Annotated in this window: 46 protein-coding genes, 1 tRNA gene and 1 pseudogene (1 of these 48 running past the window's edge); 33 read left to right on the top strand and 15 right to left on the bottom strand. The window is 72.5% G+C overall.

Annotated features, from left to right (window positions below; translation table 11 throughout):
• Window positions 1-26, bottom strand: partial view of a transketolase family protein gene (locus ACZ4FH_RS33735; RefSeq protein ID WP_467309580.1) — the beginning only. Its footprint begins 880 nt before the window's first position; the window shows 26 of its 906 coding nt (coding positions 1-26); its start codon is at window positions 24-26; its stop codon lies off the left edge, out of view.
• Between the two features lie 79 nt (window positions 27-105).
• Window positions 106-807, bottom strand: a complete 702-nt coding sequence (locus ACZ4FH_RS33730; RefSeq protein ID WP_467309579.1) for a transketolase — start codon at window positions 805-807, stop codon at window positions 106-108.
• Window positions 808-934: 127 nt separating this feature from the next.
• Here ACZ4FH_RS33730 and ACZ4FH_RS33725 point away from each other — a divergent pair.
• Window positions 935-1,008 (top strand) — tRNA-Pro (locus ACZ4FH_RS33725).
• Window positions 1,009-1,353: 345 nt separating this feature from the next.
• Here the strand turns inward: ACZ4FH_RS33725 and ACZ4FH_RS33720 are convergent.
• From ACZ4FH_RS33720 to ACZ4FH_RS33710, 3 genes are all read right to left on the bottom strand, one after another.
• On the bottom strand, window positions 1,354-2,409 hold the full coding sequence (locus ACZ4FH_RS33720) for a hypothetical protein (protein WP_467309578.1): 1,056 nt from the start codon (window positions 2,407-2,409) through the stop codon (window positions 1,354-1,356).
• Between the two features lie 30 nt (window positions 2,410-2,439).
• Complete coding sequence (locus tag ACZ4FH_RS33715; RefSeq protein ID WP_467309577.1) at window positions 2,440-4,350, bottom strand: DNA/RNA non-specific endonuclease; 1,911 nt, start codon at window positions 4,348-4,350, stop codon at window positions 2,440-2,442.
• A gap of 83 nt (window positions 4,351-4,433) precedes the next feature.
• On the bottom strand, window positions 4,434-7,820 hold the full coding sequence (locus tag ACZ4FH_RS33710) for an ALF repeat-containing protein (protein WP_467309576.1): 3,387 nt from the start codon (window positions 7,818-7,820) through the stop codon (window positions 4,434-4,436).
• Window positions 7,821-8,404: 584 nt separating this feature from the next.
• Here ACZ4FH_RS33710 and ACZ4FH_RS33705 point away from each other — a divergent pair.
• The 7 genes from ACZ4FH_RS33705 (at window position 8,405) to ACZ4FH_RS33675 (ending at window position 14,986) form a co-directional block, all read left to right on the top strand.
• On the top strand, window positions 8,405-8,848 hold the full coding sequence (locus ACZ4FH_RS33705) for a hypothetical protein (protein ID WP_467309575.1): 444 nt from the start codon (window positions 8,405-8,407) through the stop codon (window positions 8,846-8,848).
• A gap of 78 nt (window positions 8,849-8,926) precedes the next feature.
• Window positions 8,927-11,212, top strand: coding sequence for a trypsin-like serine protease (locus ACZ4FH_RS33700; RefSeq protein ID WP_467309574.1), 2,286 nt, complete (start codon window positions 8,927-8,929; stop codon window positions 11,210-11,212).
• Window positions 11,213-11,882: 670 nt separating this feature from the next.
• The gene (locus ACZ4FH_RS33695) at window positions 11,883-12,011 is read left to right on the top strand and encodes a MerR family transcriptional regulator (protein ID WP_467309573.1); all 129 of its coding nucleotides are present in this window, start codon (window positions 11,883-11,885) and stop codon (window positions 12,009-12,011) included.
• Between the two features lie 35 nt (window positions 12,012-12,046).
• Complete coding sequence (locus ACZ4FH_RS33690) at window positions 12,047-12,454, top strand: thioredoxin domain-containing protein (protein ID WP_467309572.1); 408 nt, start codon at window positions 12,047-12,049, stop codon at window positions 12,452-12,454.
• 204 nt (window positions 12,455-12,658) lie between these two features.
• The gene (locus ACZ4FH_RS33685; protein ID WP_467309612.1) at window positions 12,659-12,850 is read left to right on the top strand and encodes a hypothetical protein; all 192 of its coding nucleotides are present in this window, start codon (window positions 12,659-12,661) and stop codon (window positions 12,848-12,850) included.
• Between the two features lie 370 nt (window positions 12,851-13,220).
• A complete protein-coding gene (locus ACZ4FH_RS33680; protein ID WP_467309571.1) occupies window positions 13,221-13,772 on the top strand; it encodes a GNAT family N-acetyltransferase in 552 nt (183 codons plus the stop codon).
• A gap of 533 nt (window positions 13,773-14,305) precedes the next feature.
• Complete coding sequence (locus tag ACZ4FH_RS33675; RefSeq protein WP_467309570.1) at window positions 14,306-14,986, top strand: helix-turn-helix domain-containing protein; 681 nt, start codon at window positions 14,306-14,308, stop codon at window positions 14,984-14,986.
• A gap of 46 nt (window positions 14,987-15,032) precedes the next feature.
• Here ACZ4FH_RS33675 and ACZ4FH_RS33670 read toward each other — a convergent pair whose 3' ends face one another.
• Window positions 15,033-15,908 (bottom strand): universal stress protein, encoded by an 876-nt coding sequence (locus ACZ4FH_RS33670; protein ID WP_467309569.1) that lies wholly within the window; start codon window positions 15,906-15,908, stop codon window positions 15,033-15,035.
• A 338-nt stretch (window positions 15,909-16,246) separates the two neighbouring features.
• Between ACZ4FH_RS33670 and ACZ4FH_RS33665 the strand changes: the two genes are divergently transcribed.
• The 3 genes from ACZ4FH_RS33665 to ACZ4FH_RS33655 are packed head-to-tail and all read left to right on the top strand — an operon-like array spanning window position 16,247 to window position 20,474.
• On the top strand, window positions 16,247-17,326 hold the full coding sequence (locus tag ACZ4FH_RS33665) for an alcohol dehydrogenase catalytic domain-containing protein (protein ID WP_467309568.1): 1,080 nt from the start codon (window positions 16,247-16,249) through the stop codon (window positions 17,324-17,326).
• Window positions 17,323-18,084: an HAD family hydrolase gene (locus ACZ4FH_RS33660; RefSeq protein ID WP_467309567.1), complete on the top strand. Its 762-nt coding sequence runs from the start codon at window positions 17,323-17,325 to the stop codon at window positions 18,082-18,084. The genes ACZ4FH_RS33665 and ACZ4FH_RS33660 overlap by 4 nt, the downstream gene beginning before the upstream one ends.
• On the top strand, window positions 18,081-20,474 hold the full coding sequence (locus ACZ4FH_RS33655; protein ID WP_467309566.1) for a glycoside hydrolase family 65 protein: 2,394 nt from the start codon (window positions 18,081-18,083) through the stop codon (window positions 20,472-20,474). Before ACZ4FH_RS33660 ends, ACZ4FH_RS33655 begins: the two co-directional genes overlap by 4 nt.
• 48 nt (window positions 20,475-20,522) lie before the next feature.
• Here ACZ4FH_RS33655 and ACZ4FH_RS33650 read toward each other — a convergent pair whose 3' ends face one another.
• Entirely contained in the window at window positions 20,523-21,509 is a 987-nt protein-coding gene (locus tag ACZ4FH_RS33650) for an Acg family FMN-binding oxidoreductase (RefSeq protein WP_467309565.1), read from the bottom strand.
• A 336-nt stretch (window positions 21,510-21,845) separates the two neighbouring features.
• On the opposite strand from ACZ4FH_RS33650, the gene ACZ4FH_RS33645 reads away from it, so the two are divergent.
• Entirely contained in the window at window positions 21,846-23,579 is a 1,734-nt protein-coding gene (locus tag ACZ4FH_RS33645; protein ID WP_467309564.1) for a sensor histidine kinase, read from the top strand.
• 24 nt (window positions 23,580-23,603) lie between these two features.
• Here the strand turns inward: ACZ4FH_RS33645 and ACZ4FH_RS33640 are convergent, their stop codons facing one another.
• Window positions 23,604-24,296, bottom strand: coding sequence for a response regulator (locus ACZ4FH_RS33640; RefSeq protein ID WP_385113501.1), 693 nt, complete (start codon window positions 24,294-24,296; stop codon window positions 23,604-23,606).
• Between the two features lie 174 nt (window positions 24,297-24,470).
• Here ACZ4FH_RS33640 and ACZ4FH_RS33635 point away from each other — a divergent pair, with 174 nt between their 5' ends.
• Window positions 24,471-25,367 (top strand): universal stress protein, encoded by an 897-nt coding sequence (locus tag ACZ4FH_RS33635; RefSeq protein ID WP_467309563.1) that lies wholly within the window; start codon window positions 24,471-24,473, stop codon window positions 25,365-25,367.
• A 28-nt stretch (window positions 25,368-25,395) separates the two neighbouring features.
• Here ACZ4FH_RS33635 and ACZ4FH_RS33630 read toward each other — a convergent pair whose 3' ends face one another.
• Window positions 25,396-25,734, bottom strand: coding sequence for a hypothetical protein (locus tag ACZ4FH_RS33630; protein WP_467309562.1), 339 nt, complete (start codon window positions 25,732-25,734; stop codon window positions 25,396-25,398).
• Between the two features lie 309 nt (window positions 25,735-26,043).
• Between ACZ4FH_RS33630 and ACZ4FH_RS33625 the strand changes: the two genes are divergently transcribed.
• Window positions 26,044-26,970 (top strand): RNA polymerase sigma-70 factor, encoded by a 927-nt coding sequence (locus tag ACZ4FH_RS33625; RefSeq protein WP_467309610.1) that lies wholly within the window; start codon window positions 26,044-26,046, stop codon window positions 26,968-26,970.
• A gap of 72 nt (window positions 26,971-27,042) precedes the next feature.
• Here the strand turns inward: ACZ4FH_RS33625 and ACZ4FH_RS33620 are convergent, their stop codons facing one another.
• The 4 genes from ACZ4FH_RS33620 to ACZ4FH_RS33605 all read right to left on the bottom strand — a co-directional run bounded on the left by ACZ4FH_RS33620 (window position 27,043) and on the right by ACZ4FH_RS33605 (window position 31,336).
• A complete protein-coding gene (locus tag ACZ4FH_RS33620) occupies window positions 27,043-27,438 on the bottom strand; it encodes a hypothetical protein (protein ID WP_383645368.1) in 396 nt (131 codons plus the stop codon).
• 75 nt (window positions 27,439-27,513) lie between these two features.
• Window positions 27,514-28,650 carry a helix-turn-helix domain-containing protein gene (locus ACZ4FH_RS33615; protein ID WP_467309561.1) on the bottom strand — a complete coding sequence of 379 codons (1,137 nt, stop codon included), beginning with the start codon at window positions 28,648-28,650 and terminating at the stop codon, window positions 27,514-27,516.
• 63 nt (window positions 28,651-28,713) lie between these two features.
• Window positions 28,714-29,985 (bottom strand): MFS transporter, encoded by a 1,272-nt coding sequence (locus tag ACZ4FH_RS33610; protein ID WP_467309560.1) that lies wholly within the window; start codon window positions 29,983-29,985, stop codon window positions 28,714-28,716.
• A gap of 271 nt (window positions 29,986-30,256) precedes the next feature.
• Window positions 30,257-31,336, bottom strand: a complete 1,080-nt coding sequence (locus ACZ4FH_RS33605; RefSeq protein ID WP_467309559.1) for a DUF5954 family protein — start codon at window positions 31,334-31,336, stop codon at window positions 30,257-30,259.
• Window positions 31,337-31,671: 335 nt separating this feature from the next.
• Between ACZ4FH_RS33605 and ACZ4FH_RS33600 the strand changes: the two genes are divergently transcribed.
• The 8 genes from ACZ4FH_RS33600 to ACZ4FH_RS33565 all read left to right on the top strand — a co-directional run bounded on the left by ACZ4FH_RS33600 (window position 31,672) and on the right by ACZ4FH_RS33565 (window position 42,228).
• A complete protein-coding gene (locus ACZ4FH_RS33600; protein ID WP_467309558.1) occupies window positions 31,672-32,646 on the top strand; it encodes a helix-turn-helix domain-containing protein in 975 nt (324 codons plus the stop codon).
• 293 nt (window positions 32,647-32,939) lie between these two features.
• Window positions 32,940-34,838, top strand: a complete 1,899-nt coding sequence (locus tag ACZ4FH_RS33595) for a PhoX family protein (RefSeq protein ID WP_467309557.1) — start codon at window positions 32,940-32,942, stop codon at window positions 34,836-34,838.
• Window positions 34,839-34,912: 74 nt separating this feature from the next.
• On the top strand, window positions 34,913-36,742 hold the full coding sequence (locus tag ACZ4FH_RS33590; RefSeq protein WP_467309556.1) for a peptidoglycan recognition protein family protein: 1,830 nt from the start codon (window positions 34,913-34,915) through the stop codon (window positions 36,740-36,742).
• A 217-nt stretch (window positions 36,743-36,959) separates the two neighbouring features.
• Entirely contained in the window at window positions 36,960-37,961 is a 1,002-nt protein-coding gene (locus tag ACZ4FH_RS33585) for an NAD(P)H-dependent flavin oxidoreductase (protein ID WP_467309555.1), read from the top strand.
• Entirely contained in the window at window positions 37,958-38,818 is an 861-nt protein-coding gene (locus ACZ4FH_RS33580; protein ID WP_467309554.1) for an acyl-CoA thioesterase, read from the top strand. The genes ACZ4FH_RS33585 and ACZ4FH_RS33580 overlap by 4 nt, the downstream gene beginning before the upstream one ends.
• A 174-nt stretch (window positions 38,819-38,992) precedes the next feature.
• Window positions 38,993-39,760, top strand: a complete 768-nt coding sequence (locus ACZ4FH_RS33575) for a crotonase/enoyl-CoA hydratase family protein (RefSeq protein ID WP_467309553.1) — start codon at window positions 38,993-38,995, stop codon at window positions 39,758-39,760.
• Entirely contained in the window at window positions 39,757-41,004 is a 1,248-nt protein-coding gene (locus ACZ4FH_RS33570; protein ID WP_467309552.1) for a CaiB/BaiF CoA transferase family protein, read from the top strand. The genes ACZ4FH_RS33575 and ACZ4FH_RS33570 overlap by 4 nt, the downstream gene beginning before the upstream one ends.
• A 333-nt stretch (window positions 41,005-41,337) precedes the next feature.
• Window positions 41,338-42,228, top strand: coding sequence for an HpcH/HpaI aldolase/citrate lyase family protein (locus ACZ4FH_RS33565; protein WP_467309551.1), 891 nt, complete (start codon window positions 41,338-41,340; stop codon window positions 42,226-42,228).
• 116 nt (window positions 42,229-42,344) lie between these two features.
• Here ACZ4FH_RS33565 and ACZ4FH_RS33560 read toward each other — a convergent pair whose 3' ends face one another.
• Entirely contained in the window at window positions 42,345-43,502 is a 1,158-nt protein-coding gene (locus ACZ4FH_RS33560) for an acyl-CoA dehydrogenase family protein (protein WP_467309550.1), read from the bottom strand.
• 116 nt (window positions 43,503-43,618) lie between these two features.
• Complete coding sequence (locus ACZ4FH_RS33555) at window positions 43,619-45,316, bottom strand: class I adenylate-forming enzyme family protein (protein WP_467309549.1); 1,698 nt, start codon at window positions 45,314-45,316, stop codon at window positions 43,619-43,621.
• Window positions 45,317-45,626: 310 nt separating this feature from the next.
• Here ACZ4FH_RS33555 and ACZ4FH_RS33550 point away from each other — a divergent pair, with 310 nt between their 5' ends.
• From ACZ4FH_RS33550 to ACZ4FH_RS33500, 11 genes and pseudogenes are all read left to right on the top strand, one after another.
• The gene (locus ACZ4FH_RS33550; RefSeq protein ID WP_467309548.1) at window positions 45,627-46,784 is read left to right on the top strand and encodes an acyl-CoA dehydrogenase family protein; all 1,158 of its coding nucleotides are present in this window, start codon (window positions 45,627-45,629) and stop codon (window positions 46,782-46,784) included.
• A 102-nt stretch (window positions 46,785-46,886) separates the two neighbouring features.
• Complete coding sequence (locus ACZ4FH_RS33545; RefSeq protein ID WP_467309547.1) at window positions 46,887-47,642, top strand: SDR family NAD(P)-dependent oxidoreductase; 756 nt, start codon at window positions 46,887-46,889, stop codon at window positions 47,640-47,642.
• Between the two features lie 45 nt (window positions 47,643-47,687).
• Window positions 47,688-48,848: a thiolase family protein gene (locus ACZ4FH_RS33540; protein WP_467309546.1), complete on the top strand. Its 1,161-nt coding sequence runs from the start codon at window positions 47,688-47,690 to the stop codon at window positions 48,846-48,848.
• Window positions 48,849-48,917: 69 nt separating this feature from the next.
• A complete protein-coding gene (locus ACZ4FH_RS33535; RefSeq protein ID WP_467309545.1) occupies window positions 48,918-50,060 on the top strand; it encodes an acyl-CoA dehydrogenase family protein in 1,143 nt (380 codons plus the stop codon).
• 3 nt (window positions 50,061-50,063) lie between these two features.
• Window positions 50,064-51,248: an acyl-CoA dehydrogenase family protein gene (locus tag ACZ4FH_RS33530; RefSeq protein WP_467309544.1), complete on the top strand. Its 1,185-nt coding sequence runs from the start codon at window positions 50,064-50,066 to the stop codon at window positions 51,246-51,248.
• Window positions 51,245-51,613: a Zn-ribbon domain-containing OB-fold protein gene (locus ACZ4FH_RS33525; protein ID WP_467309543.1), complete on the top strand. Its 369-nt coding sequence runs from the start codon at window positions 51,245-51,247 to the stop codon at window positions 51,611-51,613. The genes ACZ4FH_RS33530 and ACZ4FH_RS33525 overlap by 4 nt, the downstream gene beginning before the upstream one ends.
• Window positions 51,610-52,779, top strand: coding sequence for a thiolase (locus ACZ4FH_RS33520; protein WP_467309542.1), 1,170 nt, complete (start codon window positions 51,610-51,612; stop codon window positions 52,777-52,779). Before ACZ4FH_RS33525 ends, ACZ4FH_RS33520 begins: the two co-directional genes overlap by 4 nt.
• Entirely contained in the window at window positions 52,776-53,651 is an 876-nt protein-coding gene (locus ACZ4FH_RS33515) for an HTD2 family dehydratase (RefSeq protein WP_467309541.1), read from the top strand. The genes ACZ4FH_RS33520 and ACZ4FH_RS33515 overlap by 4 nt, the downstream gene beginning before the upstream one ends.
• A gap of 33 nt (window positions 53,652-53,684) precedes the next feature.
• A complete protein-coding gene (locus tag ACZ4FH_RS33510) occupies window positions 53,685-53,828 on the top strand; it encodes a hypothetical protein (RefSeq protein WP_467309540.1) in 144 nt (47 codons plus the stop codon).
• A gap of 56 nt (window positions 53,829-53,884) precedes the next feature.
• Window positions 53,885-54,646, top strand: a pseudogene (fabG, locus tag ACZ4FH_RS33505) (3-oxoacyl-ACP reductase FabG).
• 281 nt (window positions 54,647-54,927) lie between these two features.
• On the top strand, window positions 54,928-56,487 hold the full coding sequence (locus ACZ4FH_RS33500; RefSeq protein ID WP_467309539.1) for a long-chain-fatty-acid--CoA ligase: 1,560 nt from the start codon (window positions 54,928-54,930) through the stop codon (window positions 56,485-56,487).
• Window positions 56,488-56,621 lie beyond the last annotated feature (134 nt).

Raw genomic sequence — 56,621 nt, 5'->3', positions numbered from 1 at the left:
ATGAAGCGGTCACGCATCGTGTCCATGGGAGGGATCCTTCTTCTCGGTCCGAGGAGGCAGGGGGCGGGGCGGGGAAGGGATTACGGAGGCGGCGGAGGGCGAGGGTCAGTGCTTGGGGGCGACCCGGGCGACGACGGCCCGGGGGCGTCCGGGGTGCGGTGCGGTGAAGGCCGCGTACAGGGCCCCGTGGTCCCGTCCGTCCACCGAGTCGACCGACCAGCCCGCGGTCGCGAACCGCTCGGCGATCCCGCCGGGGCGTCCGTACGTCGCCGAGGCGTTGTCGATCACCACGGTGTGCAACTGGTCGAGCCCGGCCGGACCGGCGTACGCGATCGCCTCGTGGTTGCTGCCCTCGTCCAGTTCGGCGTCCCCGGTCAGCACCCACACGCTCGGCTCGCGCAGCCCCTGGGCACGCAGCCCCAGCACGCTCCCCACGGCCAGCGGAAGCCCGTGCCCCAGCGATCCGCTGCCGATCTCGACCCCCGGCACCAGCATCCGGTCCGGATGGTGCCCGAGCGGCGAGTCGTACGAGCCGAACCCGGTCAGCACCTCCTCGTCGAAGAAGCCCCGCGCGGCGAGCACCGCGTAGTACGCCATCGGGCCGTGCCCCTTCGACAGCAGGAAACGGTCCCGGCCGGGCGCGTCCGCGGTCTCCGGTGTGACCCGCAGCACCCGGTCGTACAGCACCCACAGGGCGTCCAGCGTGGAGGTGGCGGCGGGCCCGTGCTTCTCGTCGCCGGTCATCAGGCTCATCAGCCGCGGCAGGTCGCGGTATCCGGAGGCCGGGGCGGTGGTCGTGTTCGTCATGCCACCGAGCGTCCGACATCAAGTGCGCTTGAGGTCAAGCGATGAATGCGTTCGTGACCACCCTTTGAAGTGCGGTATTGTTCTCATGCGCGTTCAGCCAGGGGGAAACCCCAGGTCAGACGGGCATCGGGACGTGGCGCAGCTTGGTAGCGCACTTGACTGGGGGTCAAGGGGTCGCAGGTTCAAATCCTGTCGTCCCGACTGGAGACAGTCGCAGATCAGGGCCGGTTTCGGAGATATCCGAAACCGGCTCTTGATCATTTCTGGGGACCGGTTGGGGACCAACTGGAGGTCCGGCGTCCTTGACCGGGTCAGCGGGTCATGGGCGCGGACAATGGTTGAGTCGACCGCCAGGACCCACCCGAGATCCCCCTCAGCGTCCGCTTGGGCGAGCAGAGCGGTGAACACCCGCGCTCAGGTGCCGTCGAGCGCCCATTTTCGCAAGCGGGTGGTTCTGCCAGGCCCATGACAGCCCCTACTGGCACGAGTCCTGTGGGAAGGGCTGCATGCCGGCCGCGGCCGGCTGGTGCTCTTCTTACGCACCGATCACTGGATCAGTTCGATGTGCGGATGGTCGGGGGATAGCGGGCAGGCGTGCAGTTGCAGGTTGGAGCCGCGGGCGATGTCGAGCCCGGTGGGCTTCTGTGCCGTAGACAGAGGGCGAGACGGCGTGAGGTTCGCCCGGTCCTCTTCAGGGGCCCAGCCCTGGGTGCCCGCATTCCATTCGGAGCCGGCGATGGTGAGCAGCGGGTCGGTTTCGGTTCCGCATTCCGGGCAGCGGCGGGGCATGGGGTCGGTGAGCCCCCAGCGGGTCCACCCGCCGATCTTCCAGCCGGGGGCGACGGACAGTTCGCTCGTGTAGAACTCGTCCGGAGCGGCCGAGTAGGCACTGTCCACCGCCGCTCCGGCCGCCTGCCATCGGGACCAGTCGCGCAGTTCCTCCGACAGTTCCTTGCTCAGCTCCAGAGGGTGGGGGTATTCGGTGATCTCCTCCGGTGCGAGCAGACAGGGCTCCGGCAGGTAGCCGCGGAACTGCATCGCGGGCGGCTCGGGCGGTGTGTCGAGTACGTCGGTGATCTCGGCGGCGGAGCGCCAGCGCAGCACGGTCGTGGGGTTTGCCGGGTGGTCGAAGGGACACCAGAGGACCTGGAGCAGATCGGCCTCGGACTGCCCGGGCGGGCGCAGGCCGGGGATGTCGCGTACATACAGATGGGCCAAGGGGAGCAGGGCGACGGGCCCTTCGGGCCACGGGCGTCCAGCCTTGATCCGCTTCGCGGTCGCTGCTTCCTGGGGCGTGTACCGGGCGGCCAGGGGGAGGTTGGGGTCGCTGCACGGCCGCTCGGTCAGTTCCGCCCGGATGCGCCGCTCCCACCGGACGTCGTCCGGTGAGAGGGCCGGGTTTCTGCCGTCCCACACGTGGGGCCCCGGGCAGTGGGGCCAGGGCTCGTCGGCGGGCCACAGGAGTGGTCCGCCGACGGAGCTGTCGTGTGGGGTCGGCGACCCGGGCCGCGGGTGCAGCCGGGTCGCCGTGCGCGCCAGCGGAGCAAGTCGAGGGAAGAGCGCGGTCACGTCGAGCGGCCGCGGCGGCGTGGTGATACTCATGCTTGCTCCGATAGTGCGAACTGACCTGAGTCAGTTCCCGAGGTTGAAACTCCCGGTATTGCCCTGGGTGTTGGGGATGTACTCGTCATCGAACACTGGATGCGACCATCCGTTCGCACGCACCAGCGTACCGGTCATCTTCACGCCCACGGGGATCGTGCTGTCGGCGCTCTCGTAGACGGGCGTCACCTCGTAGAAGATCGAGTCGTTCGGGCCGAAATCATCGGATTTCAGCTCGTTGACTACTTCGGCCTCATGCGTCCGCATGCTCGGTGTTCCCGTGTTCATCCCCACCTGCCAGCAGGGGACGAGGTTGGTCAGCCCACCGTCTCCGACCTGACCGGTGCCGCCGAACGTATTGGCGATCAGGTGGCATCGGGCGAGTCCGGCCGTCGGTACGCCGGGGAGTGCGGCGAAGTCCTTGGCATCCTGCCACCCGGTGATGTCCCCGTTGGTTGCGTCGCTGCCCTCGACGTACGGTTTGCCCAGGCAGGCCCGCGCGACGGTCGCCCGCTCGCCGGCCGGGCTCGACAAGTTCTTCTTCTCGATGTGGGGGACCGTTTCCGTGGTGTTCTTGATCCACCCGCGGCCGGACGTCCGCGACCCGGTCGGCGCGTTGTTCAGGCACGAGCCGGGGGATGTCGCCGTGACCTTCAGCTTGAACTGGTCGGCGTCGACCACTCGCTGGTCCTGGAAGCCCGCGGAGAGCTGGTCATCGGCGAACTTCTTGTTGGCGGCCGAGACGTGGGCACGCATGCACGGTGTGGCGGGATCCAGGTCCGTGCCGCCGTTCAGCGCGGTGAAGTCCCAGCCTCCGTTGCTGAAACTGGGAATGACCTCGGCGCACCGGGAGCCGTCGATGCCGCCTTCCTTCACCTCTGCGAAGGGGAACCCGGCGCAGGTGTCGTCCGGAACGATGTCTACGGCCTTGAAGCTGCCACAGGTCGCGTTCGTGCGATCAGGAACGCCGCTCGTGGCCCGGGTCAGGAGCTTGTCGCGCCCCCAGTGGTCGTCCAGATACGTCTGGGACCAGACGAAGGCCGCCACCGCGGCGCCCTGGCCCGTGGTCCGGGTGTCCATCGGCACGACAGGCGTGATCGAAGGGACCGCGCATCCCGCCACCGAACTCCCCCCGACCGCGTCGTCGCACCGGATCTGACGGGCGTTCTTCCACGACGCGTTCGGGTCGGTCGCCGTCGCACCCGGGGACGTCACGTACATCGCGTACGCCGTGAGGAAGGAGGCGGAGGAGCCCGTCGTCTGCGGCGAGGAGTAGGTGACGGTGCCGGTGAGGGTCTTTCCGACGACGAGGTCGCTGTTGTACCAGGGGGCGGTCTTGGTGGCGGTACAGCCGGCGTCGCAGGAGGCGCGGAACTTGGCGCTCAGGGCGGTGACATCGCCCTCGGCGCCCGTCATCGTGACGGTGACCTCCTCGCTCCAGGTCGTGGCGGTCGCGGAGAGGTCGCCGCCGGTGGAGACCGTCAGGGTGCCGCGGCCGATCTCCACACCGTTGTTGTTGCGAAGGATGTAGGTGATGTTGATGCCGGTCACGCAGTACGAGAAGCGCTCGTACGTGTAGCTGCCGGGGTTGGTGATGTCGCAGCTGCCGGCGGTGGCGGTGGTGGTGGCGGCGACGCGGGGCTGCGCCTTAGCAGGGGCGGGAGCGACGGTCACGCAGGATTCGACGGCGCCCGCGCGGCGCTCCTTGGAGCCGGGCGCGGTGGCGGTGCACTTCTCACCGGAGAGGGCCGCGAGGGTGTTGGTCCTGTTGCCGGTGTCGGCGGCCTTGGTGGCCGACGACGTGGTCGCCGTGGACGACTGCGGCTCGGCCGCCTGGCTCGTGACGGCGGTCGTGAGGACGAGCGTCAGGGCGGTGAGGCCGGTCAGGAAGGCTGAGCGGGCGCGTCTTTTCGGGGCGCGCCCGGTGCGTATCGCGTGCATGGAGGCAGGGACTTTCCGTGAAAGGGGGGAGGGAAGAGCGGGGGGCGCCGCATGACTGCGACGCCCCCCGGGCGGGAGGGGGATCAGGCCGCCAGGCCAAAGACGTCGCTGAGGCCCTTCGTGATCCCGGAGACCAGGTCTTCACCGGTGTCGGTGATCTTGCTGACGATGGGCTTCACGATGCTGCCGCCGAGCGCCTTGTCGGCGGCGCCGACCCACTTGTAGGCGCCGAAGGTGGCCAGGCTCAGGCCGGTGCCGGCGGCGGACTCCCAGAAGGCGCCGCTGGTGAAGCCGTGCTCGATGCCCGTGAAGAGGGTGCCCAGGGCACCCGCGCCGGCCGAGACGCCTGCGAAGAAGCCGGCTGCCGCGAGGGCCGGCGGGAACACGGTGGCGGCGAGGGCGCAGCCGGCCGCCAGGAACCCGGCGCCGACGCTGACCATGTTGGCGGCGTCCGCGTAGAACTGGGCGTCGTTCCACCACTCGTCGGCGTCGCCGTCCGCGGTGCCGTTGGGGTTGACCCGGTCGTTCGTCACGTTGTCGGCCGGGTTCCGGACGTTCTTGCGCGCTTCCTCGGCCGCGAGGGCGGCCTCCTTGGCCTTGAAGATTTCCTCGGCCCGCTTCTTGTCGGCGGCGATCTGCTTGGCCTGGGAGTACGCGGCGGCGGCGGCCTTCGCGTCGGCGCCGGCCGCGAGCTCGGAGGCGCGGGCGGAGGCGGCCGACCGCTGTGCCTCGGCGGAGGAAGCGAGGGCTGCGCGTGCCGAGTCGACGGCCTTGTTCGCCGAGTAGTTGGCGGAGCGCGCCGCGCTGTGGGCGGTGGCGGCGGCGTTCTTCGCCGTGGTGGCGGAGGCCTTGGCGTCGGCGGCCGACTTGTCGGCGGCGTTGGCGTTGTCCCGTGCCTCATCGGCGTAGTTCTGAGCCTTGGTGGCGGAGTCGATGGCCTTGTCCGCCCACTCCTGGGCCTTGGCGGCGTCCTTGCGGGCCTCGGCGGCGGCCTTCGAGGCGAGCGCCGCGTCCTCCTGGGCCTTTTCGGCGATCTTCGCGGCGGCGGCGATGGCTCCGCGGACCGCGGCGACGTGGGTGGCGGTGTCGTAGTCGAGCTGTGCCGTGCGGTACTGGATCACGGTGATGAAGTTGCGCAGCATCCACGCCGGGCCTTCCAGCGCGACTTGCGCGTAGGCCCCGGTGAACGCGCCGGCGGTGCTGATCAGCTCGTTGGCGCGGACCCGGTCGTCCTCCTGGGTGGCCAGGGGGTAGGCGTGGTCGAAGAAGTAGTTGAGGGATTCGGTGGTGTTCTCGTCCAGGGCGTCGCCGCCGGCCTTTTTGACGGCCTTGCCCGTATGCTCATCATTGAGGATCTTGTTGATGGCGACGCGGAGTTCCTCGTCGGATGCGCGCTTCATACCGCTGGTGAGGAAGTCCCCCACGGCGAGCGAGTCATCGCTCTCCAGAGCGGCCGCGGCGGCCTCGGCGACCTTCGGTGCGGCGACCGTCGCCACGTGGAGGGTGGTCTCGCGGTCGTCCTGTCCCTGGGCGAGGGCCCGGTCGAGGTCGATCCAGGCGAAGACGTCGTCGTCGGAACCGGCGAGGGCGTGCTGGGCCGCCTGACGGGTGTAGGCGCCGCGGGAGTCGATCAGGGCGATCGCCGCCTGCCGTCCCAGGGTCGCGGCGAGCGCCATGTCGCCGGCGTACAGAGCCGTCTCCGCGTTGGCGATGACGTCCTTGGTCTGCTGGCTGGTGCGCTCCTCCATGAGGCGCTTGTCGCGGACGTCGGACAGCTCCGTCTGCTCGATCGCGGCGAGCTGCTGGGCCTCCTCGATGGCCTGCTGCTTGTCCTGCTCCAGGGTCTGGGCCTCGGCGGCGCGGGCGTTCTTCTCCACCTCCAGGGCATCGGTGATGGCCTGGGTGGCGACGTTGGCCGCCTTCACGGCCTCTGCGGCGTGGGCGGTCGACTTGTTCGCGTAGTCGATGGCCTTGCCCGCGTTCTTGACGGCCTCGTCGGCGGCGTCCGCGGCCTTCTCGGCGTGGTCGGCGGCGGAGTTGGCGGCGACGGAGGCGGCGCGCGCCGCAGCCGCGGCGGTGGTCGCCAGGGCCTGGGCGGTGGAGGCGGCGTTGCTGGCGCGGTTGGCGGCGCTGGTGGCGATGGCGGCCTGACGCTTGGCCTCGTCGGCCTCCGCCTTGGAGGCACCGGCCGCGACGGCGGCCTGGGCGGCGGCGGTGGCGGCGGCGGCCGAGTTGCGGGCGGCGGAGGCGGCGGCGTTGCCCGCGGCCTTGCACGCGTCGCCGGCGAGGGCGGCCTTCAGAGCGGCCGCGGCAGCCGTACGGGCCTTGCCCGCGGCGTTCTTGGCGGCCACGGCGGCGTCCTTGGCGACCTTCGTCATGCCGGCGTCCTTGGACGCGGCGATCGCGGCGTTGTACGCGCGGGACGCGGCGCTGCCCGCCTTCGAGGCGGCCTGCGCGGCGCCGACTGCTGCCCAGGAGGCGCGGCGTGATGCCTGCACCGCGGCGTTGGAGGCGTTGATCGCGTTGCGGGCGGCGTCCGCCGCACCCTTCGCCGCGCTTGCCGCCTTGCGGGCCGCGGCTGCCGACTTGCGCACGTCGCTCTGGGCGGCGGACGCCTCGGCAGCGGCCTTCTGCGCGGCCTCCTTGGCCTTCGCGGCGGCGGTCTCGGCGCGGGCCCCCGCCTCCACGGCCAGGTTGGTCTCGCGCTCGGCGCGCTTGCCCTCGCGCTCGACGACGGCCACCAGTTCCTCGATGGTCGCCGACTCCTGGTCGCGGGCGCGCGCGATGTGCTGGCCGGTCTCCATGAACCACTCGGCGTCGGACGCGGTGCCGCTGAGCGCGCGGTCCGCGTACTTCTGTACCTCCGGACCACCGCTCATCAGCATGGTGCTGATCTGGACCCGGGTGTCCTCCAGGCGCGCGTCGTACTGCTGATCGGCGAGGAAGGCGGTGAGCGCGGACGCGGTGCCGGTGTCGAGGGCGGCGTTGGCCTCGCGTACCACGGCCTTGTCGCCGGTGGACGAGACGATGCTGGTGGCGACCTGGAGGTCCTCAAGGATGGCGGGGCCGAAGCCGTCCTTGAGGAAGCCGGCTATCGCGGTGTCGCCGTCGTCCAGTGCGGCGACGGCCTCCCGGCGAAGGCCCTTGCCCGCCCGGTCCAGGCTGCGGATGATCGCGACCCGGTTGTCCTCCACGGTCTGCTTCGGCAGCGTCTCGGCGAGGAAGGTCTGGATGTCGGTGTCCGACCCGTAGAGGGCCTCGGCAGCGGCGGACTTGACGGCCTTGCCGCCGGTCAGCCATGCGCGGACTACCCGGGCGCGCTCGGTGTCCGGCAGCGGCACCGGCTCGGGCGCGGCACCTTCGGCAGCTGCGGCGGTGGCCGGCGACAGGACCGAGGGTGTGGCCGCGACGGCGGTCACGGCGGCGAGCGCGCCGAGCACGCGGCGTCTGCTCCAGAACGTTGTCTGCATAAGGGAATTCCTCGCGAAGGCAGTGGAGGTGAGGCCCGTCGCAATCCTGCGGGCAGGGCTCGCCACGGAATGCATCGGGGCGGTCACTGGATTGCGATGACCCTATCAACGCCGAGCAATAAAAGCCGAGTTGTTAAATCGGGTGGGGTAACTCATGCGTCATGAAGCCATTTACATCGTAGTATCTGGACAATTCATCTCCGTTGCAGCGGAACGTTCACGTGTCTCTTACAAGTACCCGTACAACCTTTTCATTCTTATGGTGAAGGTCACACTGTGCGTGTGGCCATTGTCCGATTCTGAGTGGATCGGGTAGCTGGACCGGGCCTCCTCTTCGTGCTGGCATGGCTGTGCCCGCATCCATGACGCGGCGTCACAACGTGTGCGTCGAGGGCCGGGTGAGCCATCTCAAGGCGATGGGGCGGCCCTTGTGTGCAAGGGTCTATTTCGTATGCCTGTGATTCCGTTTCGAACTGAGGAATGCAATGAGGAGACACAGCACAATGACCGTGCGGCAGCGGAGAAATCGGCTTGCGGCAAGGATTCTCGGAACTGCGGCGACCGGCGCACTCGCGATCCTCGCGATGACCACCGGCTTCCTTGGATCGCCCGCCCAGGAGTCGTCCTCCGAGCTGGTCGCGGACGGAGACCCCGGCTACGCGGTCGAGGACTACAACTACCCCCAGGCCGACAAGATTCTGGCGGAGAAGCACCTCGTCCTGAAGCGCGGGGACGGCCACATCACGCTCGCCGACTGTGTCGCCGGCACCGGACAGCTCGAACTCCTGGCCCGTGACAACGCTGCCAAGATCTGCTTCAACGTCGTCGGCAACGAGGGCTGGCTGACCCTGGAGATCCCCGCCGTCTACTCGATCAAGGGCAACGACTACTCCACCACCGTCGACATGACCGTCGGCACCGAGGAGAAGTCCTTCGACATCACCAAGAACACCTGGACCCCGGTGGGCGAGTCCGTGGACGACGAGGGCCGCGAGCACATGCTCGTGGAGATCCGGGCGGCCAAGTAGCCGCGCTCTGGGCCCCGCAACCGCCCTGTCCAGCACCGCAGACCCCTCGTCCACGTTCAGCAAGGAATCCTGAAACCCATGCGCCTTACCAGACGCTCCCGCGTCCTCGCCGCGGCCGCCTCCCTCGTGGCCGCGCCCCTCGCGCTCTGCGCCGTACCCGCCGCCGCCGTCACCGGACCCGCCTCCGAGGCATCCGACACCACCCACGCCTACACAGCGCAGATCGTCGTCGGCTCCAACGACCGCGGCTGCTCCGGTGTCCTGGTCGACTCCGAATGGCTGCTCACCGCCGCGAGCTGCTTCGCCGCCGACCCGGCGCAGAGCCTCTCCGTGACCCCCGGGGTCCCGGCGTCGAACGTGACCGCGACGATCGGCCGCACCGACCTGACCACCACCTCCGGTGCCCAGCGCAAGATCGTCGAACTGGTGCCGCGTACCGACCGCGACGTCGTGCTGGCCCGCCTCGATCGGCCCGTCACCGATGTCGCCCCGGCCCCTCTGGCGACCACCGCCCCGGCCGCGGGCGAGGAGCTGAAGTTCGCGGGATACGGCCGCACCAAGGACGAGTGGGCGCCCCTGAAGCTGCACACCGGCACCTACACCGTGGACTCGGCCGCCGCCACCACGGCAGCCGTCACCGGCAAGGACACCGCCGCGTGCATGGGTGACTCCGGCGGCCCCGTCCTCCGGGGTGCCGGCGGCTCGGCACAGCTGGTGGCCCTGAACAGCCAGTCCTTCCAGGGCGGCTGCTTCGGCACCGACGAGACCCAGACGAGCACTGCGGGCGTCACCGCCCGCGTCGACGACCTGAAGTCCTGGATCGACTCCAAGATCGGCGCCACCGCGATCACCGACTTCAACGGGGACGGCGTCGAGGACATCGCCGTCGCCGACGCCAAGGCGACCGTGAACGGCAAGGCCGGAGCCGGGCTCGTCCGGCTGGTGTACGGCGCCGGCAAGGGCATCGCTCAGATCGACCAGGACTTGGACTGGGTGGGCGGTGCGGCTGAGGCGAACGACGCCTTCGGCGAGACCCTGGCCACCGTCGACTACAACCAGGACGGCTACACCGACCTGGTGGTCGGGTCCCCGGGCGAGGCGCTGAACGGCGCCGCGAACGCGGGCATGGTCGACATACTCTTCGGCGGTCGCAACGGCCTGGGCACCGGTGCCGTGCAGCACAAGCTCCTTGAGCAGGGTTCGGGCACCGGCGCGATCTCCGACTCGACCTCCGAGACCGGCGACAACATGGGCAAGGCCCTCGCGGCCGGCACCACCGCCGCGGGCCGTCCGTGGATCCTCATCGGCGTGCCCGGCGAGTCCATCGGCCCTTCGGCCTCAGGGGTCCGGAGCGAGTCCGTCGGCCCGTCGGCCTCCGAGGCACAGGCCGAGACCGTCGGCACCGGCCCCGCGGCCGGAATGGCCTTCTACGTCTACGGCGACACCAGCCGCGCCCTCCACCAGGACCTGCCGGCCGCCGTGCCCGGAGCAGCTGAGGCGGGCGACCGGTTCGGCGCCGCCGTCGCCGGTGACGGAAACTTCTTCGCCATCGGCGCACCCGGCGAGGCCATCGGCACCGACACCAATTCCGGCACGGTGGCCCTGTTCAGCCACACCCTGGACGCGGACGGCCGGCCCACCTCCATCGGAGGCATGGACCAGGACAACAGCGCGGTGACCGGCGCCGCCGAGAAGGACGACGAGTTCGGCGCCGCCCTGGCAATGACCGCGTACCGCGCCTCCGCTTCCGCAGGCGCCACCACCTCGATGCTGGCGATCGGTTCGCCGGGCGAGACCACCACCTCGGGCGGCACCGACCACGCGAACGCCGGACGGGTCATCCTCGTCCGGATCAACGCCGACGGCACCTGGACCTACCTGCGCGAACTGCGGCAGGGCGAAAGCGACGACACGGTCTCGGGTACCTCGGAGACCGGCGACCGGATGGGCGAGAGCCTGACCGCGATCAACACCGCGCCGCGCTCGGTGGCCACCACCTCCACCCTGCTGGTCGCCGTCGGAACCCCGGGTGAAGCCATCGGCACGGAGAAGGAATCCGGTGCGATCCACGTCTTCTCGATGCTGGGCTCGGCCGGTGACAACGACCTGTGGATCGAGGCCGGCGACGGCGACGGCATCCCCGGCACCTCCAAGGCCGGCCAGCGTCTGGGCGAGAGCATCCACTTCACCGGCACACACCTCTACGCCGGTCTGCCCTACGGACCCGGCGCCTATGGTGCGCTGTACGCCCTGCCGATCGGCAACGTCATCCCCGGCGGCACCGACGGCGCGGTGACCACCTACCAGCCCGGCACCGGCGGCCTGCCCGCAGCGGGCACGGCATTCGGCTACGCCGCGCGCTGAGACGACACCCTGAGGACGGCCCGGGCCGGTTCATGACGCGAGTCCTGACGGCCCGGGCCTGCCACGAAGCGAAGCCCTGACCTGCGGTCAGGGCGAGGTCCTGACCTTGCGGTCCGCCCCCGAGTCCGGAGGCGGACCGCAGTCGTTCCGGGGGGCATGCCCCTCAGATGTGCAGGTCGTCCGGAGAACAGTCCGAGCGCAGCTTCACTGGCGGGTGACCGGTGTCGTTGTAGAGGAGCACGACGGCCGGCCGGGCTCGTAACGGATCACGGTCAGTACGGCGTTGGCGTGGTAGAAACCCATCCACCGCCCCCGTGAACCTACGAGCGACTCCCGGGCCAACTCCGGCCCCGTTCGCGCTCCTGGGCCGGGAACTCGGCCGGGCGGGCGACCATGGCGTCGGCTGACTCCGAAAGCAGTTCCTCTCGTCGGAGTCGGTACGGAAGATAGTCCCGGCGGGTTCGGACATCTGAAGGGGTGGCTGCTGCCGTCATGGAGGCGAGATCCTCTGGAAGTGTGTCGGTGATCGTACGAGTCCCTGGACGGACACCACCGGGTGCTCGCTCGGTTCCGGCGGCGGGCGAAGCCGCGCCGGGGCCGGGGCCCGAGGGCCTCGCCCGGCAGGCCCTTGACGTTGCCCCGGGGGGGCAGGGTTTACGTTCGTCGCACGATGAGGATCAGTGAGGTCGCGCGGCGCGCGGGTGTGACGACGAAGAAGGTTCGCTCCTACGAGTCGCTGGGCCTGATCGCGACTGCCCGTCCTCGCTGGCCGCCCACCGCGAGGTCATCGACGACCTGACCCGGCGGATCGAGGAGCTGACCACCCGCCGTTCCGTGCTCTCCCAGCACCTCCACGAGGCGGCCCATCGCACCGGCCGCACACAGGGAGCGGCCGCCGAAGAGGACAACGCGACGGCGGACCTGACCCGACTCCCCGCGAACCTGCTTGTCCCCGAGGGCGATGGGACCGCCGTGCACCTCCCGGGCCGGGCAGTACCGGAGACCGAACTGCCCGACACCACAGGCGGCACCGTCGCGCTGGGCGAGGGCCGGTCGATCGTCTACTGCTACCCGCTCACCGGACGCCCAGACACAGACCTCCCCGAGGGCTGGAACAGCGTCCCCGGAGCCCGCGGATGCACCAGCGAGGCCTGCGACTTCCGCGACCACCACGACGACCTGGTGCTCGCCGGTACGCCCCGTGTCTACGGCCTGTCTAGCCGGCGAACCGCCTACCAGTAGGAGGTGGCGGACCGCCTGCGCCTCCCGTTTCCGATGCTCTCCGACACGGAGTTCCGCCTGTCCGCGACGCTGGGCCTGCCCACGTTCGAGGCGGGCGGGGGTGCCGCTGTACAAACGCATCACGCTCGTCATTCGCGACGGCGTGATCGAGCACGTCTTCTACCCGGTCTTCCCGCCGAACGAGCACGCGCGACAGGTGCTCCGATGGCTCCGCGACAACCCGGACCCGAGCGCGAGGACTCCGACCGCCCCAGGAAGATCGCCACGCTGAACGTGCAGGCCTTCGGGGCGCCGGTCGTCCTGTTCTGCTGCGTCGACGAGTCGATGGGCCCCGGGCAGTGGGCCGACGCGAGGATGTACGTACCCTGCTCGGTAAAGTCGACGAACGGCCCGTAGATCAGCCCCTTGATCCTGTCGCCGGTCACCTCGTAGGCGCCGGCACGTACGGCGCCCTCGCGCGGGCTCCACAGGGTCGGTGTCGCCCAGTCGCGGTGGAGCAGCGCCGTCTGCATGCACACCATCCCGCACAGGTGGGGGCCCACTGACCGTATTCCTGCTGGGTCGGCGCGCCGGACTGGACCCAGGCGGGGTCGTGGCCGTGGTGAGCGATGGCGTCGATCAGGTCCGGGCCGGCGTACTGCGTCAGCGGCGGCACGGAGGAGGTGAGCGCCCGTGCGGACGGCGGTGGTCGCCCGCGACCTCCGAGCGGAGATCGAAGCGTTCCTGGCCAACCGGCCCGCACTGCCCCGCGGGTAGAGTCCGGGGCATGCACCCGATCACCCGTTCCAGTGGGCGCCTCGGCCTGCGAGAGCTTGCTCCCACCGACGTGGAGGCACTGCTCGCCATCTACGGCAGTCCCGAGGCCACGGCTCACATGTCGTTCGAACCGCGCAACCGCGAACAGATCGCACAGATCGTGGCTCGGTCTATGGTGTCTGCCGTGGCCGTTCCCCGTACGGAGTATGCGATCGGGGTGATCGACCAGGAGAGGGCGGAACTGATCGGATTCGGCCGTCTCGCACTAGACCCCCATCAGCAGCGCGGAGCCACCATCGGCTTCGCACTGCGGCCGGACATATGGGGAAAAGGGTACGGTGTGGAGACTGTTCGACTGCTACTCTCCCTCGGCTTCAACGACCCGAATCTACACCGCATTTGGGGCGCCCGCTCCCCGCACAACGAGGCTTCCGCCAAGACCATGCTGGCCGTAGGAATGGTGGAGGAGGGCACTATCCGCGAGCACGTGCTGAAAGCTGGGGAGTGGCGCGACTCCATCGTCCACGCCATCCTCGATCGCGAGTTCACCCCCGGCATCTGATCGATCAGGCTCCCGAAGCTGTCGCGCCCCGGGCTGATGCGACAACCGCACGGGCAGGACCGCCGAACTGGGGAACACTGTCCAGCGGGTTCTTGGTCCCTGCCCCATGGCGACGGTCGTAGACCGTGTCAGCGGTGTGGGAGTCGTCCGCCCACCGGCCAGGCTGCGCTCGTTGAGCGAGCCGGGCCGCATGCGGAGCACGGTCGCGGTCTGTCGAGTACGTACGAAGACCACCCTTCACGGAACGAACAGCGAGGCGAACTGCTGCAGCACCATGCGGAGCGGCCCCGCCGGCGGGATCCGATCGATTCTTCGCAGACCGGCCCCTGTCCGCCTTCCGTCCTGCAGTGACCAAAGGTGCCAGAGCACATTTTGTCGCCAGCACGGTCATCCTGGGGACCGGCCGGGGACCGGGCGGCGCCGAGCGGTGGCCGTTCCCGGAGCGGTGCGCTCCCGGCCTGCGCACAGCCCCGACTGTCGTTAGCGTGGCGTCGTACGCGCACGACGTGTCGAGGGGACAGGGAGCTTCGGAGATGCCCTCACCACCACATCCGGCGCGGGGCGACATCGGCCGGCGAGTCGCCACGCGGCGCAAGCAGCTCGGCCTGTCCAGGCGGGATGTCGCCCTGCGCGCGGCCGCGGCGCCGGGGTACATCGAGTACGTGGAGGAGCACGCCTCGGCCGCACCGGGCATCGGCTTTCTGCTGCGGCTGGCCGACGCGCTCGAAACGACGGTCGACGAGCTGACGGGGGCGACCGGGGACCTGCCGACCGGGCTCGCCCCGGCGGCGCGGCAGGCCCGGATGGTGGAACTCGACGCCGAGGAATGCTGGACCCTGCTCGGTGACCACGGTGTGGGAAGGGTGGCGCTGTCCGGCGGAGACGGGCCGGTCGTGCTGCCGCTGAACTACCAGGTCCTGGACGGCGAGGTCATGTTCAGCACGACGGACCGCTCCTCGCTCGCCGCCGCCGAGGGTACGGAGATCGCCTTCGAGGCCGACCACATCGATGATGCCTTCAGCCGCGGGTGGAGCGTCATGCTCGTCGGGCCCGTCCATGCCGTGACGGACGAGGAGGCCGCGCGCCGGCTCAGGGAGGCGGCCCACTCGGCGCCGTGGGCGGGGGAGGAGCGCGACCACGTCATGGTGCTGTCACCGCGCCGGGTCACCGGCCGCAGGATCCTCGTGCGCGGGGCCCCGGGCGACGACGACTGAGGCCACGACCCCGCCGTGCGGGCACCCCCCGTGGGTCCGGGCGTGTTCACTCGTGCGGGACGACCGCGACCGGTGCGTCGCAGTGGTGGAGCGCGGCCTGGGCCACGTGGCCCAGGTGGGAGGCCGAGGACGTGGCCCGGTCGCGGCGACCGACGACGAGAAGGTCGGCACCCCTCGACGCGTGCAGCAGCTCCGCGGCCGGCGGCCCGTTCACGACGCTCTCGGTCACCGCGACCTCCGTGAACCTGGAACGCCAGGGCCTGACCATGTCCGCCAGCCCTTCCGCGACCCGTTGCTCCAGTTCGATCCCGATCCCGGGGTCCGTGATGGCCGCGTATCCGTACGCCGCCGGCTGGGACCAGCTGTGCACGACCCGGAGTCTCGCGCCCGTACGGGAGGACGCGCCGAAGGCGAAGGCGATGAGCGGGTCGCACGGATGCCGGATGTCGAGCCCGAGGACGATGTCCGGCTCCGTCCCACCGGGCTGCGGCGCCGTTTCCGCGGCGCTCCGCGCCCGCACGAGAACCACCGGCCGGCGGGACGCGGCGACCACGGGCAGCGAGGCCGAACCGGTGAGAAAGCCGGCTGCCCTGCCGAGCCCCCGTGATCCGAGCACCATCACCTCGGCGTCGTCCGCGGCGGCGGTGAGCGCCTCGGCGGCGCGTCCCTGCGCGGTGCGCGTGGTGATCTCCAGGCCGGGGTGCCGGCCGAGGGCCCTGTCCGCGGCATCGCGCAGCACGTGCTCGGCGCGGTCCCTCTGGGCGCGGGCGAAATCCACCGGTGTCTCGGGGCCGGCCGGTGTCTCCGTCACATGGACGAGCAGGAGCGGGATCTCACGGAGCCGGGCTTCGCGGGCCGCCCAGTCGACCGCCGCGGCGCTCTCGGCGGAGCCGTCCACTCCGACGGCTGCGTGACGCGTCATGACAGCGCCTCCTCCCGCCAGTGCGCGGGCCGGGGAAACACGTACACGTCCAGTGTCGCCCGGTGCCGCGGACCGGGCGAGGGCCGACCGGTCCCGATCCGGGCCGGACGGGCCCGGCGCCGGGGAACGCGCGGGCGGGGGCGGCCCCCGCGCGTCCCGCGGGCGAGGAGAACCGCCCACAGGGCTCTTCGCCGTTTCCGCGCCGCCGTCGCACCGGGAGACCGGGCCGGACGGGCCGCCGGGGACCCCCTGGGGACCGACCGGCCCATGCGCTTTCCCGGACCGGGGGCGAACCTGGTGGTGAGCCCGTTGCCGAGAGACAGGAAGAAGGCCGCGTCATGAAGGCACTTCTCTTCCGAGGCCCTGGCCGCATCGAATGGGGCGACGTGCCGGATCCCGGTGTCGAGGACGCCGGCGACGCGATCGTCCGGGTGGACGCGGTGACCCTGTGCGGGACCGATCTCCACATCATCAAGGGCGACGTGCCCGAGGTGGAGCCGGGACGGGTCCTCGGACACGAAGCCGTGGGGACCGTGGTGGAGACCGGCGGCGGCGTCCGGGGCGTCCGTCCCGGCGACCGTGTCCTCGTCTCCTGCGTCTCCGCCTGCGGGCGGTGCCGCTTCTGCCGCGAGGCCCGCTACGGCCAGTGCACGGGCGGCGGGGGCTGGGTCCTCGGGCACACCGTCGACGGCACGCAGGCGGAGTACGTCCGGGTGCCCTTCGCCGATCTCTCCCTGCATCCGCTGCCCGGCTCCGTCGACAGCGCCGACGCGGTCCTCCTCGCCGACATCTTCCCGACCGCCTACGAGGTGGGCGTCCTCAACGGGGCGGTCCGGCCGGGCGACACGGTCGTGGTCGTCGGCGCTGGCCCCATCGGCCTGGCCACCCTCCTCACCGCTCGTCTCCACTCGCCCGAGCGCGTCGTCGTCGTCGACCTGGCCGAGCCGCGACTGGACGCGGCACGGTCCCTCGGAGCCGAGGCGACGGCACGCGCCGACGAACGCCCCGAGCAACTCGTGGCGGATCTGACGGACGGCCTGGGCGCCGACGTCGTCATCGAGGCGGTCGGGGTCCCCGAATCGTTCGAGATGTGCACGCGCATGGTCCGGCCGGGCGGCCACGTGGCCAACATCGGCGTCCACGGCAAACCCGCCGTCCTGCACCTGGAAGACCTCTGGATCAAGGACATCACCCTCACCACCGGACTCGTGGACACCTCGTCCACCCCGCTGCTGCTGCGTCTGCTGACGGCCGGGAGGCTTCCCACGACGGGACTGGTCACCCACCGGTTCGAGCTGGGGCAGATGGAGGAGGCCTACGACGTGTTCGGGCGTGCGGCGGACACCGGCGCGCTCAAGGTGGTGCTCGGCGAGCCCCAGCACAATGCCGTCGGCCGGCTCGCCCCGGCGGGACGATGACGGGCCGTCCCGCTCTCGCGTCCGTCCGGGCCGTCGTCTTCGACACGGACGGAGTGCTGCTGGACTCCGCGTCCCTGCACGCCGCGGCCTGGAAGGCCGCGTTCGACGGCTGCCTGGAGGCACGCGCGAGCGGGCAGCCGCCCTTCGACGCGGACGGGGAGTACCGCCGCTTGGTGGACGGCAAGGCGCGCTTCGACGGCGCCCGCGCCTTCCTCGAAGCGCGCGGTCTCGCCCTGCCCGCCGGCCACGCCGGGGACCCGCCCGGCTGCGGGAGCGTGTGGGCGGTGGCCGCGCGCAAGGAGCAGGTGTTCACCCACCTGCTGCGCAGCGGGCCCGTGCCGCCGTTCCCGGACGTCGTCCCGGCCCTTCAGGGTCTGCGCGGCGACGGCATCCGGTGCGCCGCGGTCTCCGCGTCCCGGCACGCCGGGGACCTTCTGGACGCGGCGGGCATCGGCGACCTCTTCGACGCCGAGGTCGACGGCCGGGAGGCCGCGCGGTTGCGGCTCCCCGGCAAACCCGACCCGGCGCTGTTCCTGGAGGCGGCCTCCCGCCTGCGGACACCTCCCGGCGACACGGCGGTGGTGGAGGATGCCCTCGCCGGGGTGGAGGCCGGGCGGCGCGGAGCCTTCGGCGCCGTGGTGGGGGTGGACCGAGCCGCGGATCCCCGCCGCGCCTCCGCACTCGCCGCCGGGGGCGCCGACCTCGTCCTCCGAGAACTGACGGCACTGCTCACGCACCTGTCGGGAGCACCCACGTGACGACGGCCTGGACCTGGAGCTACGGCGCGTACGACCCGGCGACGGAACGGGTGGCCGAGACCCTCTGCACCCTCGGCAACGGGCGATTCGCCACCCGAGGCTCCGCTCCGGAGTGCCGGGCGGACACCGTGCACTATCCCGGGACCTACCTCGCGGGGTGCTACGACCGCCTCGCCTCGGTCGTGTCCGGGCGGCGGGTCGAGAACGAGGACATGGTCAACCTGCCGAACTGGACCCTGCTGCGCTACCGCTGCCTGCCCGACGGAGGCGCCCCCGGCGACTGGCTGACCCCCGACTCCGAGGACCTGGAGCGGTACGGGGTGAGTCTCGACCTCCGGGCCGGTGTCCTCACCCACCGCCTGTTCTTCCGGGATGCCGAGGGCCACGCCCTGCGCGTCACCCACCACCGGATCGTCCACATGGGCAACCCGCGACTGGCCGCACAGCGCAGCCACTTCCGCGCCTACGGCTGGACGGGCGCCCTCGAAGTCGAATCCGTTCTCGACGGCGCCGTCGAGAACGCCGGGGTCGAGCGCTACCGGGACCTCGACGGCCACCACCTGACGGCTCACCGCACCGGATCGGAGCCCGGCGGGATCGCCCGGCTCACCTGCCGGACCGTCGCGTCGGACATCCGGATCGCGCTGGTCGTCCGCACCCGGACCGACCCTCCGGCAGAGGCCGCCGACGGCCACGCCGCGACCGCCGCGGTACAGCGGTACGTGATCCCGGTGGCCCGGGGCCGCTCCGTGACGGTCACGAAGACCGTTGCCCTGCACACGTCACGCGACCGTCCGGCCGACGACCCCCTGGCGGCGGCCGTGGACGACGTCCGGCACGCGCCGGGCTTCTCCGCCCTGCTGGTCTCGCACCGGTCCGCCTGGCGGCGGCTGTGGCACGACGCCGAACTGCACGTGCCCGGCGACGCGGGGCACATCCTGCGTCTGCACCTGTTCCATGTGCTGCAGACGCTGTCGGCCCACTCCGCGGAGATGGACGTCGGCGTGCCCGCCCGGGGACTGCACGGCGAGGCGTACCGGGGACATGTCTTCTGGGACGAACTGTTCGTGCTGCCCTATGTGACCCTGCACTTCCCCGAGGTCGCCCGCGCGCTGCTCATGTACCGGTACCGCCGGCTGCCCGCGGCGCGTGCGGCGGCGCGGCGGGCGGGCCGCGCGGGGGCCATGTACCCGTGGCAGAGCGCCGGTTCGGGACGCGAGGAGACCCAGTCGCTGCACCTCAACCCCCGGTCCGGCCGCTGGCTGCCCGACCACTCCCACCTCCAGCGGCACGTCGGTTCCGCCGTCGCCCTCAACGTCTGGCGGTACGCGCGGGCCACGGGCGACCGCGGTTTCCTCCACTCCGCCGGTGCGGAGATCCTGCTGGAGGTGGCCCGTTACTGGGCGGACGCCGCCGCCTTCGACCGGGACCGGGGCCGCTACCGGCTGCGCGGAGTCGTCGGGCCCGACGAATACCACGACGCCTATCCCGGCGCGGCGGCCCCCGGCATCGACGACAACGCCTACACCAACGTGACCGCCGCCTGGGTCCTGGCACGCGCCCTTGACCTGCTCGACGAACTTCCCGGGGACCGGCGCCGGGAACTGAGCGAGGAACTGTCCCTGGACGACGGCGCGTACGACCACTGGAACGATGTCTCCCGCCGCCTGTACGTGCCCTTCCACCACGGCGTGGTCAGCCAGTTCGAGGGGTACGGCCGACTGGCGGAACTGGACTGGGCCGGTTACCGCCGCCGGTACGGGGACATCCGCAGACTGGACCGGATCCTGGAGGCGGAGGGCGACACGGTCAACCGGTACCAGGCGGCCAAGCAGGCCGACACGCTCATGCTCGGCTACGTCTTCCGCCCCGCCGACCTCGCCGCACTGTTCACCCGGCTCGGCTACCGGCTGGACGACGACGTGTGGCGTGCGACCGTCGCGTACCACGCGCGGCGCACGAGCCACGGTTCGACGCTCAGCAGCCTCGTCCACGGCTGGGTACTCGCGCGCGGGAAAGGGCCGGAGGCATGGCCGTACGTGAAGGAGGCGCTGCTCGGAGACGTGGCGGACACGCAGGGAGGCACCACAGGCGAGGGCGTGCACCTGGGTGCCATGGCGGGCACCCTGGACCTGGTCCAGCGGGGGATCACGGGCCTGGAGGCCGGAGCCGGGGGGTTGCGGGTGGATCCCGTGGCCCTGCCGGAGATTCCGCGCCTCTCCTTCACGCTGTGCTTCCGCGGCCACCGGGGGATCCGGATCCGCCTGCTGCCCGGCCGGATCGGCATCAGCGTCCCCGCTTCCTCGATGGGGCCGCTCGCCGTGCTGCTGCCCGGAGAGCGGCGCGTCACCGTCCCGGCCGGCGCGGAGCGCTGGTTCAGGCTCCCCTGACGGCGGACGGCGGACGGCGGGGTCACCGGGCGGGCCCGTTGCGCGGGGTCATCGGAGGGTGAGGACCTCGCCGACCGGTCTGCGCGGGGTCGCGAACCCCGAGGGGCCGTAGCCGAGCCTGAGCAGCAGGTGGACGAAGCCCATGCCGGAGCCGGGGTCCCGTGCGAAGGACCGGAGTTCGGGCCATTCGAGCGGCTGCGACATCAGCGATGTGGCGAGTCCGTCCAGGGTGGCCCGCAGCAGCACGTGCTCCAGCGCCTGGCCGGCGCGCAGCCAGTCCACGGGCCTGTCCTTCACCGTGCCGAGCAGCGCGATCTGCGGATCCCTCTCGAACACCGCTTCGGCGCGGTTCCGCTCGGTGTGCAGGGGGTCGAAGTCCCGCGTCGGGGCGGTGACGCCGAACTGCCTCGGGCCGAACGCCTCCGCGGGGATCCCGTCCGTGCTCAGCCCGTCCCCGGCCCGGCCGGTGCGCGTCCAGGACGCGATCTCCTCACGCATCGAGGAACTGGCCGACTCGAAGAGTTCCGCGTCGTGGACCAGTTCCATGACGGTCTCCGTGTGCCACCTTCCCGGAACGGTGAGTACGCAGCCCTCCACATGAGCGGCGGCCGAGAGCCCGTCGAGTATCGCTGTGGGAATCCGCTCGTCCGAGAAGGGGGAGCGGCTGGTGTGCCGCCGGCGCAGGGCGGGGTACAGCGACGACAGTTCCGTCTCGGGGGATCCGGTCGGCCGGAGCGTGACATCGGCGAGGTGCCAGGAGTCCGAGGAGCGGGGGAGCAGCTCGGGGAGGGCGGTCCAGCCCCGGTGCGCGGCCGCGACGCGGAGGTTGAACAACGCGGCTCCGCACCCCAGGTGAAGTCCCCGGTGGTCCGGGTCGGCGACCGGCATGGTCCGGACGGGATCGCCGTACAGCGCGAGCACTCCCGTGCCGGAGGAGAAGACGAACTTCCAGGGCTGGGCGTTGTGCATCGAAGGCGCGGTCACCGCGTCCTCGACCAGCGCCGCCACCCACGCATCGGATTCCTTCGTCGCCATGGCGTGTCCTGTTCTCTCCACGTGAGCACCGGCTTCGCGGAATCGGGCCCGGGTCCCGGTCACCACGGCCCGCGGCCCTCGCGGGAGGAATGCCGCGCCCCGCCCGGAAACCCCTTCACTCCTCAGCTTCAGCCGGAGGCGGGGGACGCCGGAAGGGCCGAACGGTCCTGCACCCGGACCGGTCGGCCACCGGCGCGCGGGCGCACGCCCCGATGCCTTCCGCCACGAGGAGTAAGGAAAGGCCCGCCCGAGATGATCCGCCGGGCGGGCGGGCCTAGATTGGGAGCACGCGCGCGTGCGCGCTGTCCGGCCTCACCCTGTCGGCGGAGGTGGCCCATGGGCCGGGACGACCACGAGAACCCGGCGCCCGGAGTTCCCCGGCTGAGACTCGACGAGCTCCTGGAGGAGGTCCAGGCCCGCATCGACGAGGTGCGGGGGACCAGGGACCGTCTGAACGGGCTGCTCGAAGCCGTGATGTCCGTCGGCCGTGAGCTGGACCTGCCGCAGGTCCTGCGCGGGATCGTCGAGGCCGCTGTCACTCTGGTCGATGCCGAGTACGGGGCCCTGGGGGTGATCGGGAGCGACGACGACCTCGTCGAGTTCCTTCCCGTCGGCATCGGCGACGAGGTGCGCGAGCGGATCGGCGCCCTCCCCTCCGGGCACGGGATCCTCGGTGAGCTGATCCGGCACCCGGCCCCCCTGCGGCTGAGGGAGCTCTCGGAGCACCCGGCCTCGTACGGATTCCCGGACCATCACCCGCCCATGCACTCCTTCCTCGGCGTGCCCGTCCGGGTCCGGGACGAAGTCTTCGGGAACCTCTATCTCACGGAGAAGCGGGGGGCGCGGGACTTCGACGAGGACGACGAAGCCGTCGTCTCGACGCTGGCGGTCGCGGCGGGCATCGCCATCGAGAACGCCCGGCTGTACGAGGAGGGCCGCCGCCGGCAGCGGTGGCTCGCCGCGAGTTCCGACTTCACGAGCGCGCTCCTCTCCGGCGCGGCCGAGGCCGAGGTGCTGGAAGGGATGCTGGCGCGGGCCATGGACGTCGCCGGTGCCGATCTGGGGGCGTTCTACCTCGTCGGGCCGGACGGGGAGCTGACCGGATCCCTCGCGCTGGGCGAGGAGGCCGACGCGCATCGCGGCATCGTGCTGCCCAGCAGCGAGGGAACGCTTGCCGCCGCGGCGCTCGCGGCGGACGGGATGGTCACCGTCGACGACGTCGCGGACGATCCCCGGATCACGCGGCGGCCGGACCGGTGGGAGGGCTTCGGACCGGCGGTGGCCGTGACCGTCGGGACCGAGGAGAAGCTGAGCGGCGTCCTGGTGCTGGCCCGCAGCCGGGGCAGGACGGCGTTCACGGCCGTGGAGACCGCCGCGCTGCCGGGCTTCGCCGCACAGGCGGCCCTGGCCCTCGAACTCGCCGGGCGCCGCCGGGACGCGGAGCGGACGAGCCTTCTGGCGGACCGGGACCGGATCGCCCGTGACCTTCACGACCTGGCGATCCAGCGGCTGTTCGCGACGGGCATGACGTTGCGGAGCGTACGGCCCTTCATCGAACACCCCGAAGGCGTCGAGCGGCTGACCCGGGCCATCGACGACCTCGACGCCACCGTCAAGATCATCCGCACCACCATCTTCGGTCTCCGGGAGCACGGGACGGCCGGATCCGCTCCGAAGCTCAGGTCCCGGGTCCTGCGCGCGGTGGACGACGCCAGGCCCTCGCTCGCGTGCGTGCCCGCCCTGCGGATGGAGGGCCTGATCGACACGGAGGTGCCCGAGGAGGTGGCGGATCAGGTGATCGCGGTCATCGGGGAGGCCCTCAGCAACGTCGCCCGCCACGCGCGGGCGTCCCGGGTGGAGACGTCGGTCGTCGCGGACGCCGGACGGGTGGTCGTGACCGTGACCGACGACGGTGTCGGACTGCCGGAGGGAATCCGCCGGAGCGGTCTGCGGAACCTGGCCGAGCGGGCGGAGCGGCTGGGCGGGAGTCTGACCGTCCGCACCCGTCCGGCACCCCGGCGCGGCACCGAGCTGGTGTGGCGGGTCCCGCTCCCTCCGGCGGGCGGCTGAACGGTCCGCGGACCGGGGGACGCGTCACTTCTCCTGCTCCGCGTGCTCCCGTACCTCCGTGGCGATGACCGCCGCCTGCACACGGCGTTCCACCCCCAGTTTCCCGAGGAGCCGCGAGATGTGGTTCTTGACGGTCTTCTCGGACAGATACAGGCGTCCGGCGATCTCGCGGTTGGTGAGTCCCTCGCCGATCAGGTCGAGAACGGAGCGTTCCCGGTCGGACAGCGCGGAGAGCCTCCCGTCCTCCGGAGAAGCGTCCTCCCCGGGGCCCCGTACGGAGCGCAGGAGGCGCGCCGTCGTCGCGGGATCCAGCATCGACTGGCCCCGTGCGACGGTCCGCACGGCCGTCACCAGGTCAGAGCCGTTGATCTGCTTGAGGACGTACCCCGCCGCCCCCGCCATGATCGCGTCGAGCAGGGCGTCCTCGTCGTCGAAGGAGGTCAGCATCAGACAGGCCAGCCCCGGCATGCGCGAGCGCAGTTCCCGGCACACGGTGATGCCGTCCCCGTCGGGCAGCCGGACGTCGAGCACGGCGACGTCGGGCCGGAGGGCGGGCCCCCGGGCCAGTGCCTGCGCGGCCGTGGCGGCCTCGCCGACCACGTCCAGTCCGGGTTCGGCGCCGAGGAGGTCGCGGATGCCCCGGCGGACGACCTCGTGGTCGTCGAGCAGGAAGACGCGGACCGCCGCGTCGGCCCGGACGGACGGAGGATCGGACATGTGCGGCCCCAGCGGGAATCGGTCGGCTCTCGGCCCCTCCTCCCGGCATTGTCCCAGGGACGGGGCCGGCGCACCCGGCGACGACGGGGGCGCGGCCGGTCACCCTCTCACCGGACGGGATTCGGTGCGACGCTGGGAGACGACCCCGCTCGTACCGGAAAGGCGGTGGGGACCATGGATTCTCCCCTGGTGGTGGGCGTGGACGGGTCGGACACCGGCCTCACCGCGGTGGACTGGGCCGCGGACGAGGCGGCCCGGCACGGGTGGGCGCTGCGCATCGTCCACGCCTCGTTGTGGGAGCGGTACGAGGGTGTCGCGCCCGCCTGGACCGCCGACCGGCCGGTCGACCAGATCCTCGCGGAGAGCATCGTGGCAGCGGCCGAGGAGCGGGCCCTGCGCCGCCGGTCCGAACTCACCGTCACCACGGACGTGCTCGCCGAGGACGCGGTGGGAGGTCTGCTCGCCGAGGGGGAGCGGGCCGCCGCCCTGGTCGTCGGGTCCCGGGGAAGGAGCCGCGTCGCCGGTCTGCTGCTGGGGTCCGTGAGTCTCACCGTGGCCGCGCGCGCCTCCTGTCCCGTCATCGTCGTCCGAGGCGACCAGGAGGCACGGGAGACGCGCCATCACCGCGTGCTCCTGGGCATCGGCGGCGACGAGACGGACGCGCCCGCCGCGCGGTTCGCCTGGCGCGAGGCGGCGGTTCGGGACGCGGAGCTGGAGATGGTCCATGCCTGGCGCCGGCCGATGGGCGATCCGTCCGGGCATCCGCTCCTCGCCGACAGGACGACCACGTACGAGCGGAGCGCCGCGGTGCTTCTGGACCTGGCCGTGGAGGGGTCGGGGCCCGACCGTCCCGAGGTGCGTCTGCGGAGAAGCCCGGTGGAAGGACCCGCCCACCACGTGCTGGTCGAGCGCTCGGCCGCCGCGGACCTGCTGGTGATCGGCGCGCGGCGCAGGAGAGGGTTCGCCGGCCTGGAGATCGGCAGGGTGGCCCATCGGGCACTGCACCACGCGGCCTGTCCCGTCGCCGTCGTGCCCTGGCGCGCACCGGAGACGGCGGACGGAGACGCGTGAGCACTCCGCCCGTCCGCGCCACGATCCGCTACTTCCACACCACCGCCACCACCACCGCGGCGGCCGTGGCCGTGGCCACCGCGTAGAAGGCCCAGGCCGCTCTGGTGCGCATTCCGATCAGCGCGATGACGGCCACCAGGACGTCGAGGCCGAGTTTCACGCCCATCTTGGCGTGCGGTACGGGCAGATCGAGGTCGAGGCGGGTCCAGATGAGGCCTACCCCGGTGACCAGTTGCACGACCGCGCTGGTCACCATGTAGCCGCCGGTCACGGGGTCCTTGCCGCGCAGCTGGTAGAAGATGCCGCCCAGGATCGCGGCGAAGCCGAAGAGGTGGAAGACGAGGAAGACGTAGCGCAGGGTTTCCATGACGGGGTCCTTCTGTACGAGGTGACGTGGCGAACGGGGCGGTGCGGGGCGGCCGGTCAGCCGGTGACGGAGGCGCCGGCGGTGATCCACGGCGCGATGCTCATGCGCAACTCCTTGATCGAGGTCTTCTGGACCCGGGACGAGGCAGCGCGCGGTTCTGTGACATGGCGGAGCCGGAGAGGGAGGAGACGCGCGTCACACCGCGGCGCAGCGGGGGCACGACCCCCCTGGCTTCCGCGGAATCGCCGCAGCCCAGGGCGGGAAATGCCATGATCCGTCGAGGGGTTCGCACACATGGGGGAGCAAGGCGTGGACAAGGCCGAGGAGTTCGAGGACCTGAGACCTCTGCTGTTCTCGATCGCGTACCGGATGCTGGGCAGCGTCAGCGAGGCCGAGGACGCGGTGCAGGAGACCTGGCTGCGTTACGCCTTGTCGTCCGCGCGCCCGGATTCGGTCAAGGCGTTCCTCGCGACCACGGTGACCCGGATCTCGATCGACGTGCTGCGGTCCGCACGGGTGCGGCGCGAGGCGTACGTCGGGCCGTGGCTTCCGGAGCCCCTGCTCGACGATCCGTACGAGGACCCGGCGCGCGCGGCCGAGCTGACCGACTCGCTGTCGATGGCCGCCCTGCTCCTCCTGGAACGGCTCAGTCCGCTCGAACGCTCGGTGTTCGTGCTGCGCGAGGTCTTCGCCTTCGGCTTCGAGGACGTCGCCGCGGCGGTGGGCCGTTCACCGGCCGCCTGCCGCCAACTGCTCGTCCGGGCACGCCGGCACATGGACGAGGGCCGGCCCCGGTTCGACGTGGACCGGGAGAAGCGGGACGAGCTGGCGCGGCGGTTCTTCGACGCGATGGCGCAGGGGGACATGGACGGGCTGCGGACGCTGCTCTCCGACGATGTCCGGCTCGTCGGCGACGGGGGCGGCAAGGCGCCGCAACTGGCCAGGGCCGTCGCCGGCGCGGAGAAGGCCGCGCGCCTGCTGGCCGGCGCCCGTCCCGCGATCGCGCGGGTGGGCGTCACCTGCACCCCGCGGTCCGTCAACGGTCAGCCGGGGGCCCTGTTCCACGACGGCGACGGCAACGTGCTGAACGTGTTCGTCCTGGACGTACGGGACGGGCGGATCCACACGGTCCGCTCCGTCCTCAACCCGGACAAGCTGGCCCACCTGGGACCCGTGGCCGACGTCTGGGCGGTCCTCCGCGCGGTGCGGAGTGCTCGCCGGGCCCCGTCCGGGTGAGCCCGCCGGCGCGCCGTGGCCCCCGCCGCGCGCCGACGGGGGCCACGGGAGGCGGTCCGCCGGGTGCCCCGGTCACGACTGGTACTGCACCACGGCGTACCAGGTGTCCATCCAGTTGTTGCCCCGGGTGTACGCCTCCAGGTAGACGCGGCGGCCGCCCTGGTTCGCGTACACCCAGGTCGAGGAGGGGTCCCCGTTGGGCAGTGACGCCCAGCCGACGACCTCCTGGGCGTCGTCACAGGTCCGGAACCTGATGTCGACGGCCGGCCCGTCGGACTTCCTGATCTCGTACCAGCCGTCGGACGCGTACGCGCAGACCTCCGCGGCCAGCCGCCACTGGCCCATGACCACGACGGCGTCGTTCACATAGAAGGCGCTCGACGCGGCGGACGCCGGTGAGGGCGTGGCCAGCAGGGCCAGTGCGGCGACCGGTGCGGACAGCAGGGCGACTCTCGTGGACCGCTTCATGGTTCCCCCGTGGAAGTGGCGTGCCGGGACTGGGTTCCGGTTCTCCAATCTGCCCCGCCGGGACCGGCCGCGTCATCAGCAGTCCGTGCCGTGACCTTCCGCACCGAGCGCGGACCCGCGGTGCGCGGAGGCCCGGAACTCACTCGGCGGGACGCCGTGGACGCGCCGGAACGACCGGCTGAAGTCATGGGCGCCGAGGCCCCAGCGCGTGGCGATCTCCCCGATCGTGCGGTGGCGCAGACGCGGGTCGGCCAGGTCCGCGGCGCAGCGTTCCAGCCTGCGACGTCGAATGCGGGCGGCGACCGGCTCGGGCTCCTCGCGGAACAGGGTGTGGAGGGTACGCACCGACAGGTGGTGGTGGGCGGCGATGGCCGCCGGGGTGAGCCGGGGGTCGGCCAGATGGTGCTCGATGAAGGCCTTGACCTCGGCCAGCACGGCCGCCTGGCGGGTTTCGACGGGCAGCGCCTCCCGGATGTCGAGCTGATCGGCGATCGCCGCCGCGGCGAGGTCGAGCGCGAGGGAGCCGAGACGCGCCGCCTGCGCCGCGCCGCGTCCCCGCGCCGCCACCGGGAGCCGGGCGAGGTACGGACCGAGCAGGACGGCGGCGCCGGCGTCGGCGCGCAGCGGCACGGCCAGAAGGCGGTCCGCACGCCCGGAGGAGAGGGGGAGGAGCTTGCGGGGCAGCCTGAGGAGCGACAGCCGGGCCATCCCGGCATCGGGACCGGAATCGGCGTCGGAGCCGGTGCCGTCCACGGCATCCGCCTCTGCTGCCGTGCGGGTGCCGTCGAGGGCACCGGTCTCCTCCTCGGCGAGGAACGCGCAGGCCAGCGGGTGCGAGCTGGAGAAGACCGTCATGTCCCCGGCCCGCAGGAGACAGCTGCCGGACCCTTGTTCCAGAGGCATCCGCCCTTCCCGGAGCAGGACCAGGAAGTACTCCTCGCGGTCCTGGCGGCGGATCTGGGCGGCCGAGCGGGTGGCGGTCATGGGGGAGAAGTCGAAGGCGGCCACCTGGACGCCGGCCGTGCGGACCTCCTCCACCCGCCCCCGGAACGCGTCCGGACGAGGGCTGCGCGTGGACACGGGCATCACCTCGCGGCTGACCATCTCCGTCCACCACGTCCACCTGTCCGGCTCGGGCACGCAGGACGCGTCCACCCGCGCCACGGCCGGCTCCGGGCCGCCGTCCGGTCCCGCCGGGTCACTGAGTGGCATAGGGAGATGGTGCCCCGGCACGCGCCGCCGGAGAAGCCGACTTCCTGCCAGGTCACCGGTGGCTCAGGACGTCTCGTAACCCGCCGGTCTCTCGGTCCGGCTGGTGACACGGGCGTGGCGGACGAGCACGGGGAGCCAGAGGAGGCAGGCCAGGACGGGGACGGCGGCGTAGGCGGCCATGCCCGCGCCGGAGCCGAGTCCGTCCATGAGCGCGCCGACGACGAGATAGCCGATGCCGATGAGGATCGACTCGACGAAGGTGATCATCGAGAGCAGTCCGGCGCGGTGGCGCGAGGGGACGGCCTCGTTGAAGACGTTGTCCACGAGCACGGCAGCGATCTCGGGGACGCCGACCAGGAGCAGGAACGCGGCGACGGTGACCCCGACGAGGCCGAGGCCGCTGAGAGCGAGGGCGGCGGCGAGCGTCAGGAGGGCGACCGGCACGATGATCCGGTACCCGATGCGCCGGCCCGCGCGGTCGGAGAGGAGCGGGGTGATTCCGCCGACGAGGAATCCCGCCGCCACGACCACGCTGACGAGCGCGGTGCCGGCCCCCTGATCGGCGAGGGTCTTCTGGGTGAAGATGATGTACGGGGTGAGCGTCGCGTGCATCAGCCCGGACACCACGACCAGCGTCACGAGCGCGGGTGTGGCGACGCGGAGCATCGCACGCCATGCGGTGACGTCGCTGTGCTTCTCCTCGCCCGGGTCCTGCTCGTCCACCGCGTCCACGCCCCGGATCTCGGGCACCCGGGAGACCAGCACCACCACGGCGAGGATCAGGCACACCGCCGAGCCGGCGTAGACGAATCCCCAGGAGAGCCGCTGCAACTGGCCGCCGAAGACGATGGCGGCCCCGGAGGTCACCGTCCCGAGCATCGTGAACCGCGACCTGATCCTGACGTAACCGGCCGTCGCGCCCCGGCGTACGAGCAGGTCGTAGAGGAGCGCGGTGTCCGAGCCGGACACACAGGCCATGCCCACGCCGTGTGCCACGAACAGCACCACGAACATCCAGTACGGCGTGAACGCCACCTGGCCGAGGAGGCAGCCGGCGATCAGCAACTGGCCGATCACCATGCCGGCGCGTCTGCCGATCCGGTCGGCGATCACCCCGGTGGGCAGCTCCGCGAGCCCGCTGACCAGGTAGAGCAGGGTCTGGAGCAGGGCCACCTGCCCGGCGGAGAAGCCGCGCTGCTGGAGGAAGAGGACGAAGACGCCGCGCTGGAACAACGTGTTGGCGAGCACGGCGTACACATAGAACGGGCGGGTGACGCTCCGCGCGTCGGGCTCGGCCGGGACCGGTCCGCTCAGCGCCTCGGTGGTGCCGGTCATGCTGGGTGCCCCCTGGCGACTCGGGTGATCTCGGGTGCGGGTCCCGTGCCCGCGCCGGTGGCCCGGCGGGGAGCACGGGCTTCCGCCGGGCCCGGAGCGCTGGTCGGACGCTCCAGATCTCCTTCATCGCGGCGACGTCCCCCTTCGCGCCCCGCGTGATTGCGTAGATGCTACCGAAGCACCCGAACAGAGGTTCCCCCTTCCGGCAGTCCTTGAACGGCCGGCTCCGCTTCCCGGCCGGTACGGGAGCGGGGCCGGCGCGCGGGCGGGCCTACTCGGACTCGGGCTGGATGACGCCGTTCTCGTCGAGCGGCGGGTGCATCACCATCGGGGTCTGGGTGTTGACGTCGGAGGGACGGGGGCCCTCGGGGCCCTCCGGTCCCCAGCGCAGGAGTCGCCGGGAGCGGACGATCCGGTACGTGGTGCCGTGGGCCTCGACCTCGTTGAGGCGGCCCGCGCGCAGCCGGTCGGCGGCCTCGGTGAACTCGGCCAGCCGGTCCGCCACGGGACCGGTGCCCTCGGCGATCACGCTGTAGGCGTCGACGTTGCCCGGTGCGTCGAAGGGGATCAGGCCGAGCAGGCGCGGCTCCATCCAGGTCAGCCCGTTGTAGAGGGTGCTCCGGGCGGCATGGGCGGTGGTGTGGAGGCTGCCGCCCGGCCGCCAGTTCTTCTTCCCCGACCGTTCGACGACGAGGAACGAGGCGGGCAGCAGCAGCACGTCCGGGTGGCTCTCCACGGCCCGCGCCGAATCGCCGCGCACGGCCGCCGGAAAGCGGGACCCGGTGTAGGAGAGGGAACGCATCGCCAGCCGCTCCGCCGCCTGGAGCGGGGAGATCGGCGCGTCCATGTCCAGGACGAGATCCAGGTCGAGCGGGTCGCTGATGCCGGGCTCCCAGCCGCCGTCGAGGGGATCGGGGTCGGTCGGGCGGGGCAGCTCGATGTTGCCCTGCGCGTCCATGCCCGCGTACTCCTCGGCCCGGACCACCCGGAAGCGGGTGCCGAGCACGGTCAGCTCGTTCACGTACTCCCGCTCCAGGCGGGAGACGGCCGCCAGCAGCGCGCGCCGCTCGGCCATGTCCTTCGCGTCGTCCTTCGCGCGGAACCACAACAGCGAGTTGAGGCCGTCGCGGGCCTGCTGCGGACAGCCGTGGATGATCGGGACGGCGACCCGCCACCGCGCCCCGTCCTCCTCGCACTGGGTCGCGATGCCGAACAAGGGGCCGCGTACGGCCAGGGATTCGTGCCGGACCGCGGCGTCCAGGGCATCCGCCTCCCGCGCGGCCTCCACCGGCTCCACCGGGATCCGCACCACGACCGGCCGGCCGAGCGGCCCTTCGCTGTCATTGCTCATGGGCCCATCCTGGCGTCAACTGCACTTCTCTATCCCGGTTTCGGCGGATCCGCTCCCCGGAAGGGGACCGCTCCCGGTGTCCCTCCGAGGGCCGGTCCCGTCCCTGGGACGCGTCCCGGCCCCTCGCGGGGGGCGGCGGGGGCGGGCGACGCGCCACAGGGGAAACCCCTTGACAGGAGCGGTCCGTTCCGGGGCCGCGGACCTGCGCGCCCGTACGGGTTCCGGCCCTCGTCGGTCCGGTTCGGGACCGTCACTTCCGCCGCATATTCTGTCTCTCGCGCCACTCGACTTGGGGAACTCGGGTGGCGGGCACAGGACTGAGGGGGGGCTCTTCCATGTCGAACCAGAAGAAGGCCGCCGACGCCGCCGCGTCGGCGCACGCACGGCTCAGCGCGGAGATGCGGCGCATCAAGGAGGTGTCGCAGCTCAGCTTCGGCGGGCTCGCCGACCGGACGCACTACAGCCGTTCGTCGTGGGAACGCTTCCTGAACGGGAAGCAGTTGCCGACCACCGTCGCCGTCGAGCAGCTCGCGGCCGTGGCCGGGACGGATCCCGGACCGCTGCTCGCCCTGCTGGCCGAGGCGGCCGCCGCCCCGGCGGGCGGTGCCGCACCGGTCCCGGCCGCCACCTCGGGGGAGGAGACCGGCACCACGCGGCCCAAGGTCTCCAGGGCCGTGACGGAGGTGAAGGCCGTGCGGGCGGCGCCCGGGGAAGCGAGCGCCCCGCCGGAGGGCGACGACACCGGCCCGCGTGCGCGGTCCACCTGGCGGCGCCGGTCCGCCGTGATCGGGTACATCGCGGCCGGAGCGCTCATGGGCTCCGTCGCGACCGGTGTGGTCCTGCCCCTGGTCACCGACGCGGAGCACGGCGCGGACACCTCGGCGAGCGGAACGCGCGGCACCGGCAAGGGCGGTGAGGACACCGATCTCGTCCCCGGGGCCGGGGACATCCAGGTCAAGTGCTCGTCCGACACCTGCATCCGCAACGATCCGCAGGCCATGGAGTGCCAGTGGGACGCGGAGACGGTCAAGAGCACCTTCCTGCGCGGCATGCACATCCAACTCCGTTACAGCGCCGCCTGCCAGGCGGTCTGGGGACGGATCGAGGGCGGTGCCGTCGGTGACAAGGTGACCATCCGGGACGCCGGGGGCCATGAACTCGAAGCCCTCATCCGCTTCGAGCACGACTCGTACACCAAGATGCTGGCGGTGTCCCCGGAGGCTCCGCTCGCCGCCATGAGCGTGTGCGGAGTGATCCCCAAGGAGAAGCAGCGGCAGTGCGCCCCGGAGGGCGCCGTCCAACTGCCCTGATCCCGCACCGCATCCAGCCGGGGCCGGCGCCCTCCCCGGGGGCGCCGGCCCCGGCGTTTCCGCACGTCCCACGGCCGGCCGGGACGCGGGGAGGCGTCCCTGGGACGGCGGACCGGCGGGATCGCGCCGCGGCTGACCTACATTCGGGTCCCGCACCCCAACACCTCGGACCTCCCGTCCGGAACGGACCGGTCCGCGTGCCCGGCACCCTCCGGGCGGCAGGTCCTGCCGGGGTGCGGCTCCCCATTCCTTCACACGCCGCCGTGCCGTGCACGGCGGCACCAAGGAGACACATGTCGGACGACAGCCGCCGGGCCGCACCGGCCGCCCCCTCCGGTTCCCGGGACTTCCAGGACCTGGTGACGGCCCGGATGAGCCGCCGGAACCTGCTGGTGACCGGTGCCCTCGTCGCCACCCAGTTCGCGCTCTCCACCGGGGGGACGGCCTTCGCCCGCTCCGGGACGGGGACGGCCGGGCCGGGCTTCGTCCCCGTGCCCGTGAACTCGGCCGACCGCGTCACCGTGCCCGCCGGTCACCGGGTCCAGGTCCTCGCCCCGTGGGGTGCCCCGCTCTCCGCGCGCGGCGGCCCCGCCTGGCGGCGCGACGGCACGAACACCGCCGCCGAACAGGCCGCCCAGATCGGGTCCCACCACAGCGGACTGTCCTTCCTCCCGTCCGGCCGGGGCGCCGGTGCCGGGCGGCGCGGCACGCTCCTGATCAACCACGAGTCGGTGGACCCCGTCCTCACGTACGCGGGCGGCCGGGCCGGGGACCGTACGGTGACCGCCGAGCAGGTCGCGAAGGGCCTCGCCGCGCAGGGCGTCACCGCGCTGCGGATCCGCCGGCGCGCCGACGGCAGCTGGGCCCCGGTGGCCGGCGCCCGGGTCACCGGCACCACCCCCGTGGACTTCTCCGGTCCGCTGACCTCCGCGCACCCGGCCCTGCGCACCGGCGAGGCCCCCGTCGGCACGCTCAGCAACTCCGGGCACGGGACGACCCCCTGGGGATCGTTCCTCTCCTGCGAGGAGAACGCCAACGGCTGGTTCGGCACCGACGACCCGTCCTGGCGGCCCACCGCGACCCAGCGCCGCTACGGGCTGAGCGCCCTCGGCCACGGTCACCGCTGGCACACCGCCTCACCCCGCTTCGACCTCGCCGCGACCCCCAACGAACCGCACCGCTACGGCTGGATCGTCGAGGTGGACCCCGCCGACCCCGCCGGCACCACCCCGGTCAAGCGGACCGCGCTGGGCCGCTTCAACCACTCCTCGGCGGCGGCCGGCGAGACCCGCGACGGACGCGTCGTCGTCTACAGCGGCGACGACCAGGACGGCGGCCACCTCTACAAGTTCGTCGGCGACCGCCCCTGGAAGAGCGTGCGGTCCCGGGGCGGCAGCCCGTTGGACCACGGCGTCCTGCACGTCGCCCGCTTCCACGAGGACGGTACGGGGGAGTGGCTGCCGCTCGTCCACGGCCGGGCGGCGCTCACCACCGCGCTCGGCTGGAAGGACCAGGCCGACGTGGTCCTGCGGGCCCGGGAGGCCGCCGACGCGCTCGGTGCCACCCGCATGGACCGGCCGCAGCAGATCGCCGTCAGCCCGGTCGACGGTGCCGTCCACTGCGCCCTCGCCAACAGCACGGGCGGTCATGGCCGCACGGTGGGCCCCCGCGATGCCAACCCGTACGGCCACGTCGTGCGCTGGCAGGAGGAGACCGGCACCGGAACCGGCTTCCACTGGGACGTCTTCCTGCTCGGCGGCGAACCGGCGCCCGACGCCGGGGCCGGGGACGACGGACGGTTCGCGGCCCCGAAGGGGCTGGCCTTCGGCAGCGCGGGACAGCTCTGGATCGGCACCGGCATCTCCGCCGACGCGCTGAACCGCGCGGAGCGCGGCCACGCCGCCCTGGGCAACAACGCCCTCCTGGCCGCCGACCCCCGTACCGGACGGGTCAGCCGCTTCCTCACCGCGCCGCGCGGCGCCGAGGTCACCGGGGTGAGCAGCACCCCCGACGGACGCACCCTCTTCGTCAACATCCAGCACCCGGGCGCGGCGACCGCCGCGTGGGGCGCCCCCACCGCCGCGGACCCGGGGGCGGTCAGCGACTGGCCGGACCGCGCCCGCGCCGGCCGGCCCCGCTCGGCCACGATCGCCGTCCGCCGCGACGACGGGGGCGTGATCGGCGCGGTCTGAGACCGTACGCCGCTTCCCGTCCGCCCCCGTCAGCCCCGCCCACACGCCGAACCCGTACGGAGAGAACCAGTCCCATGGTCACCATCGTCAGCCGCGAGGAATGGGGCGCCAAGCCCCGCAAGAAGCCCGAGACGGATTCCTTCTCCCCCTGGCTGGGAGGAACGATCATCCACCATCTGGGTCCGGGCAAGCAGGCCCAGAGCCACCACGACGACTGCTACGCGCACATGCGGGACATCCAGAACGAGCACATGTACCCGCCGTTCTGGTCCAACGACGACGTGTACGACGACATCGCGTACAGCTATCTCGTCTGCAACCACGGCATCGCCTTCGAGGGCCGGGGCAGCCGGGTCCGGTCGGCCGCCAACGGGACGGAGACGCCCGGCGCCAACCAGAACTACTTCGCCATCTGCGGGATGATGGGGCTGGAGGACGACGTCCACGGCGAGATGATCAGCACCATCCGCGACATGGTCGCCTGGCTGCGGGCGAACGGGCAGGCCGGCTACCAGGTCCTGGGCCACAAGGACGTCTTCAACACGGAATGCCCCGGGAAGCTCTACCCGTACGTCCAGAGCGGAACGTTCTACGCGCCCCCGCCGGGTGGTGGCGGCGACTCCGAGAATCCGGTGCCGCCCAAGCCGGGCCAGCCGCTGTTCTTCTACGACCGCAGCCAGTGGGGCGCCCGGCCGCCGAAGGAGGTCACCCGGGTCGACCCGTCGAGCCGCACCGGCTTCACCGTGCACTACTCGGCGGGGCCCACCTCCCAGACGGTCCGTCAGATCCAGAACTACCACATGGACTCCAACGGCTGGTCGGACATCGGCTACAACTTCCTCGTCGACCACGACGGCCGGATCTTCGAGGGGCGCGGCTGGGACGTCGTCGGGGCGCACGCCACCGGGCACAACACGACCCACATCGGCGCCTGCTTCATCGGGTACGACGGGGACGCCACCCCGCGCGCCCTCTCGGCGCTGCGCGCCCTGTACCTGGAGGCCAACCGCCGGACCGGCCGCACCCTGGAGAAGACCTGGCACAGCGGGCTCTCGGGTCAGTCGACCCAGTGCCCGGGTTCGGCGCTGCGGGCCTGGGTCCAGGGCGGGATGGACGCGGCGCTCATCCCGGTGCAGGGCGGTGTCGGCGGATCGAGCGGGGGCAGCGCGGGCGGCGGTGGTGGCGGCGGGATGACGTCCGTGCGCTCGGTGGCCGCGCAGCAGATGGCGGTCAACGGGATGGGGTACAGCCCGGCGCTCGACGTGGACGGTGAGTGGGGTCCGCTGACGGACGCGGGTGTGCGCTGGCTCCAGGGGCGTGTGGGGGTGGCGGCCGACGGGCTCTGGGGGCCGGCCACCGAGGCCGCGTACGCCTCGGGCGTCGGCGGCTCCGGCGGGACCGGCGGGATGACCTCGGTGCGGTCGATCGCCGCTCAGCAGCGCGCGGTCAACGGGATGGGGTACAGCCCGGCGCTCGATGTCGACGGTGAATGGGGTCCGCTGACGGATGCCGGGGTGCGCTGGCTCCAGCGGCAGGTCGGCGCGGACGCCGACGGACTGTGGGGACCGGCCACCGAGGCCGCGTACAACGGTGGTCTCGACAACGGTGCCGGGCTCGTCGTCGACGGGGACTTCGGACCCTCGACGATCCGGGCCACCCAGCGCGTCATCGGCGTGACCGTCGACGGCGAGTGGGGTCCGGATTCCGTCCGGGGCCTCCAGCGCCACCTCAACACCTGGAGCGGTGCCGGACTGGTGGTCGACGGCGACGCGGGCCCCTCGACGTACAAGGCCCTCCAGACGCACCTCAACCGGATGACCGGTGCCGGTCTCGCGGTGGACGGTCTCTGGGGCCCCGGGACCATCAGGGCGTTGCAGACAGCCCTGAACCGGGGGAAGTTCTAGCCCCGGAGGCCGTCGCCGTACGGGCCCCACCCCCCGAGCACCCCGTCGGCCGGCGCGAAGAGACGCGCCGGCCGACGGGGCCCACGTGTTTCCGGCCGGACCCCGGCGGCCCCTCGCCCGTCCGTGCGCAGCGTGCCGAGGCCGTGGGGCACACCCCTCGTTGACACCCGCCCGACGGACTGCGACAGTGCATTTGTCGAACGATCGTTTAGTAGGAGTGTGCCTCTTGCTCAGCACCAGATTCACCCGTGAGTTCGGGATCGAGCACCCCATCGTCCAGGGCGGCATGCAGTGGGTCGGCCGTGCGCCGCTGGTCGCCGCCGTCGCCAATGCCGGAGCGCTCGGCTTCATCACCGCGCTGACCCAGCCCACCCCCGACGCGCTGCGGGACGAGATCGCGCGGTGCAGGGAGCTGACGGACAAGCCGTTCGGGGTGAACCTGACGATCCTGCCGTCGATCACACCGCCCCCGTACGCCGAGTACCGGCAGGCCGTCATCGACTCCGGCGTGCCGTTCGTGGAGACCGCGGGGGCGAACCCGGTGGACCACCTGGAGCACTTCCACGCGCACGGGATCAAGGTCATCCACAAGTGCACCAGCGTGCGCCACGCGCTGAAGGCGCAGGAGATCGGGGTCGACGCCGTCAGCATCGACGGCTTCGAGTGCGCCGGGCATCCGGGGGAGGACGACATCCCCGGCCTGGTCCTGATCCCGTCCGCCGCCGACGCCCTGAGCATCCCGGTCCTGGCCTCCGGCGGGTTCGCCGACGGCCGAGGGCTGGTCGCCGCCCTGGCGCTCGGCGCCGACGGGATCAACATGGGCACCCGCTTCATGGCCACCGCCGAGTCCGGCATCCACTCCCGCGTCAAGGACCGGCTGGTGGAGGCGGGCGAGAACGACACCCGGCTGATCTTCCGGCAGTTGCGCAACACCGCGCGCGTCGCGGACAACGCGGTGAGCCGCGAGGTCGTGCGGATGCTGAACGAGGGCGCCGCGTTCCCCGACATCCGGCACCTCGTGGCCGGGGCCCGGGGCGCGCAGGTCTACGAGACCGGCGATCTGGACCACGGCATCTGGACCGCCGGCATGGTGCAGGGCCTCATCCACGACATCCCGACCTGCGCCGAGCTGGTCGGCAGGATCGTCCGGGACGCCGCCGGGATCATCGAGGGCCGGCTCACCGCCTCGGTGACCGGGGTCCCCGCGACCGCGTCATGACCACGGCACGGCCCATCCCGTCCCTGCTCTCCCGGCCCGGGGGCGGGGCTCCTCCGGAGGGGGTCCGCCTGACGGACCTCCTCGCTCTGGAACAGGTCGACGACGACCTGTTCCAGACCACGGCCACGCTCGACGAGCCCTTCTCCCTCTACGGGGGACAGGTCGCCGCGCAGGCCCTGACGGCGGCCGGCCGCACCGTCGCCGCCGACCGCCCGCCGCACTCCCTCCACGGCTACTTCCTGCGCGCGGGCGACGCCGGCCGGCCCACCGCCTTCCGGGTCCACCGGGAGCGCGACGGCCGCTCGTACTCGGCGCGCCGCGTGGTGGCCACGCAGGACGGCGAGACCGTCTTCACCCTGTCGGCCTCGTTCCACACCGGCGAGGACGGCAGGGACCTCACCTTCTCCCCGGCCCCGGACACGGCTCCCGCCGACGGGCTGCCCGCCGTGCGGCTGCCCCGTCTGGTCTCCGTGGAGGCGCGCGAGCCCGTACAGCCGTACCCGGACTCCGTGTGGCCCACCCGCTTCTGGGCGCGGTGCACCGCGCCGCTCGGCGACGACCCCCTCGTCCACGCGGCCGCCCTCACCTACCTCTCCGACGTCCTGAGCGGACTGGCTCCGTTCAGGGACGCGGACGGGACGCCCATGAGCAGCCTGGACCACGCGGTGTGGTTCCACCGCCCGGCCCGGATGGACGCGTGGACGCTCCTCGACCTCGTCCCGCGCACGGTCGCGTCCGGCCGGGGCTGGTACACGGGCACCCTCACCGCCGCCGACGGCAGCCTGTGCGCGAGCCTGACCCAGGAGCAGTTGTTCCGCAGGCGCCGCCCCGATCGCGGCGCGCCCGGCACTGCCTGACCCTGCCCGTCCGGTGCCGCCCCGTCGGCCCGGTGCGCCGTCGCTCACACCGGGTGGACACGCGGGGCCGTGGCCTCGTAACTTAACGAATGTTCGAAAGGGGGTGCGGTGCGGCGGCGCCGACCCGCCCCACCGCATCCCGCACCGGATCACCGACCGCCCCAGGGGGCCCGCATGACCGACGCCGTACTCGCCGAACACCGCCCCGACGGCATCACCGTCATCACGATCAACCGGCCCGAGGCGCGCAACGCCGTGAACAAGGCGGTCGCCGAGGGCGTCGCCGCCGCGCTCGACGCACTGGACCGCCGTGACGACCAGGTCGTCGGCGTCCTCACCGGCGCGGGCGGCACCTTCTGCTCGGGCATGGACCTCAAGGCGTTCCTCGCGGGGGAGCGGCCGGTCGTGGAGGGGCGCGGACTGTGCGGGATGACCGAGGCACCGCCGCGCAAGCCGATGATCGCGGCCGTCGAGGGGTACGCCCTGGCCGGTGGCTGCGAGATCGTCCTCGCCTGCGATCTGGTCGTCGCCGCCGAGGACGCGCGCTTCGGCATCCCCGAGGTCAAGCGCGGCCTCGTCGCCCGAGCGGGCGGACTGCTGCGGCTGCCGCAGCGCATCCCGTACCAGATCGCCATGGAGATCGCCCTGACCGGCGGCTTCCTGGAGGCCAACCAGGCCTACTCCTTCGGCCTGGTCAACCGGATCACCGAGCGGGGCGGCGCGCTCGACGGCGCCCTCGGGCTCGCCGGGGAGATCGCGGCGAACGGGCCGCTGGCCGTCCGCGTCACCAAGGAGATCATCGCGGGGCAGGCCGAAGGACCCGTCACCGACGGCTGGGCCCGCATGCTGGAGCTCTCCGCCCCGGTCTTCACCTCCGAGGACGCCGAGGAGGGCCCCCGCGCCTTCGCCGAGAAGCGCGCGCCCCGCTGGACCGGACGATGAGCGCGACCGGGGTCCCGGGCCACGGACCGGGCCGGGCGTCCGGCCCCGGACACGGCCGGCGGACGGAGGCCGGGGCGCACCGGGACGACGCGCGCACCGGGCACGGGCCCCTCGCCGGGATCCGGATCGTCGAACTCGGGGGCATCGGGCCCGCGCCGTTCGCCGGGATGGTGCTCGCGGACCTCGGTGCCGAGGTGATCCGCGTCGACCGGCCCGCCGAGGCCGGAACCGCCACCCGGCACCCGGTGCTGCACCGGGGCCGCCGCTCCGTCACCGTCGACCTGAAGCGGCCCGGGGGCGCCGCGCTGGTCCGCCGGCTGATCGCCTCGGCCGACGCCGTCATCGAGGGCTTCCGGCCCGGCGTCGCCGAACGGCTCGGACTGGGCCCGGAGGACTGCGCGGAGGGACACGACGCGCTGGTCTACGGACGGATGACGGGCTGGGGGCAGGACGGGCCGCTGGCCCAGGAGCCCGGCCACGACATCAACTACATCGCGCTCACCGGCGCCCTGCACGCCATCGCCCCGGCGGGCGGCGATCCCGTCGTGCCCGTCAACCTCGTCGGCGACTTCGGGGGCGGCGGCATGCTGCTGGCCCTCGGCGTGGTCAGCGCCCTGCTCCGGGCCGGGGCGACGGGATGCGGCCAGGTCGTGGACGCCGCCATGACCGACGGCTCGGCACTCCTCCTCGCCATGACGTACGGCTTCCTGGCCCGTGGCGCCTGGGAGGACCGGCCCGGCGTCAACCTCCTCGACGGCGGGGCCCCGTTCTACGGCGTCTACCGCTGCGCCGACGACCGGCACGTGGCCCTGGGCGCCATCGAACCGCCCTTCTACGCCGCCCTGCTGGACGTCCTCGGACTCACCGGCGACCCCGCCTTCGCCCGGCAGCACGACCGCACCGCCTGGCCCGCCATGAAGGCACGGCTGACCGCGGTCTTCGCGACCCGCGAACGGGACGCCTGGGCCGAGGAGTTCGACGGCAGGGGCGCCTGCGTCACCCCGGTCCTCTCGCTGACGGAGGCCGCCCGGCACCCGCACAACGTGGCCCGGGGAACCTACCGGCGCGGTGCCCTCGACGCACCCGAACCCGCCGTGGCCCCGCGCTTCTCCGGCACGCCCGCAGCGGAGCCCGCCGACGCCCCCGTCATCGGCGCCGACACCGTTGAGGTCCTGGCCGCCCTCGGTGTGACGGACGAAGCGCTGACGGAACTGCGCCGCGACGGCGTGGTCGGCAGCGTCTGACGGACAGCCACCCGTGGACGCACGCCCCGTCCGGATGCCGCGGTGTCGTCCGCGGTGCCCGGCCGGCCGCCGCCCCGCACGACACCCCGACACGTACGCCCCGTACGTACGGCCCACGCGCGGGCGGGCACCGACCGCGCCACGAGGAAGGACGACACGGCCCATGGACCCACGAAGCAGAGCGCGGCACTCCGCCGGACGGGCGGCCGCCCGGGAAGAGCCGAGGCCGCGGCGTCGCACCCGGTGCGCCGTCGTGCCCCTCCCGGTCTCCCCGTTCCGGCCTGTCCGCGGTCCCGCCGAGCCGGACCGGGGCGCGGTGTGCCGGAGCGACCGGTGGTGACCGCCCGCCCGCTGCGTTCGCTGCTCTCCGTCCCCGGCAGCAGCGAGCGGTTCATGGACCGTGCCCGCGACGCCGGGGCCGACGGACTCTGCTTCGACCTGGAGGACGCGGTCGCCGCCGCCGACAAGGCGACGGCGCGGCAGCGCGTCGCCGCGAGCCTGCCCGGCTATCCCGCGAACGGCCGCGAACTGTGGGTCCGCCCCAACGGCCCCGAATCCGGCCTCCTCGAAGCCGATCTGGACGCGGTCGTCGGTCCCGGCCTGCACGGGCTCCACCTGCCCAAGGTGGACGGCCCGGGGGACCTCGTCCGGGCCGACCACTATCTGACGTACCTGGAACGCACCCGGGACCTGGCGCCCGGGTCCGTCCGTCTCATGGCCTGGATCGAGTCCCCCGAAGGGCTCGCCCGGATCGAGGACATCTGCCGTACGGTCCCCGCGCGCCTGACCGCGGTGTCACTCGGCTCCGAGGACTACACCGCGGCCCTCGGTGTCCCCCGCACCCGGGACGGCGGGGAACTGACGTATGCGCGCGCCCGGATCGCCAACGCCGCCGCGGCGGCCGGCATCGGCGCGCTCGACGGTGCGGAGACCGACTTCCGCGATCCGGCCCTCTTCGAGGAGCAGGCCCGCAGGGCCCGGTCGGTCGGATTCGGCGGAAAGTTCTGCGTCCACCCCGGACAGATCGCCGTCGCCCACGCCGTGTTCGCCCCCACCGGGGAGGAGACGGCCTGGGCCGCCCGGGTCGTCGCGGCCTTCGAGGCGCAGGGCCCCGACGCGGGCGCCATCGCCGTCGACGGGGCCATGGTCGACCGCCCCGTGTATCTGAGAGCCCTTCGGCTGCTCGGCCGCCGGCCGGGCGAGGAGCCCTCGTCCATGGCGTAGCACCGCTGCGGGGTGTCCTCCCCTGCATGCCCGAGAGCCCGGACGGTGTGCGTACGCCGTCCGGGCTCTCGCTGGTCCGGGCTGTCGGTGCTCCGGGGTGCCTGTGCCCCGCCGGGTCAGAGCCCGAGGTCCTTGGCGATGATCGTCTTCATGACCTCGCTGGTGCCCCCGTAGATCCGCGAGACCCGGGTGTCCGCGTACAGACGGGCGATCGGGTACTCCATGATGTAGCCGTAACCACCGTGCAGCTGAAGGCACTTGTCGATCACCCGGCCGGCGGCCTCGGTGCAGAACAGCTTCGCCTTCGCGGCGTCGGCGACGGACAGTTCGCCCGCGTCGTGCAGGTCGAGCGCCCGGTCGGCCATCACCTGCATCGCCTCGACCTCGGTCGCGCATTCCGCGAGGACGAACTTGGTGTTCTGGAAGGCGGCGACCGGCCTGCCGAAGACCTGGCGGTCCCGGACGTAGCCGGTGGCGAACCGCAGTGCGGCGGCGGCGGAGGCGGCCGCGCCGAGCGCGATGGTCAGCCGTTCCTGCGGCAGGTTGTGTGTGAGGTAGGAGAAGCCCGCGCCCTCCTCGCCCAGCAGGTTCTCCACCGGCACCCGCACGTCCACGAAGGACAGTTCGGCGGTGTCGGAGACCTTCAGGCCGATCTTCTGCAGCTTGCGGCCGACGGTGAAGCCCTCGGAGGCGGATTCCACACAGAGGATGGACAGACCGGCCCGCCGGTTCTCCGGCGTGGCGGGGGAGGTCCGGCACACGACCAGGACCAGATCGGCCAGCGCACCGCCGGTGATGAAGGTCTTCGCGCCGTTGAGCACGTAGTGCGTGCCGTCGGCGGAGAGTTCGGCCCGCGTGGTCATTCCGGCGAGGTCGGAGCCGGTGCCCGGCTCGGTCATCGCGATCGCGGTCATGAGGTCGCCGGAGGCGAACCCGGGCAGCCAGCGCCGCTTCTGCTCCTCGTTCCCGTACGCCATCAGATACGGAAGGATCAGATTGGCGTGCACGGAGTAGCTGCCGAAGGAGACGGCCGCCCGCTGGGTCTCCTCCATGACGACGGCCTGGTACTTGAAGCTGCTCTCCCCGGCCCCGCCGTACTCGGCCGGCACCTCCGTACCGAGGATCCCCAGCTCGCCGAGGCGGCGGTAGAAGTCGCGCGGCGGGTGGCCCTCGGCGGCCCACGCCTCCTGGTGCGGCTCCACCTCCTTCTCGATGAAGCTCCGCAGCATCTCGCGGAACGCCTCGTGGTCCTCGTTGAACACCGTACGGCGCACGGCACACACTCCTTGCTCTGATATAGGTCGAACGATCGTTACGGGAAGGGCGGCGGGCCCCGCCGGCCGCGAGGCGGATCGCCCCGTACGGCGGTGAGGTACGCGCGCGGGCCGGCCTAGGCGTGGCCGCCGGAGTGGTGGAGGCGCCGGAGCTCCGTCTTGAGGATCTTGCCGGCGGCCGACGTGGGCAGCTCCCCGACGAAGTGGATCTCCCGCACCTTCTGGTACGGGGCGACCCGCTCGGCCACATGGTCCATGAGCCGCCGGGCCAGGTCCGGTCCGGGCGCGGCCGGGGCGCGGGGCACCACATAGGCCACCGGGATCTCGCCCACGGAGGGCGACGGCGCGCCGATCACCGACACCTGGTCGACGTCCGGATGGGCGGCGAGCAGCTCCTCCAGCCGGCCGGGGTACACGTTGTAGCCCTTGTAGATGAGCATGTCCTTGGCCCGGCCCACGATGAAGACGTGCCCGTGCTCGTCCTGGTGCGCGAGGTCGCCGGTGCGCAGCCAGCCGTCGACGTACTGCTGCGCGGTCAGCTCGGGGTGGTCCAGATAGCCGGAGGTGACCTGGGGGCCGCGCGCCCAGAGCTCCCCGGTCTCGCCGGCGGGCAGGACGCGTCCGGTGTCGACGGGGTCGCGGATCTCGATCTCGGTGTCGAAGACGGGCAGCCCCGCCGAGCCGACCGGGACCGGGTCCTCGGGATCGACGAGTCCGGTGACCAGCCCCATGGTCGCCTCGGTCAGGCCGTAGCCCTCCACCACCGAGGCGTTCGGGAAGAGGCGGGCCAGGGCGGCCGAGGTCGTGGTGTCGATGGGCGCGGCGCCGGAGTTCACCGTCACGACCTCGGGGTAGCCGCGCCCGTCGGCCGCGGCGATGAGCGCGTGCAGCAGGGCCGGCGAGCCCGTCACATGGGTGACGTGCCGCTCGGCCACCAGCTCCAGGTAGCGCACCGGATCGAACCGGCCGCCGGTCAGGATCGCCGTCTGCCCGGCCAGGACGTTGTTGGTCTGGCTGATCAGCCCCATCGCGTGGAACAGCGGCGCCACGGCGATCCCGGTGCCGCTGCCGGGCCCGGTCATCGTCGCCGTGCGGGCCGCGGGCACCGCCTCCAGGTGGACGCCGCCGTGCTCGTCCCGGGCGGGCAGGGCGCCCGTGCGCCAGCAGGTGAACTGCACGACGTTGGCGACGACATGGCGGTGCCGCACCATCACGGCCTTGGAGCGGCCGGTCGTGCCGCCGGTGAACGACAGATGGGCGAGCGCCTCGGGCGAGACGGCCGGAAGCGGGGTGTCGGGGGCCGTGAGCAGGTCCTCGAAGGGCGTGGTGCCCGGCGGCGGACCGTCCGCCCCGGCCGGTGCCGGAGCGGACCGCGTGGGCGGAACGGCGGTCACCAGCACCAGGCCGTCCGTGCCCGCCGCGCGCAGGGCGGGTTCGGTCGCCGGGTGGGTGAGGACGGCGCGGGTGGCGACCTCGTCGAGCTGCTCGCGCAGCGCGGCGGGAGGCAGCGCGGGGTTCACCGGGGTCACGGTCGCCCCCGCGAGGAGGACGCCGTAGTACGTGACGGTGAACCACAGCGAGTTGGGCTGGTGCAGGGCGACCACGTCGCCCGGCGCGATGCCGTGGGCGCGCAGGCCCTGGGCGACACGGCGGGCCCGGTCGTGGAGCTCCGCGAAGGTCAGCGTGGCCTCGCCGTCCCGGAGCGCGACGCGCCGGGGATAGCGGCGGGCGGATCCGGCGAGGACGTCGCCGATCGTGGCGTCCTGCGGATAGTCGAGTGAGGTGGGCATTCCCTTGGGCTTGCGCGGGTGCATGGGGGCTCCGTTGGCTGCGGCGCGGGCGCGGTGAACGAGCACGATTCATCTGGCCGAACATTCGTTAAGTTACGAGGCCGGGGGGTGCTTGTCCACCCTCCCGGGCAGCGGAGGCGGAGCCGGGAAAGGGGGCGGGCGGACCGCGCGGGCGTGTAGGTCGGGGCGCGGGGGCGCCTCGCGCCCGGGGGAGCCGGGGGCGTGATGTGACGTGGGCGACATGACGGCCCATGGACGTACCCGCACCGACAGGACTAGCTTAACGATCGTTCGAATGGGGATCGGAGAGTCCCACTCGCTGAGGAGGCTGCTCGTGCGGCGCACACTGTTCACCGACGACCACGAGGCGTTCCGGACGACCGTCCGGGACTTCATCGCCAAGGAGGTCGTGCCCGAGTTCGACGCCTGGCAGGAGCAGGGGCACCCGCCGCGCGACTTCTACCGGCGCCTGGGCGAACTGGGCGTCCTCGGCATCAACGTGCCGGCCGAATACGGTGGCGCCGGCGAGACCACGATCAAGTACGCCGCCGTGATCGCGGAGGAGACCCACCGCGTCGGCGTCAGCCTCGGCAACTACCAGGCCTACGCGCTGATGATCCTTCCGTACCTGCTGACCTGCGCGAACGAGGAGCAGAAGCGGCGCTGGCTGCCCGCCTTCGTCCGCGGCGACCTGCTGCCCGCGATCGCCATGACCGAGCCGGGCACCGGCTCCGACCTGGCCGGCATGATCACCCGGGCGGAGCTGTCCGAGGACGGCACGCACTACGTCCTCAACGGCGCCAAGACCTTCATCACCGGCGGTGTCACCGCCGATCTGGTCCTCGTGGTTTGCCGCACCTCGCCGGCGCCCGCGGACGACCGCCGGGGCGGACTGTCGATCCTCTGCGTCGACACGTCCTCCGAGGGCTACGCCGTCGGCCGCAGGCTCCGGAAGATGGGCCTGAAGGCCTCCGACACCGGCGAGCTGTCCTTCACCGACGTGAAGGTGCCCGTCGGGAACCTGCTGGGCGAGGAGGGCAGGGCCTTCGACTACCTCACCCGGAACCTGGCCCAGGAGCGGCTGTCCATCGCCGTCTTCAACGCCGCGGCCGGCGAGGCCGCCATCCGCTTCGCCACCGACTACGTCAAGGACCGCCAGGTCTTCGGCAAGCCGGTCGCCTCCTTCCAGAACACCAAGTTCGTCCTCGCCGAATGCGCCGCCGAGACCGAGGCGCTGCGCACCCTGGTGGACAAGGCCGTCGAACTGCACGACCTGGGCGAACTCTCGGTCGCCGACGCCGCCAAGGCCAAGCTCTTCAGCACCGAGGTGTCCGGCCGCGTCATCGACAAGTGCCTCCAGCTGCACGGCGGTTACGGATACATCCTCGAATACCCGATCGCCCGCCTCTACGCCGACGCCCGCGTGGCGCGGATCTACGGAGGCACCAGCGAAATCATGAAAACGATCATCGCCAAGGACCTCGGCCTCTGAGCCCCACCCGTCCCGCCGGCTCCCCTCCCCGCTGCTCCCGTCCCCGCTTCCGCCGTCCCGCTCACCCCACCTCGTACCGACCTCGTACCCGAAGGGCCCGACATGCAGATCAACGGTTCGTCCGCCGTCATCACCGGTGGTGCCTCCGGCCTCGGACTCGCCACCGCCAGGAAGCTGCTCGCCGCCGGAGGCAAGGTCGTCCTGCTCGACCTGCCCGGCTCCGACGGCGCCGCCGTCGCCGAGGACATCGGCGCGGTCTTCGTCCCCGGCGACGTCACCAGCGAGGCCGACGCCGCCGCGGCCGTCGCCGCGGCCGCCGCGCTCGCCCCGCTGCGCATCGCCGTCAACTGCGCCGGCATCGGCGGTTCGCGCCGCACCGTGAACCGGGAAGGCGCCTACCCGCTGGACCAGTTCACCCGGATCGTCACCGTGAACCTCATCGGCACCTTCAACGTGCTGCGGCTGGCCGCCGCCGAGATCGCCCGGAACGAGGTGACCGACGGCGAGCGGGGCGTCATCGTCAACACCGCGTCCGTCGCCGCCTACGAGGGCCAGATCGGCCAGGTCGCGTACTCCGCCTCCAAGGGCGGCATCGTCGGGCTGACCCTGCCCGCCGCCCGCGACCTCGCCGGTCTGGGGATCCGTGTGGTGACCATCGCGCCCGGCCTCTTCAACACCCCTCTGCTCGGCCGCGCCTCCCAGGAGGTCAAGGACGCCCTCGGCGCCCAGGTCCCGCACCCCGCGCGCCTCGGGGAACCCGACGAGTACGGCGCGCTGGCCGAGCACATCATCACCAACCCGATGCTGAACGGCGAGGTCATCCGCCTCGACGGCGCCATCCGCATGTCCCCCAAGTAGACCCGGCAACGCCCCACCCCACCCGCTCGCACAAGGAGATTCACGATGCGTGACGCAGTCATCGTCGACGCCGTACGCACCCCGGTCGGCAAGGGCAAGCCCGGCGGCGCCCTGTCCGGGATCCACCCCGTGGACCTGTCCGCGCACGTCCTGAAGGCGCTCGCGGAGCGCAACGGCCTCGACCCGGTCACCGTGGACGACGTCGTCTGGGGCTGCGTCTCGCAGGTCGGCGAGCAGACCGGCGGCATCGGCCGGTACGCGGTCCTCGCCGCGGGCTGGCCGGAGAGCGTACCCGGCCTGACCGTCGACCGGCAGTGCGGCTCCTCGCAGCAGGCCGTGCACCAGGTCGCCGCCGGCGTCATCGCGGGCCAGTACGACATCGCCGTCGCCGGAGGCGTCGAGTCCATGTCCCGGGTGCCCATGGGCTCGGCCCGCGCGGGCGGCGCCGCCGGTCAGCCGTACGGCCCGCTCGTCATGCAGCGCTACGACCACTACCGGTTCAACCAGGGCATCGGCGCCGAGATGATCGCCGAGGAGTTCGGACTGAGCCGTGAGGAGCTCGACCAGCACGCCGTCGACTCGCACGCCCGCGCCGCCCGCGCCATCGACGAGGGCCGCTTCACGGGCCAGATCGCGCCGGTCACCCTGGAGGACGGCACGGTCGTCGACACCGACGAGGGCGTGCGCCGGGGCGGCACCGTGGAGAAGCTCGGCGAGCTGAGGACCCCGTTCAAGGAGGACGGCGTCATCTCCGCGGGCAACGCCTCGCAGATCTCCGACGGCGCGGCGGCCCTCCTGATCACCACCTCCGAGATCGCCGCGCGCAACGGCTGGACGCCCCTGGCCCGCTTCCACACCGGCACCGTCACCGGCGTCGACCCGATCACCATGCTCAAGGGGCCGATCCCGGCCACGGAGAAGGTGCTGCGGCGCTCGGGGATCGCCCTCGACGAGATCGGCGCCTACGAGATCAACGAGGCCTTCGCCTCCGTGTCGCTCGGCTGGCAGCGCACCCTCGGCGCCGACTACGCGCGGATGAACCCCAACGGCGGCGCCATGGCCCTCGGCCACCCCCTCGGCGGCTCCGGCGCCCGGCTGATGACGACCCTCGTGCACCACATGAGGGACCGGGGCATCCGCTACGGCCTGCAGTCCATGTGCGAGGGCGGCGGCATGGCCAACGCCACCGTCCTCGAACTGCTCTGACACCTCATCACCTCCACCTGCCGTGGCCCGGCCGTCTCCGCGGACCGGGCCGCCGAAAGGACACCGACCATGGACGCAGACGACTTCCGCGCGGTCAGGGACGCGGTACGCCGCTTCGTACGCGAGGACGTCGTCCCGCGCGAGGACGAGATCGAGGCCACCGACGCCATCCCCACCGACATCCGGGCCAAGGCCGTCGACATGGGCCTGTTCGGCTACACGCTGCCCGAGGAGCACGGCGGCCTCGGCGCGAACCTCGTCGAGGACGTGCGGCTCGCCTTCGAGTTCGGATACACCACCCCGGCGTTCCGGTCGATGTTCGGCACGAACAACGGCATCGCCGGCAAGGTCCTGGTGAACGCCGGAACCGAGGAACAGCGCCGCACCTGGCTGCCCCGCCTCGCCGCGGGCGAGGTCGCCTCCTTCGCGCTGACCGAGGCCGAGGCGGGATCCGACCCGTCCGGACTGACCACCCGCGCGGTCCGCGACGGTGACGGCTATGTCCTCACCGGCTCCAAACGGTTCATCACCAACGCCCCGCTGGCCGGTCTGTTCGTCGTCTTCGCCCGCACGGGCGAGGAGTCGTACGGCACCAGGGGCATCTCGGTCTTCCTCGTCGAGGCGGGGCTGCCCGGTGTGTCGGTCGGCCCCAAGGACCACAAGACCGGACAGGCCGGCGCCTGGACCGCCGAGGTCCTCCTCGACGGCGTACGCGTCGGCGCGGACGCGCTGGTCGGCGGCGAGGAGGGCGCCGGCTTCGGGGCCGCCATGGCCTCGCTCGTCCGCGGCCGCGTCCACATCGCCGCGCTCTGCGTCGGCATGGCCGAACGGATCCTGGAGGAGTCCGTCGCGCACGCCGCGACCAGCCGACAGGGCGGGCGGCCGATCGGCGAGTTCCAGCTCGTCCAGGCGATGCTGGCCGAGATCCAGACCGGCGTGTACACCGGGCGGGCCGCCGTCCTGGAGGCCGCGCGCCGCCACGACTCCGGGGAGGACCGCAGGATCGGCCCCTCCGCCGTGAAGCTGTACTGCTCGGAGATGGTCTCCCGGGCCGCCGACCTCGCCGTGCAGATCCACGGTGGCATGGGCTACATGCGCGGCACCGTCGTGGAACGCTGCTTCCGCGACGCCCGTCTGTTCCGCATCTACGAGGGCACCAGCGAGATCCAGAAGCTGATCATCGGCCGTGCCCTGCTCAAGGGAGCGAAGTAAGCCATGGCCATGACCGAGATCCCGCTCATCGCCGGCCTCTCCGAGGACGAACGCGCCATCGTCGAGGTCGTCGCGGACTTCGTGGACCACGAGGTCCTGCCCGTGGTCCGGGAGCTGGAGCACACCGACACCTACCCCGAACGGCTCATCGAACAGATGAAGCGGCTGGGCGTGTACGGACTGCTCGCCCCCGCCGAACACGGCGGCACGGACGTCTCCACCGCCTGCTTCGCCCTGGTCGCCCAGGAACTCGCACGCGGCTGGATGTCCCTGTCCGGGGCCATGGGCGGCCACTCCGTGGTCACCTACCTCATCCGCACCTTCGGCACCCCCGAGCAACGGGCCGCCTATCTGCCGCGCCTGGCCACCGGCGAGATCCGCGCCACGATGGCCCTCACCGAACCCGGCGGCGGCTCCGACCTCCAGGCCATGGGCACCAGGGCCGTGCTCGCGGACGGCACCTGGACGGTCCACGGCACCAAGACCTGGATCACCAACTCCCGGCGCGCCGGCCTCATCGCCCTGCTGTGCCGCACCGAACCCCGGCAGGGCAAGGGCTTCTCGATCCTCCTGGTCGAGAAGGACGCCGGCTACCAGGTCTCCAGGGACCTCCCCAAACTGGGCTACAAGGGCGTCGAGAGCTGCGAGGTCGTCTTCGACGGCGTCACCGTCCCCGCATCGGCCGTCCTCGGCGGGGAGGCGGGCTCCGGCTTCGCGCAGATGATGCGCGGACTGGAGATCGGCCGCATCCAGGTCGCCTCCCGCGCCCTCGGCGTCGCCCAGGCCGCCCTGAACGACGCCACCCGCTACGCCCAGGAACGCCAGACCTTCGGACAGCCCATCTGGCAGCACCAGTCCATCGGCAACTATCTGGCCGACGGCGCCACCAGACTCCGGGCGGCCCGCCTGCTGACCCTCGACGCCGCCGCCCGCGTCGACGCGGGGGAACGCGCCGACCTGGAGGCCGGCATGGCCAAGCTGTTCGCCTCCGAGGTCTGCATGGAGATCGCCCTCAACGCGGTCCGGGTGCACGGCGGTTACGGCTACTCCACGGAGTTCGACGTCGAGCGCTACTTCCGGGACGCCCCGCTGATGATCGTCGGCGAGGGCACCAACGAGATCCAGCGGAACGTCATCGCCCGCCAGCACATCGCCCGCCACCGCATCGACGACGGAGGCCGCCGATGACGACCCCCGCCCAGGGCTACGCCGACGGCCTCGCCGCCGGCGAGCTGCGCTTCCAGCACTGCCGGGACTGCGCACGCCCCGTCTTCCACCCGCGCGTCCTGTGCCCGCACTGCGGCGCCGAATCCCTCCACTGGCGGGCCTGCGTCGGCCTCGGCACCGTCTACGCGACCACCGTGCTGCACCCGCGCGGCGGCGCCCCGTACAACGTCGCCCTCGTCGACCTCGACGAAGGCTTCCGCATGATGAGCCGGGTGGAGGGCGTCGCGCCCGAGGACGTCACGATCGGCGCACGGGTCGCCGTCGCCGTCATCACCGAGGACGGCGAACCGCTCGCCGTCTTCCGCCCCCTGGAGGTACGCGCATGAGTGCCACCGCCGGACTGCGCGGCCGGGCCGCCGTCGTCGGCGTCGCCGAGTCCGACCTGGGGCAGGTGGCCCCCGGACTGACCCACTTCGACCTCATGGGCCAGGCGACGGCCCGCGCCCTGAAGGACGCCGGGCTGAGGAAGTCCGACGTCGACGGCTTCTTCTGCGCCTCGTCCTACCTGCCCTTCCCCACCCTCGACGTCGCGGAGTACCTGGGCATCCGCCCGGCGTACGCCGACTCGACCAACATCGGCGGCAGTTCCTTCGTCGCCCATCTGCTCCATGCGGCCCTGGCGATCGCGTCCGGGCTGTGCACGACGGCCCTCATCGCCTACGGCTCCACCCAGCGCTCCGACGGCGGGCGCCTCGTCTCGCCGACGAAACTGCTGCCCTGGGAGGAGGCCTACCGGCCGCGCTACCCCGTCTCCATGTACGCGCTCGCCGCCTCCCGGCACATGCACGAGTTCGGCACCACCCGCGAGCAGCTGGCCGCGGTCGCCGTCGCCGCCCGGGACTGGGCCCAGCTGAACCCGAAGGCGTTCACCTACGGGCAGGGACCGCTCACCGTCGACGACGTGCTCGATTCCCGCATGATCAGCCACCCGCTGACGTCCAGGGACTGCTGCCTCGTCACCGACGGCGGGGGAGCCGTCGTCCTCACCAGCGCCGAACGGGCCCGCGACCTCGGCGTCACCCCCGCCTACCTCCTCGGCGGCGGCGAGGCGACCTGGCACCGCTCCATCTCGCAGATGCCCGATCTCACGACGACGGCCGCCACCGACTCCGGACGGCGCGCCTACGCGATGGCCGGACTGAAACCCACCGACGTCGACGTGGTCCAGCTCTACGACGCCTTCACCATCAACACCCTGCTGTTCCTGGAGGACCTGGGCTTCTGCGCCAAGGGCGAGGGCGGCGCCTTCGTCGCGGACGGACGCATCGCGCCCGGCGGAGAGCTCGCCGTCAACACCAACGGCGGCGGCCTCGCGTACTGCCACCCCGGCATGTACGGCATCTTCCTCATCATCGAGGCCGTACGGCAGCTGAGGGGCGAGGGAGGGGCGCGCCAGCAGCCGAACGTGAACGTCGCCCTGGTCAACGGCAACGGCGGCGTCCTGTCGAGCCAGGCCACCGCCCTCCTCGGCACGGCGGAGGCGCTCGGATGACCGCCGGAGCGGCCGAGGCGTTCGCGGCGATCGAGGCCGGATGGCGGCCCGGCCCCGTGGAGACCACCGGGTCCGTCGACGCCGCACCCGGCCTGGCCCTGTCCGGACTGTTCGACGTGGAGCCCGCCGTCCGCGCCGCCGGCGATCCGCTGCCGCCCCTGTGGCACTGGCTCCACCTCCTCGACCGGCCGGCCCAGGCCGGACTGGGCGAGGACGGGCACCCCAGGGACGGACTGTTCCTGCCGCCGCTGCCCCGCCGGCGCCGGATGTTCGGCGGCGGCCGGGTCGCCTTCCACGCCCCGATCCTCGTCGGCGACCGGGTGACCCGGCGCAGCGAGGTCGTCTCCGTACGGGTCCGCGAGGGCGGCTCCGGCCTGCTGCTCCTGGTGACCGTGCGGCACACCTGGACGGTCGACGGGCAGCCGCGCACCGTCGAGGAACAGGACATCGTCTACAAGCAGCCCGACGGCCGCCCCGCGCCCCGGACCGCCCCGCCGCCGGAGGACGGACACCCCCGGGAGCCGTGGCAGTTCACGCTCCGCCCGGACGAGACCCTGCTGTTCCGCTTCAGCGCGCTCACGTACAACGCGCACCGCATCCACTACGACCGCGCCTACGCCCGCGACACCGAGGGCTACCCGGACCTCGTCGTCCACGGGCCGCTGCTCGCCCTGGCGCTGCTGGAACTGCCGCGCCGGTACGCGCCCGAGCGGCGGGTGACGTCGTTCGTGTTCCGGTCCCGGGCGCCGCTGTTCGCCCCCGAGCCGTTCACCGTCGCCGGGACCCCGGCGGCCGACGGCGCCTCGGCGGCCCTGTCCGCAGGGACCGCCGGCGCCGCCCCCGCCGTCACCGCGACCGTCACGTTCGCCTGACGTACCCCCGTACCCCGCACGATCGGACACCCCATGCCCAGGATCTTCCCCCCGCCCGCCGCCTTCGCCGAGGCGGCCGGCACCCATGTCGGCGTCAGCGGCCGGGTCACCGTCGAGATCGAGGGCGCCGGCAAGCCCGCCTGCGTCGCGGAGGCCGTCGTCCGCGTCCACGCCTGACCGGGCCCCTTTTCCCCGTACCGCCCCACCCCTCTTCAGTACCTCAGGAGTCCACCGTGTCCGAGTCCGCCCAGAAGGTCGCCGTCGTCACCGGAGCCGCCCGCGGCATCGGCGCCGCCACCGCGCTCCGCCTCGCCCGGGACGGCTTCGCCGTCGCCGTGCTCGACCTCGACGAGACGGCCTGCGCCGACACCGTCGCCGCCATCGGGAAGGAGGGCGGGACGGCGCTCGCGGTCGGCGTGGACGTCGCCGACGCGGCGAGGGCCGAGGCGGCGGTCGAGCGCGTCGCCACCGAGCTCGGAGCCCCGCTCGTCCTCGTCAACAACGCCGGGATCACCCGCGACAACCTCCTCTTCAGGATGACCGAGTAGGACTGGGACGGTGTGCTCGGCGTGCATCTGCGCGGGGCGTTCCTGATGACCCGGGCCTGTCAGAAGCACATGACGGCCGCCGGATGGGGCCGAGTCGTCAATCTGTCCTCCACCGCCGCCCTCGGCAACCGCGGCCAGGTCAACTACTCCGCGGCCAAGGCCGGGATACAGGGCTTCACCAAGACCCTGGCCGTCGAACTGGGGAAGTTCGGCATCACCGCCAACGCCGTCGCGCCCGGCTTCATCGCCACGGAGATGACGGCCGGGACGGCCGAACGCCTCGGGCTGTCCTTCGAGGACTTCAAGGCGCGGGCCGCCGCCAACACCCCCGTGGGGCGGGTCGGCGAGCCCGCCGACATCGCCCACGCGGTGTCGTTCTTCGCCGGTGAGGCCGCCGGATTCGTGACCGGCCAGGTCCTCTACGTCGCCGGCGGACCCCGGGGCTGACCTGGGACGGGCCGCCCGCCGGAGCGCTCCGCCGGGCAACCCCAGTTTCCTTGCAGAACGTTCGTTCAAGCCATTGACCGGGGCCCGTACGCGGGCCATGCTCACTGCAAGCACCACGCGCGCGGCCCGGACGGGGCCGCTGCCGACGGAACGGGCGCGCCCCGCTCCCTGATGCCGGGCGCTGTCCGAACGTGGCCGCCCACCCCTCCGATGCGAGCCGGACCCGAGCGCCGCCGTGCGCGTCCGGCCCCGTCGACGATGCCGATGGAGGACTTCCGCACATGGGTCCCTTCCTGCCCGACGCCGTACGCGCCCACGCCCGCCGGGCCCCCGACGCCCCCGCCGTGAGCGAGGGCGGCCGCACACTCGGCTACGGCGCGCTCGACACGCGCGGCAACCGCCTCGCCCAGGCACTCCTGGCCGAGGGCCTCACCCCGGGACAACGCGTCGGGTACCTCGCACGCCCCGGGATCCTCGGCGCGGAGGTCCTGCTCGCCTGCGCCAAGGCGGGCCTGGTGGCGACCCCGCTGAACTGGCGCCTCGCCGCACGCGAACTGACCCGGATCGCCGCCGACGCCGAACTCGCGCTGATGATCACCCAGTCCGAGTTCCTCGGCCCGGCCCGGAGCGTCGCCGAGGCCCGCCCCGGCACCCCGCTCGTCATCGACGGCGACGACGGGGAGCGGGCGGCGGGGGAGCACGCGTACGAGGCATGGCTGGCCGGCGCGACGGACGAGGACCCCGGCCGGGGCTCCGAGAACGCCGTCCACCTCCAGCTGTACACCTCCGGCACCACCGGACTGCCCAAGGGCGTCCAGCTCACCCTGGAGAACACCGTCGCCGGCCCCGCGCAGCTCGCCGAGATGGAGTGGCGCCCCGACGCGATCGCCCTGAACGCCATGCCGGTCTTCCACATCGCCGGCACCGGCTGGCTCATCCAGGCCCTCAACGCGGGCGCCCGGACCGTCACCATGCCCGACTTCCGCCCCACGGACGCCGTGGAGCTGATGGAACGGGAACGGATCACGCACGCCTTCTTCGCTCCCTCCATCCTCCACATGCTCACCACCGTCCCGGGCATCGAGGGCCGCGACTTCTCCGCGCTGGAGACCATCGTCTACGGGTCGTCACCGATCACCCCGGCCCTGCTGCGCCGCTCCATGAGGATCTTCGGCTGCGCCTTCTACCAGAAGTACGGACAGACCGAGAACGTCGGCTCCTCCACCCGGCTGCTCAGCGAGGACCACGACCCGGACGGCCCCCGCGCGCATCTGCTGCGCTCGGCGGGGCTGCCCTTCCCGTACGTCGATCTGAGGATCACCGACCCGGTGACGGGCGAGCCGCTGCCCCGGGGCGAGGTGGGCGAGATCCTGGTCCGCTCCCACCAGGTGATGCCCGGCTACTGGAACCGCCCGGAGGAGAACGCGAAGACCCTCACCGAGGACGGCTTCCTGCGCACCGGTGACGCCGGCTACCTCGACCCCGAGGGCTACCTCTTCATCACCGACCGCATCAAGGACATGGTCATCACGGGCGGCGAGAACGTCTACCCCATCGAGGTCGAGTCGGTGCTCGCCGAGCACCCGGCCGTCCTCGACGTGGCGGTCTACGGCACGCCCCACGCCACCTGGGGCGAGGCCGTCACGGCGGCGGTCGTCCTGCGCGCGGACGCGGACCCGGTCACGGAGGCCGATCTCATCGCCTTCGCCAAGGAGCGCATTGCCTCCTACAAGAAGCCCCGCACCGTCCACTTCATGGACGAACTGCCGCGCAACCCCAGCGGCAAGATCCTCAAGAGGGTCCTGCGCGACACCACCGGGGGCGAGGACACCTCCGCCTGACGGGCGTGGCATGGGGCGGGCCCCCCCACCCCGGGGGGCGGGCCCAGTGACCCCCCCCCCACCGGGGCCGCGGGGCCCCCCCCGCCGATATCCCGGGACGGGCCGGGGGCCCCCGCCCGGGGCCCCCCGGTCCC

The organism is Streptomyces sp. NPDC024555, from assembly GCF_055559335.1.
The sequence above is the reverse complement of the archived record's forward strand: the minus strand, read 5'-3'. Positions and strand labels throughout refer to the sequence as shown.

What these genes read in the sequence shown, in the direction of transcription:
- ACZ4FH_RS33645 (WP_467309564.1), top strand. Translation starts at nt 21,846, where the DNA reads ATGGGCCGGGACGACCACGAGAACCCGGCGCCCGGAGTTCCCCGGCTG.
- ACZ4FH_RS33670 (WP_467309569.1), bottom strand. Translation starts at nt 15,908, where the DNA reads ATGACGCGTCACGCAGCCGTCGGAGTGGACGGCTCCGCCGAGAGCGCC.
- ACZ4FH_RS33515 (WP_467309541.1), top strand. Translation starts at nt 52,776, where the DNA reads ATGACCGCCGGAGCGGCCGAGGCGTTCGCGGCGATCGAGGCCGGATGG.
- ACZ4FH_RS33715 (WP_467309577.1), bottom strand. Translation starts at nt 4,350, where the DNA reads ATGCACGCGATACGCACCGGGCGCGCCCCGAAAAGACGCGCCCGCTCA.
- ACZ4FH_RS33630 (WP_467309562.1), bottom strand. Translation starts at nt 25,734, where the DNA reads ATGGAAACCCTGCGCTACGTCTTCCTCGTCTTCCACCTCTTCGGCTTC.
- ACZ4FH_RS33605 (WP_467309559.1), bottom strand. Translation starts at nt 31,336, where the DNA reads ATGAGCAATGACAGCGAAGGGCCGCTCGGCCGGCCGGTCGTGGTGCGG.
- ACZ4FH_RS33500 (WP_467309539.1), top strand. Translation starts at nt 54,928, where the DNA reads ATGGGTCCCTTCCTGCCCGACGCCGTACGCGCCCACGCCCGCCGGGCC.
- ACZ4FH_RS33570 (WP_467309552.1), top strand. Translation starts at nt 39,757, where the DNA reads ATGAGCGCGACCGGGGTCCCGGGCCACGGACCGGGCCGGGCGTCCGGC.
- ACZ4FH_RS33730 (WP_467309579.1), bottom strand. Translation starts at nt 807, where the DNA reads ATGACGAACACGACCACCGCCCCGGCCTCCGGATACCGCGACCTGCCG.
- ACZ4FH_RS33635 (WP_467309563.1), top strand. Translation starts at nt 24,471, where the DNA reads ATGGATTCTCCCCTGGTGGTGGGCGTGGACGGGTCGGACACCGGCCTC.
- ACZ4FH_RS33540 (WP_467309546.1), top strand. Translation starts at nt 47,688, where the DNA reads ATGCGTGACGCAGTCATCGTCGACGCCGTACGCACCCCGGTCGGCAAG.
- ACZ4FH_RS33710 (WP_467309576.1), bottom strand. Translation starts at nt 7,820, where the DNA reads ATGCAGACAACGTTCTGGAGCAGACGCCGCGTGCTCGGCGCGCTCGCC.
- ACZ4FH_RS33595 (WP_467309557.1), top strand. Translation starts at nt 32,940, where the DNA reads ATGTCGGACGACAGCCGCCGGGCCGCACCGGCCGCCCCCTCCGGTTCC.
- ACZ4FH_RS33705 (WP_467309575.1), top strand. Translation starts at nt 8,405, where the DNA reads ATGACCACCGGCTTCCTTGGATCGCCCGCCCAGGAGTCGTCCTCCGAG.
- ACZ4FH_RS33650 (WP_467309565.1), bottom strand. Translation starts at nt 21,509, where the DNA reads ATGGCGACGAAGGAATCCGATGCGTGGGTGGCGGCGCTGGTCGAGGAC.
- ACZ4FH_RS33530 (WP_467309544.1), top strand. Translation starts at nt 50,064, where the DNA reads ATGGCCATGACCGAGATCCCGCTCATCGCCGGCCTCTCCGAGGACGAA.
- ACZ4FH_RS33535 (WP_467309545.1), top strand. Translation starts at nt 48,918, where the DNA reads ATGGACGCAGACGACTTCCGCGCGGTCAGGGACGCGGTACGCCGCTTC.
- ACZ4FH_RS33640 (WP_385113501.1), bottom strand. Translation starts at nt 24,296, where the DNA reads ATGTCCGATCCTCCGTCCGTCCGGGCCGACGCGGCGGTCCGCGTCTTC.
- ACZ4FH_RS33510 (WP_467309540.1), top strand. Translation starts at nt 53,685, where the DNA reads ATGCCCAGGATCTTCCCCCCGCCCGCCGCCTTCGCCGAGGCGGCCGGC.
- ACZ4FH_RS33660 (WP_467309567.1), top strand. Translation starts at nt 17,323, where the DNA reads ATGACGGGCCGTCCCGCTCTCGCGTCCGTCCGGGCCGTCGTCTTCGAC.
- ACZ4FH_RS33680 (WP_467309571.1), top strand. Translation starts at nt 13,221, where the DNA reads ATGCACCCGATCACCCGTTCCAGTGGGCGCCTCGGCCTGCGAGAGCTT.
- ACZ4FH_RS33600 (WP_467309558.1), top strand. Translation starts at nt 31,672, where the DNA reads ATGTCGAACCAGAAGAAGGCCGCCGACGCCGCCGCGTCGGCGCACGCA.
- ACZ4FH_RS33555 (WP_467309549.1), bottom strand. Translation starts at nt 45,316, where the DNA reads ATGCACCCGCGCAAGCCCAAGGGAATGCCCACCTCACTCGACTATCCG.
- ACZ4FH_RS33675 (WP_467309570.1), top strand. Translation starts at nt 14,306, where the DNA reads ATGCCCTCACCACCACATCCGGCGCGGGGCGACATCGGCCGGCGAGTC.
- ACZ4FH_RS33700 (WP_467309574.1), top strand. Translation starts at nt 8,927, where the DNA reads ATGCGCCTTACCAGACGCTCCCGCGTCCTCGCCGCGGCCGCCTCCCTC.
- ACZ4FH_RS33590 (WP_467309556.1), top strand. Translation starts at nt 34,913, where the DNA reads ATGGTCACCATCGTCAGCCGCGAGGAATGGGGCGCCAAGCCCCGCAAG.
- ACZ4FH_RS33665 (WP_467309568.1), top strand. Translation starts at nt 16,247, where the DNA reads ATGAAGGCACTTCTCTTCCGAGGCCCTGGCCGCATCGAATGGGGCGAC.
- ACZ4FH_RS33620 (WP_383645368.1), bottom strand. Translation starts at nt 27,438, where the DNA reads ATGAAGCGGTCCACGAGAGTCGCCCTGCTGTCCGCACCGGTCGCCGCA.
- ACZ4FH_RS33615 (WP_467309561.1), bottom strand. Translation starts at nt 28,650, where the DNA reads ATGCCACTCAGTGACCCGGCGGGACCGGACGGCGGCCCGGAGCCGGCC.
- ACZ4FH_RS33610 (WP_467309560.1), bottom strand. Translation starts at nt 29,985, where the DNA reads ATGACCGGCACCACCGAGGCGCTGAGCGGACCGGTCCCGGCCGAGCCC.
- ACZ4FH_RS33720 (WP_467309578.1), bottom strand. Translation starts at nt 2,409, where the DNA reads ATGAGTATCACCACGCCGCCGCGGCCGCTCGACGTGACCGCGCTCTTC.
- ACZ4FH_RS33520 (WP_467309542.1), top strand. Translation starts at nt 51,610, where the DNA reads ATGAGTGCCACCGCCGGACTGCGCGGCCGGGCCGCCGTCGTCGGCGTC.
- ACZ4FH_RS33685 (WP_467309612.1), top strand. Translation starts at nt 12,659, where the DNA reads ATGGCTCCGCGACAACCCGGACCCGAGCGCGAGGACTCCGACCGCCCC.
- ACZ4FH_RS33695 (WP_467309573.1), top strand. Translation starts at nt 11,883, where the DNA reads ATGAGGATCAGTGAGGTCGCGCGGCGCGCGGGTGTGACGACGAAGAAG.
- ACZ4FH_RS33545 (WP_467309547.1), top strand. Translation starts at nt 46,887, where the DNA reads ATGCAGATCAACGGTTCGTCCGCCGTCATCACCGGTGGTGCCTCCGGC.
- ACZ4FH_RS33575 (WP_467309553.1), top strand. Translation starts at nt 38,993, where the DNA reads ATGACCGACGCCGTACTCGCCGAACACCGCCCCGACGGCATCACCGTC.
- ACZ4FH_RS33580 (WP_467309554.1), top strand. Translation starts at nt 37,958, where the DNA reads ATGACCACGGCACGGCCCATCCCGTCCCTGCTCTCCCGGCCCGGGGGC.
- ACZ4FH_RS33525 (WP_467309543.1), top strand. Translation starts at nt 51,245, where the DNA reads ATGACGACCCCCGCCCAGGGCTACGCCGACGGCCTCGCCGCCGGCGAG.